Origin of the sequence: Micromonospora humidisoli (assembly GCF_016900955.1) — a bacterium.
GTDB classification, from domain to species: Bacteria; Actinomycetota; Actinomycetes; order Mycobacteriales; family Micromonosporaceae; genus Micromonospora; species Micromonospora wenchangensis.
Map to the genome: position 1 here is coordinate 569,990 of NZ_JAFEUO010000005.1, position 54,763 is coordinate 624,752.

Consider the following 54,763-nt stretch of genomic DNA (forward strand, 5'->3'; position numbering starts at 1 on the left):
ACCAGGACCCGGTCGGCCACCTGGGCGACCACCGCCAGGTCGTGGCTGATCAGCAGCAGCCCGACCCCGGTGGCCCGGCGTTCGGCGAGCAGCCGCAGGATCTGCGCCTGCACGGTGACGTCCAGCGCGGTGGTCGGTTCGTCGGCGACGAGCAGCACGGGTTCCCCGGCGATCGCCGAGGCGATCAGCGCCCGCTGCCGCAGCCCGCCGGAGAGCTGGTGCGGGTACTGTCGGGCCCGCCGGGCGGGTTCGGGCACGTGTACCTGGTCGAGGAGGTGGGTGACCCGGCCGGCGCGTTCCCGTCGGCCTACGATGTCGTGCGAGGCGAGCACCTCGCCGATCTCCGCACCGACGGTGCGCAGCGGGTCGAGGGAGACCAGCGCGTCCTGCACCACCAGCCCGGCGAGCCGTCCGCGCACCCGTCGCCAGTCCCGTGGCCGGTAGCCCCGCACGTCCCGGCCGGCGAGGTCGAGCCGGTCGGCGCGGACCCGGGCGTCGACGCCGGCCAGGCCGACCAGGGCACGGGCGGTGACGCTCTTGCCCGAGCCGGACTCCCCCACGAGGGCGACGCACTCGCCGGCCCCGACGGTGAGGTCGATGCCCCGGACCGCCGCCACCGGGCCGGTCGGCGTGTCGAAGGTGACGTGCAGGTCCTCGACGGCGAGCAGCGGGCCCATCAGGGACGCCGCCCGTCGAAGCGGGTCTGCCAGTGCCGGCCGACGACGGTCAGCGCGACCACCGTCGCGGTGACCGCCGCACCGGGCAGCACCGTCATCCACCAGGCCACCTGGAGGTAGTTGCGCCCCTCGGAGAGCATCGCGCCCCACTCCGGCGACGGTGGTTGCGGGCCGAGGCCGAGGAAGCTGAGCCCGGCGGCGGCCAGCACCGCCTCGCCGAGCCCGATCACGGCGAGCACCGGCACCGGGCCGAGCACGTTGGGCAGCACGTGCCGCCACACCAGCCGGGGACGGGACAGGCCGAAGCTGACCGCCTGTTCGACGTAGTCGGCCCGGCGGACCAGCAGGGTCTGCCCGCGTACCACCCGGGCGTGGTGCGGGAGGGTGGCGATGCCGATGGCGACGACCAGGCTGGCGGTGCCGGGGCCGGTGACCGTGATGAACAGCAACGCAAGCAGCAGCAGCGGGAACGCCGACAACGCGTCGAAGGACCGGCTGAGCGTCTCGTCGGCGAACCGGTGGGCCAGTCCGGCGAGCAGCCCGAGCAGCACCCCGCCGGTGACCGCGATCCCGGTCGCGGCGAGGCCGATGGTCAGCGAGTGCCCCGCGCCGTGCACCACCCTGGTCCACACGTCCCGGCCGAGTTGGTCGGTGCCGAACCAGTGCGCCGGGTCGGGGGCGGCGAGCGTGGCGCGCGGGTCGGCGGCGAGCGGGTCACCGGGGGCCAGCAGCGCCGGGAGGACCGCCGCGACGACCAGCAGGACGAGGTACGCCCCGGCGACGAGCAGGCCGGGTCGAGGCCGGGTGCGGCGTCGGCCGGCGGGGGTGGACGGGTCGGTGGCGAGCGGGACCGCCGCGACGGCGGTGGGCGTGGGCCCCAGGGTGACGGTCATCGTCAGCTCCTTCGCAGGCGCGGGTCGACGAGCAGGCAGGTCAGGTCGGCGGCGGTGTTGACCAGCACGTAGACGGCGGCGGAGAGCGTCACCACGGCCAGCACCACCGGCATGTCCTTGCTGGTCACCGCGCTCAGGGTGACCTGGCCGAGGCCGGGGCGGCCGAACACCTGCTCGACGATGACCGCGCCGCCGAGCAGGACGCCGAACAGCCAACCGGCGAGGGTGACCGCCGGCAGCAGCGCGTGCCGCAGGGCGTGGCGCAGCAGCACCGTCCGTTCCCGTGTCCCCCGGGCGCGGGCGGTCAGCACGAACGGCTCGTCCAGCGCCCGGTCCAGGCCGTCGCGGAGCACCTGGGCGAGCAGGCCGGCGATGGGCAGGGCGAGGGTGAGCGCCGGCAGCGCCAGGGCGGCGGGCCCCCGGTCGCCGGCGACGGGGAACAGCCCGTACCGGAAGGAGAGCACGCTGAGCAGCACGATGCCGATGAGGAACGGCGGGGTCGAGACCAGCAGCAGCTCGGCTGCGGAGCTGACCCGGCGCGGCCACCGCCGGCGACGGCCGGTGGTGCCGACCGCCACCACCACGGCCAGCAGCACCCCGAGGCCGGCGGCGGCGACGGCGAGCGTCGCGGTAGGGGCGAGCTGCTCGCCGATGACCTCGGCGACCGGGCGTTGCAGCAGGTAGGAGCGGCCCAGGTCACCCCCGGCCAACCGCCACAGGTAGTCGAGGTACTGCACGGCCGGCGGCCGGTCCAGACCCCACTCGGTGATGATCTGGGCCCGGATCTGCGGGGTGTCCGCGCCGTCGCCCACGATGCTGTCCACGGTGTTCCCGGGCGCGGCCAGCAGTGCCAGGTAGGCGGTGGTGGCGGCGGCCCACAGCACGACGAGTCCGGCGGCGACCCGACGGGCCACCGCCCGCAGCAGGCTCACCGCGCGATCCACAGGTCGTACGCGCTGGCCGGCACCCCGGCGGTGGGCTCGAACCGCACCCCGCCGACGGCGGTGCTGGCGGCGATCTGGTCGGCCGGGGCGTAGAGCGGCAGGGCGAGCGCCTGCCCGGCGACGACCCGCTGTTGCAGGGCGGCGTAGCTCTCGGCCCGCCGCGCGGGGTCGGTGGCGGCCTGCCCGGCCTCCAGGAGCCGGTCGAGCTGCGGGTCGGCGACCCGGGTGCGGTTGATGCCGCCGGCGGAGTGCAGCAGCAGGTTCAGCGCCGCCCCGGCGTCGGTGTCGGCGCGGGAGTTGTCGAAGACCTCGTACTCGTTGCGGTCGAACGCCTGCTGGGCGGTGCCCTGGTCGACCACGGAGACCTGTAGGTCGATGCCGGCGCTCTGTTTCACTGCCGCCTGCACGGCCTGGGCGAGCACGTCGCGGCGGTCGCGCACGTACGGGGCGGCCTGCACCAGCCGTACGGTGAGCCGCCGGCCGTCGCGGGTGCGGTAGCCGTCGGCGTCGCGGCCGGTCCAGCCGGCCTGGTCGAGCAGGCGGTTGGCCTTGGCGGCGTCCCCGCCGTAGCTGCCCTCCAGCCGCTTGTCGTAGAGCGGGCTGGACGGGCTGACCACGCTCCACGCCCGGGTCGCGGTGTCCCGGTAGACCGAGGCCAGCACGGTGTCGACGTCGAGGGCCTCCCGGAACGCCTGCCGGACCCGCAGGTCGTCGAACGGTGCGTGGGAGACGTTGAGGTAGTACGTGTAGGCGGAGCCGGAGTTCAGCTCGCGGGTCAGCCGCAGCCGCGGGTTGCCGGTGATCAGTGGCTGGTCGGTGGCGGGCACCCCCTCGATGAGCTGCACCTGCTGTGCGGTGAGGGCACCGACCCGGATCACGGACTCTTTGAGGAACCGGTAGGTGATCTCGTCGAGGTGGGCGGGGCCGGTGTGGGTGGCGGTGGGCGGGGCCCAGTCGTAGCCGGGGTTGCGCCGGTAGTGCAGTTCCTGACCAGGGACGTAGCGGTCGAGCACGAACGGTCCGGTGCCGACGACGTCGACGCCGCCGGCCTTGAGGTTCCTGGCCTCCCGCAGCGACCTCGGGGACACCTGGGCGCCCTGCGGGGAGGCGAGGAAGTCGAGGATGAGCACGTCGGGGGCGGTCAGGGTGAGCCGTACGGTGTGCGGGTCGACGACCTCGACGGCCTTGAGGTGGCGCAGTTGCACGGCGGCGACGGCGGGGGCGTACCCGGGTTCGCGGAGTTTGTCGAGGTTGGCCTTGACGGCGGCGGCGTCGAACGGGGTGCCGTCGGTGAAGGTCACTCCGGTGCGCAGCGGGAGGGTGTAGGTCAGGCCGTCGGGGGTGATCTGCCAGCCGGTCGCCAGCCAGGGCACGGGTCGGCCCTGCGCATCGTAGGTGAGCAGTGACTCGAAGCTGTTCCAGACCAGCAGGCGGGCCTTGGCCTGCGCGTACTGGTGCGGGTTGAGGGTGATCGGTTCGGTCTCGACGGCCCAGGTGAGCGCGCCGCCGGGGCGGGGTCGCCCGGCGGCCTCGGCGGCCGGGGTGGTGGCGGTGGCGCAGCCGGCGAGGGCGAGCACGGCGGCGACGGCGAAGGTCCGCAGGGGGCGGACGGGCATGGCGGGTTCTCCTGTCCAGGCAGGCGATCGGGTACGCCGACACCCGGCCGGGCGCGGGGCGCGGGCCGGTGCGGTGTCGGGAAGGGTGCGGCGGTCAGCTCGGCGGTGAGCCCCACCTCGACGGACCGGGGTGGCGCGTCGGGTCCGGGTGTGGGTGCCGGGTCAGGCCAGACAGGAACTCGACCACACCCGACCGAAGTCGATGTGGCCGCGGATCGTCAGCCGCAGCTCGCTGGACATGGGTCGAGTCCACCTCGGGGTGCCGGAGGTGTCAACGGAACACGGGACGGATGTCGGCTAGCGCACCGAGGGGTGTCGATCCGTTGACGCAATACCTACTAAGGCTATAGAATTTACATAGATTGCGTCCGTCAGGCGGCGGGACGGCGGGTGACGCCCTCCGGGCCGCCGGCCAGGCCGGTGTAGCGGCCCCGGTGGTAGAGCAACGGCGACCCCACGTCGGCGTGCCGGATCAGCTCCGGCTCGGCGAGCACGATCGCGTGGTCGCCGACCGGCACCCGCTCGACCACCCGGCAGAGCAGCCAGGCCAGGGTGTCGTCGAGGATCGGCACCCCCTCCGGCCCGGCCTGCCACCGGGTCGGCGCGGCGAACCGGTCGATGCCGCTGGTCGCGAACGTACGCGCCAGGTCCTGCTGGTGGTGGGCGAGCAGGTGCACCGCCACGTGCCGGCTGCGGGCCACCGTGGGCCAGCTCGACGCCCCGAGGTTCAGGCAGAACGAGACGATCGGCGGGGCCAGCGACACCGAGGTGAACGAGGTCGCGGTGAAGCCGACCGCCGGGGCACCGGGGGCGGTGACCACCACGACCGTGCTGGCCTGGTGGCGCAGCAGCGTACGTAGGGTGTCGGCGTCGGCCTCGACCGGCGGTGGACGATGGTCGGAGTCGGTCATCGCAGGGGCCTCCCCACGGGGGTCGAAGGGTCACGGCGGCACGGCGGACGCCGCGCGGGCCTACGGAATCGTCCCTGCCGGCGGCGACGGCGGTCGGCACCGCGATGCGGCGACCGCAGCGGGTCAGGCGGCGGGGGACGGCCCGGGACACCGCTGGGCGGCGACCCGCATCAGGTCGACGACCCGGCGGGAGGTGAACAGCCGGACGAGCAGCACCGGACCAGTTTCCTATCGAATCGATAGGATTTCAAGCCCCCGTCCCACGTAGGCTCCTCCCCCACTGACCCCGGGGTCAGGACCGGCGGAACGCCCGTGCTCCGCCGGCTGTCGCGCATCGGTCGCCGCCACCGCGACCGTCCCCCTACCCGGACCACCCCGGCCGCCCGCCGTCACCCCACCGTCACCCGGCGATGACCTCCCGCAGCCGGACGGCGAAGCCGGCCGGGTCGTCGGTGAAGCCGATGTGCCCGCCGGGGAACATGGTGGGCGGCACGCCCAGCGCGGCGGCCAGCGCACGGGAGCTGCGGTCGCACAGCTCTCCGGCCGACTCCTCACCGAGGCCGACCAGCACCCGGGTCGGGCCGGCGCGCAGGGCGGTGACGTCCGGCTGGTAGCGGGTCGTGCCGCGCAGCGTGTGCAGGTACTGGTAGCGCTCGTCGGCGGCGTCCTGCGGGTCCGGCTCGTGACCGAACATGCCCTGGACCATCTCCTCGGGCATGACGATGTTGGCGGTGGCGAGGAACTTCCGCCAGGCGCCCAGCCGGTCCCCCCGCCGGTAGGTGGCGATCATGTCGTCCTCCCGGGCCAGGAGTTCGTCGCGGTCGTCGAGCAGCAGCACCAGCGGCGGCTCGTGGGCGATCACGGTGTGCGCCACCTGCGGATGCCCCTGGGCGAGCGCCAGCACGGTGACCGCGCCGCCGCTGGACCCGAGCACCGTCGCCGGGCCGGCGTCGAGGTGGGCCAGCAGCCGGGCCAGGTCGTCGGCGCGCAGTTCGGGCGTGGAGTCCTGCTGCGGGTCGTGCAGCCGGCTGCGGCGGATACCGCGCGGGTCGGTGGTGAGCACGGTGTGGTCGATGGCGAGCAGGTCGGCCAGCGGGGCGAACGCACGGGCGTCCATCGGGGCGGCGACCAGCGCTACCAGGGGACCCTGGCCGCGTACCTCGAAGTGCAGGGTCCCGTCGGGGACGGCCAGGGTGGCGGTGGTCACCGGAACGGTCGTGGAACTACTCATGGTCGGGTCCTCCGGGTCGTGACGTGCGGCTCCTACCCGATGCAGACTCCCAGCGTGGGGCAGAATCGTCGGTCGTGAGCAGGATTCTTGCCGAGATCACGGCCGACGACCATGCCGCGACGCTGACCCGGGCCCGGGGCGGGGACGACGCCGCGTTCACCGCGCTGGTCGCGCCGTTGCGGCCGGAACTGCACGCGCACTGCTACCGGATGCTCGGTTCCCCGCACGACGCCGACGACGCGCTGCAGGAGGCCCTGCTGCGGGCCTGGCGCTCGCTGCCCCGGTTCGAGGGGCGCAGCTCCCTGCGGACCTGGCTCTACACCGTCGCCACCCGCACCTGCCTGGACCTGGCCACCGGCCGGGGGCGGCGGGCGTTGCCCGTCGACCTGGGGCCGGCCAGCGAGCACGCCGTGCCGGGCAGCGTCGCCGCCGACCACGTACGGTGGCTCGGTCCCTACCCCGACGCCGCCCTGGCCTCCGGCCCCGCCGCCCCGGAGGCCCGCTACGAGCAGCGCGAGGCCGTCGAGCTGGCGTTCGTCACCGCGCTGCAACACCTGCCCGGCAACCAGCGCGCCGCGCTGCTGCTGTTCGACGTGCTCGGCTTCACCGCCGCCGAGATCGCCGCCATGATGGGCACCTCCACCGGCTCGGTCAACTCGGCGCTGGCGCGGGCCCGCCGGGTCGTCGCCGAGCGGGTGCCGGCCCGCAGCCAGCAGCAGACCCTGCGCACGCTCGGCGACGCCCGGCTGCGCGCGGTCGCCGCCGGCTATGCCGCCGCGCTGGAGAACGGCGACGCCGATGCCCTGGTGGCCCTGCTCACCGAGGACGTCACCTGGTCGATGCCACCCCTGCCGCACTGGTACGCCGGCCGCGCCGCGGTGCTGGACTTCGCGCGGGCGATGCCGTTGGGCAGTTGTGGCAGGTGGCGGCACGTGCCGGTGGCGGCCAACGGCCAGCCGGCGGTGGCCAACTACCTGCGCGCGGGCGACTCCGGCCCGTACCTGCCGTGGTCGATCACGGTGCTGACGGTGCGCGACGGCCGGATCGCCCAGCTCGTGTCGTTCCTGGACGGCACGCTGTTCCGGACGTTCGGCCTGCCGGCCACCCGCTGAGCCCGCGCCACCCGCTGAGCCCGGCCGGCCGAAAAGCCCGCGCCACCCGATGGGCCCGCGCCACCCGATGGGCGTGCGGCACGTCCGCCGGCCGGCGCGTCGGACCGCTCAGGCCAGCGGCGTGGTGAGGGTGAACGAGGCGTCGCCGGCGAAGGTGCTGCCGGCGGCGTACGGGTCGACCCGCAGCACGTAGTCGTAGTGGCGCAGGTAGCGGCCGGGGTGGTTCCACGACTCGAACGAGTAGCTGCCACCCCCGGCCAGCCCGGTACGGCTGCAGAAGGTGGCGTCCCCGGCGAAGACGGCGCTGCCGTCGTTGCCGGCGAGCCGCATCGTGAAGTCCCAGTGCCGCAGGTAGGAGCCATTGACCGCGCGGAACGAGTAGCAGGAGGCGTTGGCGAGCCCGGCGACGATCTGGAAGGTGGCGTCCTGCCGGTCAGCCAGCGCGCTGCCGCTGCTCAGCACGTCGATGCGGGCGACGTTGTCACGGTGACGGACGTAGCGGTCGGGGAAGTTCGCCGAGCGCAGCGAGCGGCTGCCGGTGGGCGGTGCGGAGTTGTCCCCGACGCTCTCCCGCAGCACGGTGAAGTGCCGCACCGTGCCGGACAGCCCGGCCAGTTCGGTCTTGCCGGTGAAGCCGTACAGGTCGCTGCTGTCGGCGGAGTAGTAGCGGCCGGCGCCGTACTGGTCGAAATAGATGCGCCAGCGGTTGTCGGGCAGCCGGACCAGGGCGGGACCCTCCAGGCCGGAGCCCCAGCCGGCCCAGTTGCCGGTGCCGACCCAGCTCCACGGGCCGGTCAGCGCGGGGGCGGTGGCGTGCTCGATGTACTTGGTGGTCTCGTTCTTCATGAAGTTGTGGTAGGTGCTGCCGACCTTGACGATGAAGCTGTCGATGTGGTTGGTGCCGATGCCGGCGAGCGCCGCCGGTGCGCTCCACGCCGACAGTGCGGCGTTCGTCGCGGTGATCCGGTACGGCTGGAACTGCCCGGCGGTGCCGGTCTGCGATACGGAGACGACGATGTGCACGCTGCCGTCGCTGTCGACGAACCACTCGGGGGCCCAGGTGCTGCCGTTGGCCGGCGCGACGCCGATGGTGACGTTGCGCTGGAACGTCCAGGTCAGGTAGTCGCTGCTGCGGGCGATGCCGATGGTGTTGCCGGTCCAGCCGGTGGTGTAGACGAGGTAGTAGTAGCCGTCGGTGTGCTTGATGACGCTCGGGTCGCGGACCAGCCCGGACGGCGGGGTGTAGGCGTTGGCCCGCTGGAGGGTGAACCGGCTGGCGTCGGCCGAGTCGTAGACGTACATGTTGGATTCGCTGCTGTTGGTGAACGCGGTCATCAGATAGTGCGGGACCGGCCCGGCGGCGTTGGCCCGCGCCGGTACGGCGACCAGCAGGCCGCCGAGCACGCAGAGCACCGCCGCCAGGGCGCCGTACCGGAGACGTCCCATCGACACACCTCTCTCATTAAATCGACAGGTGTCATCCTGCACTATTGCCAATGGTTTTCGTAAGTGTTGCGATAAGCGCCATGGCCCGGACCTCCCGCGACATCCGTTCCGCCAACCGGCTCACCGTCGTCCAGCAGGTCGTCGCCGCCGGCACCACCAGCCGGCAACGCCTCGCCGTAGACACCGGGCTCAGCCTCGGCACCGTCGCCACCCTGGTCGCCGAACTCACCGACCTCGGGCTGCTCACCGAGGCCGGCCAGGAGGACTCCGGTGGCGGGCGACCGCGCGGCCTGGTCGCCGCCGACCCGCACGGCGGCCTGCTCGTCGGCGTCGACGTCGCCGAGACGTACGTGCACGTCGACCTCTTCGACACCACGCTGACCCGGCTGGCCGGAGCCGAGGAGGCGCTACGCCCCCTGGAACGCCGCCCCCACCAGGTGGTCCGGCACATCGTCAGCGGCATCGACACCGTCCTGGCCGGCACCGGGGCCCGGGTGCTCGGCGTCGGGGTCAGCGTCCCCGGCCAGGTCGACCGGGAGGGCGGCGTGTCGGTGTTCGCGCCCAACTGGAACTGGCACGACGTACCGCTGCGGGACCTGCTCGCCGACCACCTGCCGCTGCCGCTGCACCTGGACAACCCGCTGCGCGCGGCGGTGCTCGCCGAACTGTGGGCCGGGGCCGCCCGGGGCCGCGACGACGTCGCCGTGATCAACCTGGGCACCGGCGTCGGCGCGGGCCTCGCCTTCGGCGGCACCCTCTACCGGGGCAGCAGCAACAGCGCCGGCGAGTGGGGGCACACCACCCTGGTCCTCGACGGCCGGCTCTGCCGGTGCGGCAGCCGGGGCTGCGTCGAGGCGTACGTCGGCGCGCCCGGCATCATGCAGACCCTGCGCGACCTTGCCCCGACCAGCCCGCTGCTGCACCCCGAGGACCAGACCGCCACCCTCGACGCCCTCGCCGCCGCACTGGCCGCCGACGACCCCACCGCCGCGAAGGTGGTCGCCGAGACCGCCCGCTACCTCGGCGTCGCCGTCGCCGACCTGGTCAACCTGCTCAACCCGGAGGTCATCGTGCTCAGCAGCTGGGTCGCCGACCGGCTCGGTGACCGGCTGCGCGACGAGGTCCGCGCCGTGGTCGCCCAGCACGCGCTGCGCCGCCCGCTCGCCGCCACCGGGATCGTCCGCTCCCCCGTCGCCGGAAACCCGGTCAGCCTCGGCGCAGCCACCCTCGCCCTGGAGGGCTTCCTCACCCAGGGCCGCTGAGCCCGCGCCAGCCCGGCCTGGCCTGACCGGCGCAATATCGGCGATCCAGCGGTATCGGACCGCTCGGATACCGCTGGATCGCCGATACAGGTAGTGCCGGGCCGGGACCTCAGTCCAGGATCGCCGTCGCCTCGACCTCGACGAGGACGTCGGGCTCGAAGAGATAGTCGACGCCGATGAGCGACGACGGGGGCAACGGCTGCGGCAGGCCGAGTTCCCCCGCGACATCCGCCACCCCGGCCATGAAGTCACCGATCCGCTCCGGCGACCAGTTCGTCACGTAGAACGTCAGGCGCACGACGTCGGCGAAGCCCGCGCCGGCACCGGCCAGCCCGTACCCCGTGTTGCGCAGCGCCTGGGCGACCTGACCCCGCAGGTCGCCGACGGCGACCGGCCGGCCGGCCTCGTCGCGGCTGATCTGACCGGCCACGTGGACGTGGCGCGACCCCGACGCGACCGCGACGTGGTGGTAGGGAACGGGCTGCATCATGCCCGACGCGGAGAAAAGCTGAACACCCATCTGAGTTCCTCCCTCGTTGGTATCTCATGGATACCTGGTGCTCCGAGGACACTTCAACGAGACTAGGTGTCATGCCGGAAACCACACCCCTGCCGTCGGAAGCCCTCCAGATCACCCCGCCGCACCGCGAGCTGCTGGACCAGGTGCTCGACAAGTGGTCGTTGGAGGTGCTCAACCAGCTCTGCGAACGGCCCTGCCGGTTCAACGAGCTGCGCCACGCCATCCCCGCCGTGTCCCAGAAGTCACTGAGCGCCACCCTGCGCCGACTCGAACGCAACGGCATCGTCGCCCGCCACGTCCTGTCGTCACGGCCGGTCGCCGTCGAGTACCGCATCACCCCGCTGGGCAAGACGCTCCGGCACCCGGTCGACGTCCTGCTCGACTGGGCCGGGCGGCACCTGCCCGCGATCGAGGCCGCCCGCCGGACGTACGACGAGACCGGGTGAGGTCGCCGGCGCGCCGGAACCGAAGTCAGGAGGCCAGGCGGCGTATCCGTTCGGCGACGATGAAGGCGGCATCCTCAGTACCCTGACGAACCCTGGTGCCGGTGATCGCGTCGGCAAGCGCGACAAGCTGCTCCGGCCGCCGGCTTTTCATCCCGTGCAGCGGCAACCTCACCTCGAACACCGGATGCCCAGTCCTGACCAGCAACGACACGATGTCTCGCCGGCGGTCATCCTCGGCGTCGATGTCCGCCGTGGACAGATCGACCCATCGCGTCCGAAACCACAGGCGCTCACCGAGCATCGTCCCGTCCAGCCACACCGCGTAGGGGATCACCGCGACTATCGCCAGGCTGACAGCTCCCATGAGGTAGACGCCCAGCAGGAATCCGGCAGAGACGAACAGATGAGGCAGCAGTGAGCCCCACAGATCGACCGGACTCTCGGTGACCGACTCGACGATCAGGTACAGCGGCGCCCAGAGCAGAACCCCCGCCGTGACGACGAACGGCAGGCTGAGCACGAACGCGCTGACCTTCCTGGACGCGCCGACACCTACCGCCAGCCGAACCTTGGAACGTCGCCGCCACATGCCCGCCGATCCTATCGGCCCCAGGCTCGACGGCCCTGTCCCACTCAGCTGGAGGGGCCGTCGTCCACCTTGCCGCCAATCACGTCGACGTCACCAGAGCGGATCATCTCTCCCGGAGCCCCACCATCGCCTCGACGCCACTGTGCCCAGATCGAGGTAGGTACAGGACCATGACCTCACTTGGCGTTGAAGTAGTTGGCCTCCGGGTGGTGCACCACGATCGCGTCGGTGGCCTGCTCCGGCACCAGCTGGAACTCCTCCGACAACTGCACGCCGATCCGATCCGCCCCGAGCAGATCCACCATCTTGGCCCGGTCCTCCAGGTCCGGGCAGGCCGGGTAGCCGAACGCGTACCGGCAGCCCCGGTAGTCGTTGCGCAGCAGGCCGGCCAGGTCGGTCGGGTCGCCGGTGGCGACCGTGCCGCCGCCCGGCAGGGTCAGCTCGGAGCGGATCCGCCGGTGCCAGTACTCGGCGAGCGCCTCGGTGAGCTGCACGGACAACCCGTGCACCTCCAGGTAGTCGCGGTACTCGTTGGCGGCGAACATCTTCGCGGTGTACTCGCTGATCGGCTGGCCGACGGTGACCAGTTGCAACGCCACCACGTCCAGCCCGTCGCCCTTGGGCCGGAAGAAGTCGGCCAGGCAGAGCCGCCGTTCCTGCCGCTGCCGGGGGAACGAGAACCGGGCCCGCTCGCTGGTGCCGTTCTCGTCCAGGACCACCAGGTCGTTGCCTTCGGAGTACGCCGGGAAGTAGCCGTACACCACGGCCGCCTCCAGCACCTGGTCGGCGATGAGCCGGTCCAACCAGTACCGCAGCCGGGGCCGCCCCTCGGTCTCCACCAGTTCCTCGTACGACGGGCCCTGGCCGCCCCGTGACCCGCGCAGCCCCCACTGGCCGAGGAAGGTGGCCCGCTCGTCCAGCAGGGACGCGTAGTCGGCCAGCGGCACCCCCTTGACCACCCGGGTGCCGAAGAACGGCGGGGTGGGTACGGCCACGTCGGTCGCCACGTCGGAGCGCACCGAGGCGTCGTCCAGCTCCGGCAGTGCCTCGGTGACCATGGTGCGCTGCTTCTCCCGACGGGCCCGCCGGGCCGCCAGGGCCGCCTCCCGCTCCGGGTCGATCACGGGTGCGCCACCACGCTTGGCGGTCATCACCCGGTCCATCAGGGCCAACCCCTCGAAGGCGTCCCGGGCGTAGTGCACCTGGCCGGGGAACATCGCCCGCAGGTCGTCCTCCACATAGGCCCGGGTCAGCGCCGCCCCGCCCAGCAGCACCGGCCACCGCTCGGCGACCCCGCGCGACGCCATCTCGGCGAGGTTCTCCTTCATGATGACCGTGCTCTTGACCAGCAGCCCGGACATGCCGATCGCGTCGGCCCGGTGCTCCTCGGCGGCGTCGAGGATCGCGGTGATCGGCTGCTTGATGCCGATGTTGACGACCTCGTAGCCGTTGTTGGACAGGATGATGTCGACCAGGTTCTTGCCGATGTCGTGCACGTCGCCGCGCACGGTGGCCAGCACGATCCGGCCCTTGCCGCCGTCCTCGACGGCCTCCATGTGCGGCTCCAGGTAGGCCACCGCCGTCTTCATCACCTCGGCGGACTGGAGCACGAACGGCAACTGCATCTGCCCGGAGCCGAACAGCTCGCCGACGACCTTCATCCCGTCGAGCAGGATGTCGTTGATGATGGACAGCGGGGACCGGCCCTGCGCCATCGCGGCGTCCAGGTCGGCCTCCAGGCCGTTGCGCTCGCCGTCGATGATCCGCCGCTTGAGCCGCTCGTCCAACGGCAGCCCGGCCAGTTCCTCGGCCCGGGTGGCCCGCGCCGACGCGGCGTCGACACCCTCGAACGCCTCGATGAACCGCTGCACCGGGTCGTAGCCTTCGCGCCGCCGGTCGTAGATCAGGTCGAGGGCGACCTCGCGCTGCGCCTCGGGGATCTTGGACATCGGCAGGATCTTGCTGGCGTGCACGATCGCCGAGGTCAGCCCGGCCTGCACGCACTCGTGCAGGAACACCGAGTTGAGCACCTGCCGGGCCGCCGGATTGAGGCCGAACGAGACGTTCGAGATGCCCAGGGTGAAGTTGACCCCTGGATAGCGGGCGGCGATCTCCCGGATCGCCTCGATCGTCTCGATGCCGTCCCGGCGGGTCTCCTCCTGGCCGGTGGCGATCGGGAAGGTCAGCGCGTCGATGAGGATGTCCGACCGGTCCATCCCCCAACGCCCGGTCAGGTCGTCGATCAGCCGGGCCGCCACCCGGACCTTCCACTCCCGGGTACGGGCCTGTCCCTCCTCGTCGATGAGCAGCGCCACCACGGCCGCACCGTGTTCGGCGATCACCGGCATCACCCGCGCGTAGCGGGAGTCGGGGCCGTCGCCGTCCTCGAAGTTGACCGAGTTGACCACGCAACGCCCGCCGAGCATCTCCAACCCGGCTTCGATCACCGCCGGCTCGGTGGAGTCCAGCATGATCGGCAGGGTGGACGCGGTGGCGAACCGGCCGGCCAACTCCCGCATGTCCTGCGTGCCGTCCCGGCCGACGTAGTCGACGCACAGGTCCAGCAGGTGCGAGCCGTCGCGGGCCTGGCTGCGGGCCACCTCCACGCACGCCTGCCAGTCGGCGGCGAGCATCGACTCGCGGAACGCCTTGGAGCCGTTGGCGTTGGTCCGCTCCCCCACCATCAGCACCGAGGCGTCCTGGGCGAACGGCACCGGGTGGTAGATCGACGAGACGCCCGCCTCGTGCCGGGGCTCGCGCGGCACCGGGGTCGCACCGTGCAGCCGCTCGGCCAACGCCCGGATGTGCTCCGGGGTGGTGCCGCAGCAGCCGCCGATCAGCCCCACGCCGTAGTCGGCGACGAACCGTTCGAGGGCGTCGGCCAGCTCCACCGGGCTCAGCGGGAAGTACGCCCCGTCGGCGGTCAGCACCGGCAGGCCGGCGTTCGGCATCACCGACAGCGGGATCCGGGAGTGCTGCGACAGGTAGCGCAGGTGCTCGCCCATCTCGGCCGGGCCGGTGGAGCAGTTGAGCCCGATCAGGTCCACCCCCAGCGGCTCGATGGCCGCCAGCGCGGCCCCGATCTCGCTGCCCACCAGCATGGTGCCGGTGGTCTCCACCGCCACGTGGCAGATGATCGGTACCTGCTGGCCCAGCTCGGCCATCGCCCGCTTCGACCCGACCACGGCCGCCTTGACCTGCAACAGGTCCTGGCAGGTCTCGATGATCAGCGCGTCCGACCCACCGGCGATCAGTCCGGCGGCATTTTCCTGGTACGCGTCGCGCAACGTCGCGTACGGGGCGTGGCCGAGGGTGGGCAGCTTGGTGCCGGGGCCGATCGAGCCGAGCACGAACCGGGGCCGCTCCGCGGTCGCGTACGCGTCGGCGGCCTCCCGGGCGATCCGCGCGCCGGCCTCGGACAGCTCCCGGATGCGCTGCGGGATGTCGTACTCGGCGAGGTTGGCGAGGTTGGCGCCGAACGTGTTCGTCTCGACGCAGTCCGCGCCGGCCGCCAGGTACTCCTCGTGCACGCCGCGCACCACGTCGGGCCGGGTCACGTTGAGGATCTCGTTGCAGCCCTCCAGCCCTTCGAAGTCGTCGAGGCTCAGATCGGCTGCTTGCAGCATTGTCCCCATCGCCCCGTCGGCGATGAGGATCCGGTCGGCCAGCACATCCCGCAACGAAGTCCGCACAGGTTCAGGTTAGTGCGAGGATTCCGACGATTGTCGACGCCCGACCCCGTCCCACTATGTGTCGATCCGCTCACCGGTCGGTTCGTACCGGTTCGGGGCCGGGTGGATCGGCGGACCGGCGCGGCCGACGGGCCACGCGCCGCGCCGGGACGTAGGCTTGCGGACGTGAAGGACATCAGGGACGCCACCGTGCACGGCGGGCGGATGACCGGGCCGACCCCCGGCACCGTCGGCGACGAGCGGGGCGAGGTGACGGCGTGACCGAGTTCGACGGGCTGCCGGTGCTGCGGTCCCCGGTGGCGATCGCCGCCTTCGAGGGCTGGAACGACGCCGCGGACGCCTCCACCGCCGCCGTGGAACACCTGGAACAGGTCTGGCAGGCCCGCCAGATCACCGAGATCGACCCGGAGGAGTTCTACGACTTCCAGGTCAGCCGCCCGACGATCACGATGTCCGACGGCGAGACCCGCCGGGTGGAGTGGCCCACCACCAAGTTCGTGGTGGCCAGCCCCGAGGGCACCGACCGCGACGTGGTGCTGATCCGGGGCATCGAGCCGAGCATGCGCTGGCGCACGTTCTGCGAGCAGGTGCTGGAGATCTGCCACAGCCTGGAGGTCGAACGGGTGGTGCTGCTCGGCGCGTTGCTGGCCGACGTGCCGTACACCAGGCCGTTGCCGATCAGCGGCAGCGCCTCCGACGCCCAGGCCGCGCAGCGTTACCAGCTCACCCCCACCCGCTACGACGGGCCCACCGGGATCGTCGGCGTGCTCCAGGACGCCTGCACCCGGGCCGAGGTCGACGCGGTGTCGTTCTGGGTGCACGTGCCGCACTACGCCAACAACCCGCCCTGCCCCAAGGCGACCCTGGCCCTGCTGCACCGGGTCGAGGACGTGCTCGACCTGCCGGTGCCGATGGCCGACCTCGCCGAGGAGGCCGCCGAGTGGGAGCAGCGGGTGCGTGGCGCCGCCGAGCAGGACGCCGAGCTGGGCGAGTACGTGCGGGAGCTGGAGGAACGCGTCGGCGACGCGGGCATCACCCCGTTGACCGGTGACGAGATCGCCCAGGAGTTCGAGAAGTACCTGCGCCGCCGGGGCGGTTCCGCCGGCCCCACCGCCGGTTCCTGGTAGTCGTCCCCGTAGGGCCCCGGGCGTCGTGGCGTCCGGGGCCCTCGGCGTGTCCGGGGTGGCGTCGTCACCCCGTCTAGGGCATCCTAGGAACCTAGCTGTCAGGAGGAGGCGGGCGTGCAGATCAACCCGGGAGCCGCCGAGTTCCCGCACCGGCAGATCGCCGCGCAGCTCAAGGCCCAGGTGCGGCGGGGCGACTGGGGGCCGGGCGAGCGACTGCCGTCCATCCCGGCCATCGCCGAGATGTTCGGGGTGGCGAAGCAGACCGTGCAACGCGCCGTCGACCAGCTGCGGGTCGAGGGCATCCTGATCACCAAACCCGGCTCCGGTACGTACGTGCGGGGCACCCGGCGGCGGCTCAACCGGCTCTCCCGGGGCCGCTACGGTGGTTTCCGCGGCTACCACGCCGACCTCGCCGCGCGGTACCGCCAGCAGCTCGTCTCGGTCGGTCGGTCGCCCGCCCCACCCGAGGTGGCCGACGCGTTCGGGGTCGCCGACGGCACCGAGCTGCTCTGCCGCCGGCACCTGGTACGCACCGACGAGTCCCCGGTGGAGGTGGGCGCGTCCTGGTTCCTGCCGAAGGACACCGCCGGCACCTCCCTGGAGCGGGCCGAGGCGTTCGGCCGACCGCTCTACCAGGAGGCCGAGGAAGCCACCGGCCGGCGGTACACCACCGCCGCCGACACCATCAGCGCCCGCCAGCCCAGCCGGGAGGAGGCCGAGACGCTCCAGATCCGCCCCGACACGCCGGTGCTGCACCTGCTGCACGTCGCCTACGACGCCCACCGCAAGCCGATCGAGGTCGCCCAGGCCACCTGGCCCGGCCCGATGACCACGCTGACCGAGGAGTACCAGGTTCCCGCCCCCGCGCCGGACCCCGACCCCGACCCCGGACTGGTCCTCGGCTGATCCCGACCGGGCACCGCCCGCCCTCCGGTCCGGCCCCCGTCCGGTCCGGCCCAGCCCCGGTCCGGTCCTGTCCCGGTCCAGCCCCCGCACCGGGGCTGGGCCGCATCGGGGCTGGGCCGCATCGGGGCTGGGCCGCACAAGGGCTGGGCCGCACCGTACAACGGCGGCGGCGGCACGGCACCGGGCGCAAGGGGGTCGGCCGCGCCTCAGGTGAGCGCGGTGACCACGATGACGGTCGCTCCGAGCGCGACGACGATCAGGGAGGCGACCACCCCGAGCAGGTCGGCGACCCGTACGGGGACGGTGGCACCGAGGGCCGCGCCGATCGTGGCGAGCCCGGTCTGCCAGAGCAGGGAGGCCAGCCCGGCGGCGACGACGAACACCCCGGGCCCCGTCCAGCTGCCCGGCACGGCGTTCACCGTCCCGGCCAGGGCGAAAAAGTACACCAGGGTCAACGGGTTGACCGCGGTGAGGAGCACGAAGCGGACGTAGACCGGTCCGGCCGCGGTCCGGGCCGGACGTTGCCCGCCGGTGCCGTCCCGCTCGACTCCGCCGCCGCTACCGTCCCGCCGGGCCCCGCCGGTGCCGTGCCGCTCGGCACCGGCCCCACCGGCGAGCTCCCCCTCGGCACCGGCCCCGCCGATGAGTTCCCCCTCGGCACCGGCCCCGCCGGTGGGTTTCCGCCCGGCACCGGCCCCGCCGGTGGATTTCCCCTCGGCACCAGCCCCGCCGGTGGATTTCCCCTCGGCTCCGGCGGTGTCGGGGACGGCCCCGGGGCGTGCCGGGGGGCGGCGCAGGGTGGCCAGTTGGTGGCAGCCCAGCCCGACGATCACCAGCCCGGACAGGTAGCGGGGGGCGTCCCCCCACGAGGCGATCACCGGCGCGAGCGCCGCCCCGGTCAGCAGCGCGCCGAGGCAGTAGAGGGTGTCGACGGTGGCGACCCCGAACGCGGCGGCCAGGCCACTACGGTGGCCGCGCAGCATCCCCTCCCGGACGATCAACACCCCGATCGCCCCCAGTGGCATGGCCACCCCCAGTCCGGCGGCGAACCCGGCGACCGCCAGGAACACGATTCCATCAGCCATCCGCCGAGTCTGGGGCATCCCGCCGGGTGCGACCGACAGATGAGCGGTGTCGACGTACGATTGTCGGTGTGGACCGTCTGGACGAGCAGATTCTCGGCATCCTCCAGGAAAATGCGAGGTGTTCGTTCAGTGAGATCGGTCGACGGGTGGGCCTGAGCACGAACGCCACCGCTGCCCGGGTCCGCCGGTTGGAAGCCGACGGCGTCATCCTCGGGTACACCGTCGTCACCGGCCACGAGACGCCGGAACTCCGGGGCGGGTTGGAGGTGTTCATCGACGTACGCCTCGACGTCGGGACCGACTACGAGACGTTCGTCGACGCCATCGCCCCGATCGAGCAGATCGTCGACGCGGTGCACATGACCGGGCCGTACGACTACCTGCTGCGGGCCCGGCTGCGGGACACCGCCGCCCTGGACACGTTGCTGCGTCGACTCAAAAAGAGCTGCGGCGTGGTGCAGACCCAAACCCGGGTCGCCCTACGCCCACCCACCCCCCACCCCCACCAACCCCCACCCCCGCGCCCCGACCCAGGCCCACGTCCGCTGCGTCGATCATGAAGTTGCGGGGCTCCGAAAACGTCGCATATCCGGGCTTAACCCCCACCACAACTCCATGATCGACGGGCGGGGCGGGGGCGGGGCGGGGGCGGGGCGGCGCGGGGGGTGGGGGTTAGAGGCGGATGCCGAGGAGGGCGTTTATGGTGTCGGCGAAGAGTGACGGGGCCTGGGGGTCGTCGCCGGTGCCGGACAGCGCCGCCGCGGCCCAGTGGTCGGCCAGGGCGAGTGTGCCAGGGGTGTCCAGGTCGTCGCCGAGGCGCTCGCGTACCCCGGCGAGGAAGGCCGTGCCGGACGGCCCGGACGGCGCGGCGGCGGCCCGTCGCCAGCGGTCCAGGCGCTGCTGAGCGTAGGTCAGCACGTCGTCGGTCCAGGCCCGGTCGTCGCGGTAGTGGCCGGACATCAGGCCGAGCCGGACCGCCATCGGGTCGACCTGGTCGGCGCGCAGCCGGGAGACGAAGACCAGGTTGCCCTTGGACTTCGACATCTTCTCGCCGTCCAGCCCGATCATGCCGGCGTGCACGTAGTGGTCGGCGAAGGGGGCCGTGCCGGTGAGCCGCTCGGCGTGCGCGGCGGAACACTCGTGGTGCGGGAAGATCAGGTCGTTGCCGCCGCCCTGCACGTCGAGCCGGTCGCCGAGCAGGTTCAGCGCGATAACCGTGCACTCGATGTGCCAGCCGGGCCGGCCGGGACCCAGCTCGCCGCCCGGCCAGGACGGCTCGCCGTCGCGGGCGCCGCGCCACAGCAGCGGGTCCAACGGGTCGCGCTTGCCGGCCCGATCCGGGTCGCCACCGCGCTCGGGGAAGATCTCCAGCATCTGCTCCCGGGTCAGGTTCGACTCGTAGCCGAACGCCGGGGCCGCGGCGATGTCGAAGTAGACGTCGCCGGTGCCGTCGTCGAGCCGGTACGCGGCACCGTCCTTGAGCAGCTCCTGCACCCGGTCGGCGATCTGCGGGATCGACTCCACCGCGCCCACGTAGTGCGCCGGCGGGATGATCCGCAGCGCCTCCATGTCCTCGCGGAACAGCGCCGTCTCCCGCATCGCCAGGACCTTCCAGTCCTCGCCGTCGCGCTCGGCGCGTTCCAGCAGCGGGTCGTCGATGTCGGTGACGTTCTGCACGTACCGGACGGTCAGGCCGGCATCGCGCCACATCCGCTGCACCAGGTCAAAAGTGATCATGGTGGCGGCGTGCCCCAGGTGGGTCGCGTCGTACGGGGTGATGCCGCAGACGTACATGGTGGCGGGGCCGGCGGGCCGGCTCGGGTGGAGACCGCGCCGCGCCGAGTCGTACAAGCTCAGGGGCCCGCCGTCACCCGGCAGCCGTGGCACCTCGTGTCCCGCCCAAGACTCCATGACCGCCAGCCTAACGAGCCGCCCGGCCGCCGGAAGGAACCGCCCGGGTGATCAACACGACAACGGCTCAGATCGGCGGCCACGGCATCGCCGGCCACTCCTGCGGCGGCAGCGGGTACCGGCCGGTGTCGCGCAGCCGCCGCACCCGGGCGGCCACCTCGGCCACCTCGCCGATGGTCAGGTGCTCCGCCAGCTCCTCCCCCAGCTCGCCGGTGAGCTGCCGGTCGAGGGTGTCGAGCACCTGCACCGCGTCCGGTGGGAGCTGCCGGCCGGCCCAGCCCCACAGCACGGTCCGCAGCTTCTCCTCGACGTGGAAGCAGACCCCGTGGTCCACCCCGTAGATCCGGTCGTCCGCACCGGCCAGCACGTGCCCGCCCTTGCGGTCGGCGTTGTTGATGACCGCGTCCAGCACGGCCAGCCGGGCCAGCCGGGGGTCGTCGGCGTGGGCCAGCGCGTACGCCGCGCCGTCGTCGTCGCGGGCGGCGGCCACCGGGAACCAGCGCGGCGGCACCGCCTCGGCCGGCACGAAACCGACAAGCGGCTCGGCGTCGTCCGGTTCGTCGATCCAGAGCTGGCACGACCCGGGCCCCAGCGGCCCGTCGCGCAGCACCGTCGGCGGGACCAGATCCCAGCCGGTGGCCCGGGAGACCAGGTAGGCGCAGACCTCCCGGCCGGCGAGGGTGCCGTCGGGGAAGTCCCAGAGCGGGCGCTCGCCGCGCACCGGCTTGTAGACGCACCTGGCGGTACGGCCGTCGAGGGTCAGGATCGCCCGCAGGGTGGTGTTGGAGGCGTCGACCAGTCGACCCTCCAGCTCCAGCGCACCGTCGCACAGCAGCCGGAGCGCGGCGTCGGCGTCCTGACGCCGCACCTCCGACGACGTCACCGGTGGTAGCCGTTGTGCCGGGGGCAGAGGTGCCCGGCCGGGTCGAGCGGCTGGCCGCACAGTGGGCAGGGCGGGCGGCCGGCGTTGACCACCCGGCGGGCCCGTTCGATGAACTCGCGGGTCGCCTCGGGGGTCAGCCGCACCCGCAGCCGGTCGAGGTCCTCGTCCGGTTCCTCGTCGTCGTCCTCGTCGGCCTCGTCGTCGCCCAGCTCGACCTCGGCCTCCGCCTCACCGGCGGCGATCGCCTCGATCACCACGGTGGCGGAGTCCACGTCGAACGCCAGCCCGAGGGTGCCGACCCGGAACTCCTCGTCGACCGGATTGTCCAGCGGGTCGTTGTCGCCGACGGACACCGGGGACTCCGGCAGCTCGACGCCGAAGCGGCGCTGCGCCTCGGAGAGCAGCTCCTCCAGCTTCTCGGCGAGCAGGGAGACCTGCACCTTCTCCAGCGCGACGCTGACCAGCCGGCCGCCACCGCGGGCCTGGAGGAAGAACGTGCGCTCCCCGGGCGGCCCGACGGTCCCGGCGACGAACCGCTCGGGCGGCTCGAAGGCGTGCACCTGGTGGGTCATACCCACGACCCTATCCGGAGCGTGGAACGGTCGCGCAAGGCACCGACGCCGAATCAGCCGAGGGCGAAACGGCGCGACCCGTGCCCGGCGGCGACCGCCCCCGGTGGGCCGGCTCAGCCGGTGGCCCCCGCACCCCCGCCGACGGCCGCGTCGGAGTCGGCCGGCCGGGTCGCCCGACGCCGCCGCTTGGCCGGCGGCGGCACCAGGGAGGCCAGGTCACCGCCGGTGTCGTTGAGCCGGACCAGGAACGGCCGCAGCGGGGTGTAGCGGATCGCGGTGACCGAGGCCGGGTCGGCGACGATGCGTTGGAACAGGTCGAGGTGCACCCCGAGGGCATCGGCGACGATGGCCTTGATCACATCGCCGTGGCTGCACGCCAGCCAGACCGCCTCCGGCCCGTGTTCGGCGGTGACCCGGGCGTCCCAGGCGCGTACCGCGGCGACCGCGCGGGCCGACATCTGCGCCATCGACTCACCGTCGGGGAAGACCGCGGCGCTGGGGTGCTGCTGCACCACCGGCCAGAGCTTCTCCTTGGCCAGCTTCTTCAGCGGCTGTCCCTCCCAGGCACCGTAGCCACACTCGATGAGCCCGTCCTCGACCACCGGGGTGGCCTGCGGAAGGGCCAGCTCCAGGGTCTGCCGGCAGCGGATCAGCGGGCTGGTCACCACCGCCGAAAGCGGCAGGCCGCGCAGCCGCTGGCCGACCGCGCCGGCCTGGGCCCGCCCGGTGTCGTCCAGCTCGACCGGCTGGCGGCCGGCCAGCCCGCCGTCGGCGTTCGCGGTCGTCCGGCCGTGTCGCAGAAGCAGAAGGGTCGCCACGCCCCCACCCTAGGGGCAGCCGGACCGCAACCGGCCCCCGACACCGGCGGTGGTGTCGGGGGCCGTGGGCCGACACTGTCAGGTGGCGCTGATCGTGCCGGTGAGCAGCAGCGCCAGCACCAGGGTGCCGAGCGCCACCCGGTAGAGCACGAAGACGTACAGGGTGTGGTGCGCCACGTAGCGCAGCAGCCAGGCGATGGCCGCGTAGCCGATGCCGAACGCGATGATCGTGGCGACCACCATCTGCGCCACCGAGGGCACCGAGGTGCCCGGGGCGGCCGGCTCGAAGACGTCCCCGACGCTGAAGATGCCGGACATCACCACCGCCGGGATGGCCAGCAGGAACGAGTACCGGGCGGCGGCCTCCCGGGTCAGGTTGAGCAGCAGGCCGGCGGTGAGCGTGCCGCCGGAGCGGGACACCCCGGGGACCAGCGCCATCGCCTGGGCGAAGCCCATCACGATGCCGTCGCGCATCCGGAAGTTCACCAGGGTGCGGCTCTGCCGCCCCCAGTACTCGGCGAAGGCCAGCACGAAGGCGAACACGATGAGCGTGGTGGAGACCACCCACAGGTTGCGCCCGGCGGTACGGATCTGGTCCTTGAACAGGAACCCGAACAGCCCGATCGGGATCGAGCCGACGATCACGTACCAGCCCATCCGGTAGTCGAGGCTGGAACGCACCGAGCGGTCCCACAGCCCCATCAGCCAGGTCCTGGTGATCCGCCAGATGTCCTTGGCGAAGTAGATGAGCACGGCCGCCTCGGTGCCCAGCTGGGTGACCGCGGTGAAGGACGCGCCGGCGTCCCGGTCGAAGAAGATCGCCGAGGTGATCCGCAGATGCCCCGACGAGCTCACCGGAAGGAACTCGGTGAGCCCCTGGACGATGCCCAGGACGATGGCCTCGACCCAGGTCACTCGCCGACTCCCGAGAGGTCGAGGGCCTCGGCGACGGTGCGCAGGGTCTGCACGCCGCTGTCCCGGTCGGCCACGAACAGGGTGACCGACAGGGTGGTCACCCCGGCGGCCGCGTACTCCCGCATCCGCTCGGCGATGCGTTCCTTGGGGCCGAGCAGCGAGGTGCGGTCGATGAACTCCATCGGCACCGCCGCCGCCGCGTCGCGCTGCTGCCGGGCCAGGTAGAGATCCTGCACCTGGCGGGCGGCGTCGGCGTAGCCCATCCGGGTGGCGAGCTGGTTGTAGAAGTTCTGCTGCCGGCTGCCCATCCCGCCGACGTAGAGGGCGGCGTACCAGCGGACCAGCTCGGCGCAGGCGGCCACGTCGTCGCCGACCACCACGGGCACCGAGGGCACCACGTCGAAGCCGGCCAGCTCCTTGCCGGCCCTGGCCCGGCCGGCGCTGACCGAGGCGAGCTGCTCGTCGGCGAACTCGGGGGCGTAGAAGACGGCCAGCCAGCCGTCGGCGATCTCGCCGGCCAGCTCCAGGTTCTTGGGGCCGACGGCGGCCAGGTAGATCGGGATGTGCTCGCGCGGCGGGTGGAAGCCCAGCCGCAGCGCTTTGCCGGGGCCGTCGGGCAGCGGCAGGGTGTAGTGCTCGCCGGCGTAGGCGACCTCCTTGCGGGCCACCGCCAGCTTGACGATGTCGACGTACTCGCGGGTGCGGGCGAGCGGCTTGCCGAACCGGACGCCGTGCCAGCCCTCGGAGACCTGCGGGCCGGAGACGCCCAGGCCGAGCCGGAACCGGCCGCCGGAGAGGGTGTCGATGGTGGCGGCGGTCATCGCGGTCATCGCCGGGGTACGGGCGGGGATCTGCATCACCGCGCTGCCCACGTCGATCCGTTCGGTCTGCCCGGCCATCCAGGCGAGCATGCTCGGGGAGTCCGAGCCGTACGCCTCCGCCGCCCACACCACCGAGTAGCCCAGGCGGTCCGCCTCCTGGGCAAGCGCCAGGTGGTCCGCCGGCGTACTCCACGCCGTCTGATATCCGAGGCTGAGCCCGAGTCGCACTGATCCTCCCCATCCCGCACCACAGGTCGCATCAGGTTACGCAATGCCCCGGGGCCCGCCGCCCACCGGCTCGCCACCGCAGCACGGACGCCCGGACGCCGGGGCGGGATGGACAGCCAGCGACCGGACCGGCGCGTCCGGTGCACACCGTGGCGTCGCGGACGGCGGTGACGGTCGGATCGGCGACGCGACAGGCAGAGATGCCGGCAGCAAGGATATCGGTTGCGCCGCGTTCGAAATAAGGTTCACCCATGCAACAGCGACCGCTCGGCCGAAGCGGGCTGGCGGTTTCCCGGCTCGCGCTCGGCACCATGACCTGGGGCCGGGACACCGACGCCGACGACGCGGCGGCCCAGCTGAAGAGTTTCCTGGACGCGGGCGGCAACCTGGTCGACACCGCCGACGTGTTCGCCGACGGCGACGCCGAGTCGGTGCTCGGGTCGCTGCTGGGCACCCTGGTCCCCCGCGAGGACGTGCTGATCGCCACGAAGGCGGGGCTGCGGCCGGGCAGCGGCCGGCGGCGGGACGGCTCACGCGGGCACCTGCTGCGCACGCTGGACGCCTCGCTGCGCCGGCTCGGCACCGACCACGTCGACCTGTGGCAGGTGCACGGCTACGACCCGGACACCCCGCTGGAGGAGACGCTGGCCGCGCTGGACCACGCGGTCGCCTCGGGCCGGGTCCGCTACGTCGGGGTGTCGAACTTCTCCGGCTGGCAGACCGCCCGTGCCGCCGCCTGGCAGGCGGCCTGGCCGGGGCGGGCGCCGGTGGTCGCCACCCAGGTGGAGTACTCGCTGCTGGAGCGGGGGGTGGAGCGGGAGGTGCTGCCGGCCTGCGCCGCGATGGGTCTGGGCGTGCTGCCCTGGTCGCCGCTGGGGCGGGGGGTGCTGACCGGCAAGTACCGCAACGGCCGCCCGGCGGACTCGCGGGCGGCCTCGGCCCACTTCGAGGCGTTCGTCGCCACCTACCTGGAGCCGCGCTGCTCCAGCATCGTCGAGGCGGTGAGCATCGCCGCCGGCGGGTTGGGCGTGTCGCCGCTGGAGGTGGCGCTGGCCTGGATCAGGGACCGGCCGGGGGTGACCGCGCCGGTCCTGGGCGCCCGTACGGTGGGGCAACTGCTCGGCGCGTTGCAGGTGGAACGGATGACCCTGCCGGAGGAGATCACCACAGCGCTGGACGACGTGTCCGCCGTGCCGGTCGGCTACCCGGAGCGCGAAGGCTGATCCCGCCGCCGGCGCACAAGGTGGCGGACCGGACCAAAAGCACACCGGTACGTGTCAATTCCACCGATCACCCTTTACCAACTGGCACTGCCCCATATTTGGTTCAGGCCGCTTGCGATGTTCCGTCCGAATAGGCGGCTTCGAACCTCCTGGCGCTGTTGGGCCGGGTTTCGGCGTCCGATTTTCGGTGGGCCTGTCCGGAAAGAGATTCAGGCCGACGGAAACTGTCCGATCAGGCCGTCGGAAACATTGTGGCGAACCAATGACGGTGCTCTAATGATTGCGGCGTGAGCGACCCCCGCCGCGCCGTTTCTCCCATTTCGTTGGAGGACCCGTGGACCGTAAGACCGACGTCAAGCGCAAGCCCGCCAAGGTCGTCGTGCGCAAGCTCGAGCGGCTTGAGACCACCGTCGCCATCATCAGCGAGCCGGGCTGCCGCAACGACGTCTGCGGCTGACCCACCCCGTTTCGGCCGGGGCGCGGCAGGCCGCGCCCCGGCCGTCCATCGTCCAGGAGGTCTTCGCCCGATGCAGCGGCCCCGGATCAAGGGCATCCACAAGCCGGTACGGCTCCACCCGACCCTGATCAACATCGGTGGTCGGCAGCTGGGGATCGGCGCGGAGATCGACGACGAGGACGGCAGCCTCTGGGAGCTGCTCCGCCTGATGGACGGCACCCGGACCCGGGCCGAGGTCGTCGCCGCGTTGCTCGCCGCACGCCCCGAGATGGCCGCCGAGGACGCGACCGACGCGATGCAGACGATCATCGACGCCGGGTACGTCGAGGACGCCGCCGCTCCGCCTCCGCCCGAGCTGAGCCCCGCCGAGGTCGACAGGTACGACCGGGCGTTCACCTACCACGCCTGGGTGGATCTCACCCCGCGCAGCTCCCGCTACGAGGTGCAGGCCCGGCTCAAGGCCGCCCGGGTGGTGGTGCTGGGGCTCGGCGGCTCCGGATCGGCGGTGGCCGCCTCGCTGGTGGCCGCCGGGGTCGGCACGGTGCACTGCGTCGACTTCGACGTGGTCGAGGCGGGCAACCTGACCCGGCAACTGCTCTACACCGAGGACGACATCGGCGCCCCCAAGGTGGCCACCGCGGTGGCCCGGCTGCGCCGGATGAACTCCCACGTCACGGTCACCGGCCAGGAGGCCCGGGTCGACTCGACGGCGGACGTGGCGGCGTTGATGCGCGACCGCGACCTGCTGGTGCTCTGCGCCGACCAGCCCCGGCACGCCATCCGGGAGTGGACCAACCGGGCCGCCCTGGCCACCGGCACGGCCTGGATGCTCGCCCAGTACGCCGGCCCGATGGCGGTGATCGGCCTCTTCGTGCCCGGTCAGACCTGCTGCGAGGCGTGCCTGCCGAGCGTCACCGACCGGCTGCGCGAGGAGTACGGCAGCGAGCCGGAGGAACTGTTCGGGTTCACCGGGCACGCGGTGATCGCCCCCACCGCCAACCTCACCGGGCACCTGGCCGCCCTCGACGCCGTCTACCACCTCGCCGGCATCCCGACGACCACCCGGGGCCGGATGTTCCACCTGAGCCTGACCGACCTGACCTACCACTACGTGGTCGATCCCCGGCCCGGCGCGAAGTGCGACACCTGCGGCTGGGTCCAGGAGGAGCGGTGAGCGTGCTCGGGTTGGACAGCCGCCCACCCGTGGCGCACCTGGTGGTCCGCCAGGAGGAGGAGGACGAGTACGTCGTCGGCGACCTGGCCAGCGGAAACTTCGTGGTGGTGCCGGAGGTGGGGGCGCGGCTGGTGGCGCTGTTCGCGGCCGGCCGGACCGTCGCCGAGGCCGCCGACGAGGTGGAACGCGAGACCGGTGAACCGGTCGACGCGCTGGACTTCGTCGAGGTGCTCGTCGAGGCGGGCATCATCCGCCCGCAGTCCGACGAGGGGCCGCCACCGGCGCAGGCCCGACCCTGGTCGGTGTCGCGCATCCCGGCCCGGCTGGTCCGGCCGCTGTTCGGCCGGGTGGCCTGGACGGTGTACGTCGGCGCGCTGGTCGCCACGCTGGCGATGTTCGTCGCCGAACCGTCGCTGCTGCCGACCTACGAGGACACCTTCATCTTCCCGGACGTGGTGCTCAGCCTGCTGATCACCAACGTCACGGTGGCCCTGCTCACGGTGGTGCACGAGGCGTGGCACGCGTTCGCCGGGGCGGCCGTCGGCGTCCGGTCGCAACTGCGGTTGGAACGCCGGGGGATCTTCCCGGTGCTGGAGACCGACCTGACCGGGCTCTGGGCGCTGCCGCCGGAACGCCGCTACGGCCCCTTCCTCGCCGGCATGGCCATCGACGGGATCCTGCTGTTCGCCGCCGTCGCGCCACGGTTCGCCTGGTCGCGGGGTTGGCTGGAGTTGCCGCCGGGAATGGTGCGGTTCCTCGCCATGGTGGTGTTCAGCCAGGCCGTCAAGCTGGCCTTCCAGACGCTCGCGTACCTGCGTACCGACATGTACCTGGTGATGGCGACGGCGACCGGCTGCCGCAATCTGCACGAGGTGACCCGGCTCAGCCTCAAGAAATGGATTCGTCGGCTGACCCCGGCCGAACGCACCGTGCTGCGCGACGCGCACGCCCGGGATCTGCGGGTGTCCCGCTGGTACCGATTGTTGTATGTCGCCGGAGTCATCTGGATGGTCTGGTTCGCCGTCCATTTTCTGCTACCGGGGGCGAAAGTGACACTCGGGTGGGCCGCCGGGGTGTTGACCGGAGCGCCGTTCGGCAGCGTCTACTGGTGGGAGGGAATTGCATTGGCCGCATTCGCCTCGCTGAACGTGCTGCTTCCGCTCGGGGTGGTCGTCCGTAATCGTTACCGCGCCGGGAAGTTGGCCACGTGAAACGCAGATGGCTCGGGCCGGTGGTCAGTGTGGTGGTCACCGTGCTCAGTGTGGCGACCATGTCCAGCCTCGGGGTGGGGGTGCTGGTCAACCTGGTCGGCGGGGACACCGCGCTGCCCTGCGACCGGCTGCCCGGCACGGCGCAACCGTTCGAGGGCGACCGGCACATCGCGTACGAGGGGGCGCCGCACGAACCGTACCGGACGCTGCCGCCCACGTCGGGGCCGCACTCGCCCCGGGTCGTCGTACCCGGCGTCTACCGGGACCCGGTGCCGGAGGAGCTCCAGGTGCACGCCCTGGAACACGGGCACGTGCTGGTGCAGTACGCCCCGGACGTCCCGGCCGGAGACGTCGAGAAGCTGGAGCGGCTCGGCCGCCGCCATCCCCGGGACGTGGTGGTGGCCCCCTATCCGGCGCTGGGCCACGGCATCGGGTTGACCGCTTGGCAGCGGCTGGACCGGCTGGACTCCTTCGACGAACGGGCGGTCGAGGAGTTCGTCGAACGGCTCGCCGGCCGCTACGACCACTCCTGGCGGCACGGGGCGACGGACTGCGCGGCGGTGTGACCGATGGCGGCGGGTGGCGCGGCGCACCGGTCAAAGGGTGGCGCGGGGCCGCCGGGCTGGGCAGCATAGGGACCATGGACTACGAATACGCGCCGCTGCGGTTGCCGCCGAATGTCGACCGGTTGACCGCCGCGGCGCAGCTGGCGATCCAGGCGGAGTTCTCCGGGTGGGAGTTGGCCCGGGTGCAGCTGTTCCGGGACGGCACCCGCAAGGTGGTGCTGCGCCGCCGCCGGGTCAACCAACCCCAACCGGGCCTGTCCTACTGACCCTGCGGGCGGCGACTCCGCTGCCCCTGCGGGCGGCGACGACCGGCACCCGGCCGGCCCGGGGCCGCCGGCCGGCGCGCCGGGCGACCCCGGTGCCGCCGCCGGGCGACCCCGGCCGGCGCCTAGTGCTGGTGCCCGGCGTGGTCGTGGTCGTCCTCGTCGAGGAACGGGTGCTCGTCGAGCCGGCCCACCAGCCGGTCGTCGGCGGCCGGGGTGAACGGGCCCACCGGGTCGTCGTCGTCGAACGACTCCAGGTCGACCGGGGTGCCGACCTCGCTGACCATCACCACCCCGTCCAGCGGCTCCAGCTCCGGCACGTCCAGGGCGGACAGCGATCCGTCGCCGCTCTGCAACAGCTCCAACACCGCCTCGCCGACCCCCTCGACCGGCGCCGGCTCGGCGTCCTCGGGGGTGCCCTCGCGGCGGGCCACCTCGGCGACCCGCAGCAGCGCCGACACGCTGGGCACCCGGTAGTCGCGGCGCTGGCGTACCGAGATGACCTGCGGGTGCGGGTCGGTGGCCGCGGCGTCCCCGGCCGCCCCGCCGAACCGCTCGTCGGCCTCGTCCGGGTCGATCGACTCGACGTCCCAGGGCGTGACCTCGCCGAACGCGTCGAGCAGCTGCTCGTCGTAGGCGAAGGAGGCGTTGTTCAACGCCACGTACGCCTGCCACACGTCGTCGTCGTCGTCGATCCGCCCCTGCGCGGCCCGCACGGCCGTCAGGTGGGCGCGGGCCGCGTCGATCACGCGCTCCAGGGCGGCGTCCAGCTCACCGTGCTGGTCGGTCATGAGGCTGTCCCTTCGAGACATGGGGGAAGGTGCGGCACCGGTGCGGTCAGCAGTTGCGGAGGAACCGGTCGAGCACCCGCACGCCGAACTGTAGTCCGTCCACCGGTACCCGCTCGTCGATGCCGTGGAACAACGCCGAGAAGTTGAGGTCCGCCGGCAGCCGCAGCGGGGCGAACCCGAAGCAGCGCATGCCGAGCTGCGCGAACGCCTTGGCGTCGGTGCCGCCGGAGAGCATGTACGGCACCGGCCGGGCCCCCGGGTCCTCGGCCCGCAACGCCGCCGACATCGCGTCGACCAGGTCGCCGTCGAAGGTCGTCTCCAGGGCGGGCTGGCGCTGGATGTACTCGATCTCGATGTCCGGGCCGACCAGCTCGCGCAGTTGCCGTTCCAGCAGCTCGGACTGGCCGGGCAGGCTGCGGCAGTCGATGGTGGCGGTGGCCCGGCCGGGGATGACGTTGTCCTTGTAGCCGGCGGCCAGCCGGGTCGGGTTGGCGGTGCTGCGGACGGTCGCGCCGATGATGTTGGCGATCGGGCCGAGCTTGGCGATGGCGGTCTCCGGGTCGTCCGGGTCCAGCGCGACGCCGAGCACGTCGGACAACTCGGTCAGGAACGCCCGGACGGTCGGGGTGACGGTCAGCGGGAACCGGTGCCGCCCGACCCGGGCCACCGCCTCGGCCAGCGCGGTGACCGCGTTGTCGTCGTGGACGAACGAGCCGTGCCCGGGGCGGCCCTTGGCGTGCAGCCGCACCCAGTCCAGCCCCTTCTCGGCCGTCTCGATCAGGTAGAGCCGCTGGGCGTCGCTGATCGAGTAGGAGAAGCCGCCGACCTCGCCGACCGCCTCGGTGCAGCCGTCGAAGAGGTCCCGGTGCTGCTGGACGAGGAAGTGCGCACCGTAGTCGCTGCCCGCCTCCTCGTCGGCGGTGTAGGCCAGCACGATGTCGCGGGGCGGGCGGACGCCGGTGCGCTGCCAGTGCCGTACCACCGCCAGCACCATCGCGTCGAAGTCCTTCATGTCGATCGCGCCCCGGCCCCACAGGTAGCCGTCGCGGACCTCCCCGGAGAACGGGTGCACCGACCACTCGTCGGGGTCGGCGGGCACCACGTCCAGGTGGCCGTGCACGAGCAGGGCGTCGCGGCCGGGGTCGACGCCGGGGATCCGGGCGATCAGGTTGGCCCGGCCCGGCGCGGACTCGTGGATCTCGGCGGTCACGCCGACCTCGGCGAGCTTCTCCGCGACGTACTCGGCGGCCCGGCGCTCGCCCGCGCTGGTGTCGTTGTCGCCGGTGTTGGTGGTGTCGATGCGCAGCAGGTCACGGCAGAGGTCGACGACCTCGACGGTGGGGTCGGGTGCGGCGGAGGCGGCATCGCTCGTCATCGCCTCTTTCTACCAGTCGCCGCCCCGGCCGCGAACGGCCCGGCCGCCCCGGCGGCGGCCACCTGGGACCACCCGCCGGACGGCGGGGCCGCACGCGGCGCGGACGTCGCCCCGGTTTGCCGATCACCGGGTACGGGTACCGGCGCTGGCGTCCCCGTTCCGCCCGTCGCACCGGCCGGCGACCCCCGCCGACCCCCGCCGAGGAGGACGTCATGTCCGCCGTTCCCCTGCCTCCGCTGCCGCCGTCCGCCGACGACGCCTACCGTCCCGGTGGGCGCAGCATGGCCGACCTCGCCGACACCGAACACCGGCAGCTGCTCGCCCTGGTCGACGAGGTCACCGACGTCGCGGTGGCCCCCGGCCGGCGGCGCGAGGTGCTCCAGGTGCTCACCGCCATGGTGTCGCGGCACCTGTCGGCCGAGGAGCAGTACCTGCTACCCACGGTGCGTGCGGCGCTGCCCGACGCCACCGCCCGGGTGGAGCGGGAGATCGCGGCGGACGCGGCGCTGCTGACCGCGCTGAAGGCCCTCGCCGGGCCGGACGACCCGACGCTGGCCGACGTCGCCGCCCGGATCCGGCGGCACGTCGCCGCAGTGGCCGAGCTGGTCACCCCGCTGCGCGAGGTGGCCTCCGACGCGGAGCTGATCCGGCTGGGCAACCGGTGGGAGATCGCCGAGGAGGCGGCGCCGACCCGGCCGCATCCGGGCACCCCGGCCACGCCGCCGTGGAACCGGATCGTCGAACCGGCCGTCGGAGTGGTGGACAAGCTGCGCGACGTGGTGACCGGCCGGCGTACCCAGCTGGCCGACCTGAACCGTCGTCCGCGAGAGTGATCGACCGGCCCCGATCCGTCAGGTTCACCGGCCCGGTTCGGTCCGGGGCCTTCCGTCTATCGACATGTGGCCATACCGTCACCATATGAATCTGGAGCTGCGTCACCTCCGGGTGGTCTGCGCTATCGCCGAGACGGGCAGCGTGACGAAGGCCGCGTCCACCCTCGGCCTGGCCCAGCCGGCCCTGACCGCCCAGCTTCAACGCATCGAGCGGGCGCTGGGCGGTCCGCTGTTCGAACGCGACAGGCGGGGTGCCCGGCCGACCGCCCTGGGCGAGCTGGTGCTGTCCCGGGCCCGGGTGCTGCTGCCGGCGATGAAGGGCCTCCAGGACGAGGCGGCCCGGCTGGCGGGGGCCGACGACGCCCTCGGCCGGTACCGGTTCGGCGGGGTGAACAGCCCGATCCTGGGCCGGCTGGTGCACCGGCTCGCCGCCGAGCAGCCGCATGCGCAGATCACCACGTACGCGTCGTGGTCGGCCGACGAGCTGGCCGCCCTGGTCGCCGGTGGCCGGCTCGACTTCGCGCTGACCGGCGTCTGCGGCGACGCCGCCCCACCTGCGGAGTTCGGGCTGGCCTGGCGGGAGGTGGCGGTCGATCCGGTGCTGGTGCTGTTGCCGTCCGCCCACCCGTTGGCCGACCGCGACGAGGTCGGCCTGGCCGAGCTGCGCCACGAGCAGTGGGTGGCCGCGCCGGGCGACGGCTGCTTCGGCGACTGCTTCGCCGCCGCCTGCGCCCGCGCCGGTTTCACCCCCCGCAAGGTGTACGAGACCGACGTGCGCGGCTGCATGGACCTGGTCGACGCCGGGGAGGCGGTGGCGTTGTGCCAGGCCACCTTCCGTCCGGTCGCCGGGTTGGTGACCCGGCGGCTGGCCGGCACCCCGTTGCGCTGGCGGCTGCTGCTCGGCTGGCACCCGGAATCCCCGGCGGCCCGGGTCGCCGAGGCGGTGCTGGACGACGCGGTCGCCGCGTACACCGACTCGCTGGCCGCGCACCCGGACTACCTGGCCTGGCTGCTGCGGCATCCCGAGTTCGGGGCCCGGGACGCCGGCACGGCCCGCCCGGTCCCACGGGTGCGAACGGCGTGACGGCGGGTATCAGCCCTGCATGACCGATCTCTATCCGGCCGCCGACCAGCGGGAGCTGCTGCGTCGGGCGGCCAGCGCGCACACCGCCGCCGCCCGCGACGTCGAGGCGTTCCTGCGCCGGCTGCCCGAGGTGCCCGACCCGGCCGACATCACCGAGTACGCGACGCTGCTCACCCGGGAGGAGCAGACCCGCGCCGAGCGGCAGGACGCCGCCGACGCCGCCGGCCTGCAACTGCCCAGCCTGGAGGCCGAGTAACCCCACCGACGCGCCGGGCACCCGGGACGGCGTCCCGGGTGCCCGGGACAGCGTCCCAGGTCCGGTCGGCGGGTCAGCGTTCGACGAGGACGTCGTGGCCCAGGTCGAGCAGGGCGTGCCGCCACTCGTCGTCGGCGTTGCCGTCGCCGGGCCTCTCGTCCACCAGCACCCGGATGCGGTCGATCGCCGCCCGCATCACCTCGACGTCGGCCGGGGTGAGGTCGACCTTGCGCTTGCGCAGCACGGCCAGGATCTGCCGGCCGGGCTCGGGCAGGTCGAGGTCCGGGTCGGGGCCGAACGCCTGCTCGCCCGACCCCCGGGTCAGCAGCCACTGCCGCAGCTGCTCGGAGGGGACGTTCACCGCGGCGTGGAAGTCCTCCCAGATCAGCTCGACCTCCGGGTCGAGTCGCTGCTCACGTGCCATCACGCCTCCTCCTGCGGTGGTCCGGGTGGTGCCGGGTCCCCGTCGTCGGTCCACTGCCCCGGGCCCTCCGGCGGCACCTGGACCCGGGCCGGGTTCGCCGTCGGGGGCGCGAGGATGGGTGGGGTCTGCTCGGCGTACTCCTCGGCCTGCTCGGGTTCGGTCATCGCGGCCCTCCGGTCATCACGGCACTGAGGCTCATCGCGGCCCTCCGGTCATCGCGGATGCGTGGTGCTGGCGGGGGTGTGGTCGCGGTCGCCGGCCGACACGTCGAAGGCGAGCGCGCCGTCACGCGCGTCGACGGTGACCCGCTGGCCCGGGGAGAGCTGGTTCTCCAGCAGCATCCGGGACAGCCGGTTGTCCACCTCCCGTTGGATCACCCGGCGCAGCGGGCGGGCCCCGAACTCCGGCTGGTAGCCGTGCTCGGCCAGCCAGTCGGTGCCGGCCGGGGTGACCTCGACCTGGATGTCCTGGGCGTGCAGCCGGCGGCGGGTCTCCTCCAGCAGCAGCCCGGTGATCTGGCGCAGCTGCTCGGCCTCCAGCCGCTGGAAGATGATCGTCTCGTCGATCCGGTTGAGGAACTCCGGGCGGAAGTTCTCCTGGAGCCGGCGCATCAGCCGCTCCCGCAGCTCGTCGGCCTCCTGCTGGTCGCCCTGCGCGCCGACCCCGAACCCGACCGTACGCTGGGCGCCGGTGATCAGCTCCGAGCCCAGGTTGCTCGTCATGATCAGCACGGTGTTCTTGAAGTTGACCGTGCGGCCCTGGCTGTCGGTGAGCCGGCCGTCGTCGAGCACCTGGAGCAGGATGTTGAACACGTCCGGGTGGGCCTTCTCGATCTCGTCGAGCAGCACCACCGCGTACGGGCGGCGGCGGACCGCCTCGGTGAGCTGGCCGGCCTCCTCGTAGCCGACGTAGCCGGGGGGCGCGCCGACCAGCCGGGCCACCGTGTGCCGTTCCTGGAATTCGCTCATGTCCACCCGGACCATCCGGTCGGCCTCGCCGAACAGCGCCTCGGCCAGGGCGCGGGCCAGTTCGGTCTTGCCGACGCCGGTCGGTCCGAGGAACAGGAAGCTGCCCATCGGCCGGTTCGGGTCGGCCAGCCCGGTACGGGAGCGGCGGACCGCCTCGGCGATGGCGCTGACCGCGTCGTCCTGGCCGACCACCTTCTGGTGCAGCTGCCCCTCCAGGCGCAGCAGCCGGTCCCGTTCCTCCTCGGTGAGCTGGCTGATCGGGATGCCGGTGGACCGGGAGACCACCTCGGCGATCTCGGTGGTGCCGACCGAGGGGACCTGGGTGTCCCCGCCGTCGCCCCGGGCCCGGCCGATCTGCGCCTCCAGCTCGGCGATCCGGTCGCGCAGCGCGGACGCCTTCTCGTACTGCTCGTCGGCGACCGCCTGTTCCTTGTCCCGGCGGACGTCCTCCAGTTGCTGTTCCAGTTCCCGCACGTCGGAGGCGGGGGTGCGGGTGCGCAGCCGGACCCGCGCGCCGGCCTGGTCGATCAGGTCGATCGCCTTGTCCGGCAGGAACCGGTCGGTGACGTACCGGTCGGACAGTTCGGCGGCGGCGACCAGCGCCTCGTCGGTGAACCGGACCTGGTGGTGGGCCTCGTAGCGGTCCCGCAGGCCGCGCAGGATGGCCACGGTGTCCTCGACGCCGGGCTCGGGCACCAGCACCGGCTGGAACCGGCGGGCCAGGGCGGCGTCCTTCTCGATGCTGCGCCGGTACTCGTCCAGCGTGGTCGCCCCGATCACCCGCAGCTCACCCCGGGCCAGGGCCGGCTTGAGCATGTTGGACGCGTCCATGCCGCCCTCGCTGCCGGCACCGCCCGCGCCGACCAGGGTGTGGATCTCGTCCAGGAAGATGATCAGCTCGTCCCGGTGGGCCCGGATCTCGTCGATCACCTTCTTGAGCCGCTCCTCGAAGTCGCCCCGGTAGCGGGTGCCGGCGACCAGGCCGGCCAGGTCGAGTTGGACGACCCGCTTGCCGAGCAGCGTCTGCGGCACGTCGCCGTCGCAGATCCGCTCGGCCAGGCCCTCCACGATGGCGGTCTTGCCGACGCCGGCCTCGCCGATGAGCACCGGGTTGTTCTTGGTGCGCCGGGACAGGATCTCGACCGCCTGTTCGATCTCGTCGGCGCGGCCGATCACCGGGTCGATCTGGTCGTTGCGGGCCAGGTCGGTGAGGTCCTGGCCGTACTGGTCGAGGGTGGGCGTGCCCCGGTCCGGTTTCGGGCCGGCCATCGGTCCGCGTTCGGCCCCGGCCGCCTGCAACGACTCGGGCTGGATCCGGCCGGCGGCGAGCATCCGGCCGGCGGGCGACTCGGGGTTGAGCGGCAACGCCATCAGGATGTGCTCGGGTCCGATGTAGTTCGCCCCCATCGCCCGGGAGAGCTGGTGGGCGTCGAGCAACGCCCGTTTCGCCGCCGGGGTGAGCGAGAGGTTCGGTGGCACCTCGCCGCGGGGGGCGCCGTCGGCCCGGCCGCCGAGCGCGTTGACCAGGGTGTCCGGGTCGGCGCCGGCCCGGCGTACCAGGTCGCGCAGCGGCTCGCGTTGCAACGCCGCCCAGAGCAGGTGGTCGGTGTCCAGGTCGGTGCTGTGCTTCTGGGCGGCCCGCCGGGCGGCGTCGGCCAGCATCTCCCGGGCGTCGGCGGTCATCAGCCGGGTGATGTCGACCCGATGGGCCGGCCGGCGTCCGCCCTCACCCCGGCCGAAGTACCGGGCCAGGAACTCGTCCCACGGGTCGGAGCCGAAGTCACCGGGTCCCATCATGTCTGTCCTCCGCTCCTCGGGCGCGGCCGGGCCGCCGAGGGCGGCACGCAGGCGCGACACGATCGCCGGTGGCTACCCGACGGTCGCCCCGACAAACGCCGACAGGTGGCAGGGTGGGGGCATGGACACCCATCCGCTGCTGATCGTCGACGGTGCGAACGTGGTCGGTTCCCGGCCGGACGGCTGGTGGCACGACCGGGCCGGTGCGGCGGCCCGGCTGCGCGACCGGCTGGTCCCGGTGGCCGACACCGGCGTACTTCCGGAGCTGCCGGCGCCCGTCGAGGTGGTGCTGGTGGTGGAGGGCGCGGCCCGCGACGTGCCGGGCGTGGCCGGGGTACGCACCGTCGCGGCCCCCGGTTCCGGCGACGACACCATCGTCGACCTGGTCCGCGAGTCGGCGGACCGGCGACGGCTGGTGGTCACCGCCGACCGGGAGCTGCGCGGCCGGGTGGGCGAGTTGGGTGCCGAGGTGTACGGCCCGCGCTGGCTGCCCTCCTGACCCCCGTCTGCCGCGTGGGTGGGCGGCGCGGCACCCCGCCGGGGCGGTCCCGTCGACGGGATTCGGTGTCCCGCTACCGGGACCGGGTCGACGGCTTGGCGCACGTCAGGGCGGTAACCGGACAACAGGGCGGCAACACCGCCAGGGCGGATGTTCTCTCCCCGTCGGGGATACGTTGTAATGGAGATCTCCCCGCCCCCTGGAGGTCACCTGTGGCGAGCGTCGCCGAGCTGAAGGCCGCGATCGACATCGCCCTCCAACAGATCGGTGACGGGCAGAGCGCCGTCCAGGCCGCCGGGGAGAAACTCGCCGAGGCGCAGCAGACCCTCGCCGGGGCGCTGGAGGGCAGCGGGCACGAGACCGTCGAGGCCGCCCAGGCCTCCCTCACCCAGGCCGGCCAGGAGCTGGAGGAATGTCTCGCCGCGACGCTCGTCGCGGTGGAACAGGCGCAGCTCTACGTGTCGTCGCTGTAGCGGGGCGTCGTGTCGATCGTCGAGGACGTCGGAGCCCAGGTACGGGCCGCCGCCGAGGAGTTCCCCCTGGCCCAGCTCGCCCTGGCCCTGGAGAAGTTCGGTCAGGCCACCGAGCGGCTGCGCTGGGTACGCCAGGAGTCGGCCAACCCGATGGGGGTGCCGGAACTCGCCGCCGCCACCGAACACGCCGAGTCGGCCGGACACGCCCTGCGGGTCGCCCAGGAACAGCTCTCCGGCTACCTGGCCGCCATCGGGCTGGCCCCCGACGGCCCGCCCCCGGCCCGTGCCGACGGTCCCGCGCCACGCCACGACGGGCCCCGGGGCGACACCACCGCACCGCCGGCCGCCCCGGCACCGGACGCCGACGAGGACCCCACCGTCAAGCGCTGGTGGGCGGTCCGGGTGGCCGAGCTGACCGGCGGCCGGGAGGGTCCGCCCGAGCAGCAGCCGGACGAGCGGGTCGCCGACTCCCGGGAACTGCTGCACCGGGTCGTCGCCGGCATCCGCTCCGGCGACCGGGACCGGCTGCACCGGGAGCTGCGTGCCGCGCACGCCGACGTCGGCCTCGGGCTGGCCGCGATCGCCCCGCCGCTGCTGCGCGACCTCGCCGGGGAGCTGCTCGGGCATCCGCCCCGCGCCGACGACCTGCCCCGGCTGCGCCGGGAACTGGACGGCCGGGTCCGCGACCTGCTGCCCGGCCTGCCGCCACCGGTGCTGCACACCCTGCTCACCCGGGTCTGCCGGATGCCCCCACCCCGCCGGGGCGAGGACGGGCAGGAGCAGCCGCACGCCGCCGACCCGGCGGTCACCGCCGGGGTGCTGACCGGTGTGCTGCTGGCCCGGCTCGGCCGTGACCTGCCCCGCGAGGACCGTGACCCGCAGCGGGAGCAGGTGCCGCAGCGGGCACCGGAACCCGACCGGTCGCCGCGCCGCCCACCCGCCGACCGGCGCACCGAGCCGCGCCGTCCCGAGCCGCCCCCGCCGCGTCGGCCCGAGCCGACTCCCCCGCCCGCCGGGCCGGCCACCCACCGCCCGAGGAGCCCGTGGGCGGACGGCGGCCCCCGTGGCTGATCTGCGGGCCCAACTGGCGACGCGGGTACGCGGAATGCTCTCCGAGGCGCTCGGCGTCACCCGTACCCGGGTCGCCACCGCCGAGTCGGAGCTGGCCGCCGCCCGGGACCGGCTCGCCCGGGTCCGGCGGGCCGCCGCCGGAGTCCCGGAAAAGGTGGGCGTCGAACGCGACAGGCGGCTGGCCGAGATCGACAGGCGGCACGCCGCGCGGCTCGCCGAACTCGCCCACCGGGCCGCCGAGGCGGCCCGCCGGGAGGCCCCCGGCGCGGCCAGCGCCCCCTGGTCCCACTGGCAGGTCACCCCGGCCGGTCGCGGCGAGAGCCCCGGCCCGCTGCGGGTCGGCACCCTGCGGGTCGCCGACGCCGAACCGGTCCCGGCGCTGGTGCCGCTGCTCGACGCCGGACACGTGCAGCTGCACGGCGACGACCGGGAGGGCGCCGAGGCGGTGGTGTCGGCGCTGCTGCTGCGCGGGGTCGGCCGGACCGACCCGGGCACGGTCCGGCTCTACGGCTACGACCCCGAACACCTGGGCGGCGGGCTCGCCGGCTTCGCCCCGCTCGGCACCGCCGGACTGCTGACCTTCGTCGGGCCGGGCGGGCTGGCCCGGCTCCTCGACGACCTGGTCGAACAGATCCGCCGGATCAACGAGACGGTGCTGGCCGGTGAGTACGGCTCACTGCGGGCCCTGGCCGCGGCCACCGGACGGCGGCCCGAGCCGTGGCGGGTGGCGGTGCTGCTCGGCGGGGACGAGCTGTCCCGGCACGAACGCGGCCAACTCGACCGGGTGGTCCGCACCGGCGCGGCCTGCGGGGTGCACCTGGTGGCACACGGCATCGACCTGCCCGACGACCCCGGCCTGACCCGGATCCGCACCGACCCGGACGGCACCCGGATCGGCACCCCGCCCGGCCCCCCGGTACGCCTCGACCCGCCCCCGCCGGCCACCCTGGTCACCGAGACCTGCCGCGAGATCGCCGCCCGGGTCAACGCCGGCCCGCCGCCGACGCCCTTCACCGACCTGCTCCCCCCGCCGGAGCAGATGTGGAAGGAGGACTCGGCCCACGGGCTGACCGCGCCGATCGGCGAGGGCCCACATGGCCGGCCGGTGCTGCTGACCCTCGGCGACTATCCCCCGCACGCGCTGATCGGCGGGCCGTCGGGCACCGGCAAGACCAACCTCATCTTCGCCTGGATCGGCGCGCTGGCCGCCCGCTACTCCCCCGCCGAGCTGGAGTTCTATCTGCTCGACTTCAAGGAGGGGGTGTCCTTCGCCCGGTTCGCCCAGGGCCGGCGCGACCCGAGCTGGCTGCCGCACATGCGGCTGGTCGGCATCAACGTCAACACCGACCGGGAGTTCGGCCTGGCGCTGCTGCGGTTCCTCGCCGAGGAGCTGCGCCGGCGGGCCGACGCGGCCAAGAAGCACGAGGTCACCAAGCTGTCCGAGCTGCGGGCGGTGGACCCGGCCGGGCACTGGCCCCGGATCGTCGCGGTGGTCGACGAGTTCCAGGCGCTGCTCGCCGGCCGGGACGTGGTGGCCCGGGAGGCCGCCGACCTGCTGGAGGATCTCGCCCGGCGGGGCCGCTCGCAGGGCATCCACCTGGTGCTCGCCTCGCAGGACGTCCGGGGCATCGAGGCGCTGTGGGGCCGGCCCGCGCTGGTCGCCCAGTTCACCCTGCGCATCGCGCTGCCCAAGGCGCTGCGCATCCTGGCCGAACGCAACGACGCCGCGCAGGCGCTGCCCCGCTACCACGCGGTGGTCAACGCCGAGTCGGGCCTGACCGAGGGCAACGAGGTGGCCCGCATCCCGTCGGCCAGCGACTGGGAGACGTGGAGCGAGTTGCAGCACCGGCTGTGGCGGATGCGGCCCGCCGACGCCGCCCCGGCACGGCTGTTCGACGGTGACGCCATCCCCCGCCTCACCGAGGCCCCCGACTTCCGGGCCCTCACCCCGCCGCCGGGCGACGCCGCGCCGCGCGGCCCGGTCGCCGTGCTCGGGGAGATCATCGACGTGCAGTCCCGGTCGGCGGCGCTGCGGCTGCCCCGGGCGCCCGGCCGTAACCTCGCGGTCCTCGGCACCCGGGTCGACGAGGCGTGCGCGGTGCTCGACGCCGCCGCCCGGTCGCTGGCCCGGCAACACCGCCCCGGCACCGCCCGGTTCTCCATCGCCTGCCTCGACCCGGACGCCGACCCGGCCGCCCGCGCCCTCTACGAGGACCTCGCCGACGACGCCGCCTGGTACGACGAGGAGACCGTCGCCGAGCTGATGGCCGAGACGGCCACCGCGCTGACCCGCCCCGGCACCCCGGGCACCCCGCACTACCTGCTGCTGTTCGCCGTCGACGCGGCGGCCGGGGCGCTGGCCACCGGCTCGCCCGGGTCGACCGGCCTGGACCGGCTGCGCCGCATCCTGCACGACGGGCCGGAACGGCGTACCCACGTGTTGGCCTGGTGGCGGGGGGTGGCCCGGATGCGGGCCGACCTGGGCGGGCCGGCCGCCCGCACCGACCAGATCGGCGCGTGGGTGGCCCTGGACGTGCAGGGCGGCGAGCTGGGCTCGGCGCTCTATCCCGGTTCCGGCGGGCCGGACTGGTACCCGCGTCCGTGGCGGGGGCTGTTCTTCGACCGGGCGGTGCACCGCACCGGACAGGTGATCATCCCTTATGGACCGTCCCGATGAACCAACCGGTCCCCAGTGACACCTACGCCACGCACGTGCGCCGGCTCGCCGAGCTGACCGGCCGGGTGGCCGCCCAGCGGGCCGAGGCGCAGGCCTGGCACGACCAGCAGCGGGCCGCCGCCGAGCGTGCCGTCGCGCAGGCCACCGCCCAGCTCCACGACGCCGAGCAGGAGGTCGTCGACGCCCGCTCGATGCTGGAGCGGGTCGACGCCGAGGTCGGGCACCTCTGGGCCGAGCTGCGGTCCCGGCTGGGCACCAGGCGGACCGGCGACCCGCCGGGGCCCGCCCGGGACGTCACCGGCGACCCGGTGCCGCTGTTGCGCGGGGTCCGCGAGTTGCTGGACCGGACCGGCCAACGCGGTGAGCTGCCGGGGTCGGTGAACCCGCTGCTCGCGCTCTGCGGGGTGGCCGGCGCGGTCGTCGCGTACGCCCTGGGGGCCGCCGCCCGCGCGGTGGGCCAACGCTACGGCGGTGACCTGGCGGTGGGCATGCCGGTGCTGGCGCTGGTGGTGACGTTGCTCGGTCCGGTGGCCGGGCTGGCCCCGGCGAAGCGGTTGGCGGACCGCCGGCACGCGCTGCTCGGCCCCCGCCCGCTGGCGATCGTGTTGGCCGCCGGGGTGCTGACCACGGTGCTGCTGCTGGTGTCGGCCCGCTGACCGCCGCCGGGCGTCGCCCGGCGGCGGTCAGCGGGGCCCAGGACCGTGACTCACGCCGGGGCGGAGACCAGCGGCTTCACACCGGAACGGCGACCGCCTCGCGCAGCAGCCGGCGGGCCAGCACCAGCCGGTCCGCGTCGTCGTCCAGGCCGGGCAGGTCGCCCACCCGCAGCCCGGTGGAGCCGAGCAGGGCGTGCAGCGCCGGCCCGCACTGGTCGGGCAGGGTGACGGTGCGGTCCACCAACCGCAGCGCCACCCGGGCGTCGGCGGTCGGGGTGAGCTGCCAGCGCAACCCCGGCCGGGGGGCGATCCGGCTGTCGGCGGTGAGCGCGGTGAGCGCGGCGGCCTGTGCCAACGGCCGGATCGGGGCCGGGCGGGCGGCCGGCCAGGACCGACCCCGCAGCCGGGCGGCCACCGCAGCCGGGTCGGCCCGCAGCAGCCAGTCGCGCAACGCCTCCACCGTCTCGGTCAGCTCCGGTTCGATGACGTCCGGGTCGGCCACGTCGGTGCCGAACGGCAGCCCGGCCCGCAGCCGGGGGTCCTCGGCGGCCAGCGCCAGCAGCTCCTCGACCAGGGCGTACCGGGTCAACGCGCGGATGCCGACGGTCAGGTGCAGCGAGCTGGTCTCCTGTGCCTGGGCGCTGTGCAGCCAGCCGCGCGGCAGATAGAGGGCGTCGCCCGGTTCGAGGACCACGTCCAGCGCCGCCGGCCCGTCGGCGGTGGCGGACACCTCGTCGGCCCGGCCGCCCCAGGGCTGCTTCTCCAGCGGGTCGATCAGCACCGGCGGGTGGATCCGCCAGTGCTTGCGGCCGTCGACCTGGAGCACGAACACGTCGTGGGTGTCGTAGTGGGTGGCGAACCCCTGGTTGCCCGGTGGGGTGAGGTAGGCGTTGACCTGCAACGGCTGGGTCAGCGCGGTGCCCAGGTCACGGGCGAAGTCGATCAGGGCGGGCCAGAGCCGGTGCAGCCCCTGCAACACCAGCGTCGCGCCGCCGGCGTACAGCTCCAGGACACGTTCGTCGAGGACCTGGTCGCCGATCTCCGCGCCCGCGCCGCCGCCGCCGGTGAACCGGGCCGCCGGCACCAGCTGGCCGTCGCGGGCCACCCGCAGGAACGGGGTACGCAGACCCCGCCGGCTGAGCAGCTCGTCGGCGTCGGCCGGGCTGAGCAGATCGGTGAACCCGTCGGGGTTGGGCAGCTCGGCAGCCCGCGACAACAGCGGCGCGCGGCCCCAGTGGGCGGCGGCGAACTTGGCCGGTTCGACGCTGACGCAGCGTTCCAGCGCCCGCGTCGCGGCCGACGGGACCGCCGGGCGGCCGTGGCCGCCCGGCGGGTCGATGGTCGTCATGGATGTCGGTCAGCGGGCGCTGCCGTCGGCGCCACCGTCGTGCTGACCGGGCGTCGCCCCGCCGTCGGCCGGACCCTCCGCGCTGCCGTCCGCACCACCGTCGTGCTGACCCGGGGTCGCCCCGCCGTCGGCCGGACCCTCGGCGCTGCCGTCGGCGCCACCGTCGTGCTGACCGGGCGTCGCCCCGCCGTCGGCCGGACCCTCCGCGCTGCCGTCCGCACCACCGTCGTGCTGACCCGGGGTCGCGCCACCATCGGCCGGACCCTCCAGGCCGCCGCCGCTGGTGGTCTGCATGTCGTCATCGTTCAGTGCCATGGGTGCTCCCTCGGGTGTGCCGCCCCGCCGCAGGGCGGGGTCTGTCGTACGCGGGTGGTACCCCCCACACGATCTTCTCTAACCACACCGTAGACGGCCCGTCCGACGCGCGGGACCGATCGCCGGCCCTGGACCGCACGGGCTCGGCGGTCCAGGGCCGGTCGGGTCAGGGAATCAGCCGTTGCAGGTCACGGGGCATGCCGGCCTTCACGTCCTGCCACTCCCCCTGGGTGACGTGCCGGCGCAGGGCGTCCAGCACCACCCGGGCCACCCGCTCGGGGCCGCCCTGGACGTCGTAGGGGAAGCCCTGCCGGACCTCGTAGAGGAAGTCGTCCCGGTTGAGTTTCACCGGTACGTCCTCCGGCCGCCACCCGTCGAAGTAGATGCCCCGGACCAGCACCGGGAGCTGGGCGGAGAACTCCGCGCACTCCTGCACCGTCATCCGGTCGCGCAGCAGGTGCAGCACGGTGCGCAGCGCGGCGTACGACTGGTTGCGCTGCGCCCGGGGCCACCCGTACGCGTCCTCGATGTCCTTGAGGATCAGGTTGGTCTTGTCCACCGAGGACTCGATCGCCGACATCAGCTGCTCGGCCATCGGGTCACCCCCCGTCCTTCGGCTCGCCGCCCCGACGCCTGTCGTCGGCGCGTCGGGGTGGGCCCGCCGGGCCCCGCCCCTGCCGGGCCGGGCTGCCGAACCGTGCGGGCCGCTCCGGTCGGCGGGTGCCGCCACCCGTGCCGACGACGTGCAGCACCGCGCCACGTCGGGGATCCGCCACCACCCGTGCCGTCATCTCGGTCACCTCCGTACCCGTGCGCGGCCTGTCCGACCGCTGCCCCGTCGGGCCGTCGACCTGACCGGGGCGTGCTCCGGCCGCGGGCGCGGCCGGCACCGTCGAGGCTGCCCGTCAGTCGGGTGAGCCGCCCTCACCCGGCCGGGGTGAGGTACGGCCGCCTGGTCACCGGGCCGATGTGACGGCATCGCCACGCGGGGATGCCGCTACACCGACTCCCCGGAGTCGATCAGCGGTGCGGGTTGGGCGTGGTGGCCGGTCGGCTGCCGGGTCAGGCGGCCCGCCGCTCCCGGGTCTGCTTGCAGCCGACGCAGGAGGTGGCGGACGGGAAGATCTCCAGCCGCTCCACCGGGATGGGCGCGGTGCAGCCCTCACAGAAGCCGTAGGTGCCCTCGTCCAGCCGGGTCAGCGCGTGCTCGAACTGGGCCCGTCGGTCGAGGATGGTGCGCAGCAGGGACTGGGCGGTGTCCCGCTCGGCGGTCTTGGTGCCGCTGTCGGCCTGGTCGTCGCCGGCGGTGTCACCGACCTCCACCAGCCGCAGCACCTGGCTCTGCGCGACCGCCTGCTCGTACTCCGCGGACAGCTCGTCGTAGCGGGCCCGCAGGGACGCCCGGATCTGGTCGGCCTCCGCCGTGGTGCGGGCGGTACCGACGGTGTCGTGGACGAGCATCGCTGCCTGCCTTTCCTGGGACCGGCGCGACCTGAGGGCACGCTCCGGGCTCGGCGGGCACGGTGAGATCATCCGTGCCGTGTGAGTCCGGCGATTACCCACCGGCACGTCCCGTCAAACCACCGGTTCCGTCACCGTCGTGGCGGGCGTACCGGGCCCTCCCACCGGCCCGTCCCGCCGGCACGGCGGCTTCAGCCGGCCCCGTCGGTCCGTTGCACCAGGGCCGGGTGCCGGGGGTCGTCGACGCGCACGACCACGTCGGCGAAGGACTGCGGGGCGACCTCGTCGGCGTACCTGGCGAAGGCGGGCAGGGTCCACCGCTGCGCCGGATCGGTACGCCGGGCCAGCGCGGCCGGCGAGAGCACCAGGTGCACGGCGACGTCGAACGGCAGTCCCCCGCCGAGCAGGAGCGCCCCGCTGACCAGCAGCACCGTGCCGGGTGACAGCTCCCGGTAGGCCGCCCGGCTGGCCCGGTCGGTCCGGGCGTCCCACAGTGAGGGCAGCACCCGTCCGGTACCGCCGGGACCTGCCGGGTCGAGCACCTCCCGGCGCAGGCCGGCCTCGTCGATCCAGCCCTCGTAGTAGGCGTCGGGGTTGGTCCGGCCGAACTCGAAGCGGACGGAGGCGGGCCGCAGGAAGTCCCCGGCGCGCAGGTGCAACGCCGGGCGGCCCCCGGCGCGCAGCGGGTCGACCAGCGCGGCGGCGAGCCCGTCCGGGGCGGCGGCGGGGGGACCGTCCACCGCGACCCGCAGGTGGGCCGGCGGCGTGGCCCCGTCGACGGTCGGCCCGGACGCGACCGTGAGGAGCCGTTCGGTCAGCTCGGCGACGAGCCGGTCGGGTGAGATCGGACGGACACGCATCCGACCATCGTGCCCCGTCGGCCGACGACCGACCCCGGCGCACCCGCGGCGGTGTCCGCCCGGACACCTGTCGGGTCGTCGTGCCGGGCCCACCGTCGACCCGGACGCCGGTCCGGTCGACGGGACTCGGGGCGAGAAAATTCTTGCCCGACGGTGGCTCCGGGAGTGGATGAACCCGCTCGTGGCCGGCGCACGGCACGACGCACGCGGTCCGGTGGGGCTGCCCGACGGCGGGCGGTGGCGGCGGCGGGCCCGACGGGTCAGCCGGTGCGGTCGACGGTGACCCGGGCGTCGTCGGCGAGCCGGTAGCCCACCCCGTAGACCGTGGTGACCAACGGGACGTCGACGCCGACCTTGCCGCGCAGCCGACGCACGTGCACGTCCACCGTGCGCACCCCGGCGTGCTCGTAGCCCCAGACGGCGTTGAGAAGTTGCAGCCGGGTGAACACCCGACGGGGGTGGGCCACCAGGTGCAGCAGCAGGTCGAACTCCAGCCGGGTCAGCGGCAGCGGCTCGCCGTCGCGCAACACCGACCGGGAGGAGGCCAGGATGTGCAGCATCGGGATGGTGGCGGCGAGGGAACGCCCCGCCGTCCGGCCGGCCGGGACCTGGTCGGGTCGCCGTTCGGCGGGAACCCCGGTGGTGGCGATGGTGCCCTCGCCGCGTTCCAGCATCTCCCGGGCCGCCTCCAGCAACCGGCGGGCCGGCGCGGTGAGTGACTCCTCGCTGGCCAGCGGGATGGAGAGGGTCACGGTGAGCACAGGGGTGGCCGTGGTGGCCGGGCGTCGCTGACCGCCGGGAGGTCGACCGGGGACCGAGGGCTGGGACGTATGCCATCCGGCGCGCGACGATGCGGGGCTGACCGACATGGTCCTCCTTGGGCTGGGTCCGGGTATCTCCCCACGGCCCGGGACGCCGCTGCATCGATGCTTCCCGGCCCCTGGACGAGGGTCAAGGGGCGACCGCGTTGCATGAATGTGACAATTGACGAACAGTTCGCAGCCGATCCCTCGCTCTGCGTACGAGCCAGATGATTACAGCAGAAGCGTCGAAGTGCCCGGATACGGGGGTGCCCGCCAGTTGGATCACGGCCGGCACGCCGCGACGCACCCGGCTCGGGGCGGGCCGGGTGCGTCAGGGAATGGTCGCAAGGTCAGCGGAACCGGTCGATCCGCACCCTCGCCTCGTCGGCGAGCCGGTAGCCCACCCCGTACACGGTGGTCACCAGCGGGTTGTCCGCGCCGAGCTTGGCGCGCAACCGCCTGATGTGCACGTCCACGGTGCGGGCGACGGCGTGTTCGTAGCCCCAGACGTTGGCGAGCAGTTGCAGCCGGGTGAAGACCCGGTGCGGGTGCTCGGCCAGGAACAGCAGCAGGTCGAACTCGATGCGGGTGAGCGGGATCTCCCGGTCGCCCTGACGCACCACCCGGGTGCCGGCGGAGATCCGCAGGGTCTGCGGGTGTTCGTCGGTCGGCACGGGCTCCCCGGCCACCGGCGCCGGGCGCGGGGCCGGTAGCGACGACAGCAGGCGCGGTGCGGTCGGCTCGCTCAGCCGGACCACCCCCTCCCCCGCCTCGGCCAGTTCGCCGAGCAGGTCGACCAGACGGGCCAGCCGGGGCGTCAGCGGCCCGGCGGTCAGGTCGAGGGTGATGGTCAGCGAGGGCGTGGAGCGGGGCCGACCCGGCACCACCCGGTCGGGACGGCCCGGCGGGTGCGGACGCGCGGTGAGGGCGACGAGGGACATGGGAGCCTCCTGTGTGGCGGTGCGTCCGCCACGCCCGGTGGGGCGCGACGGTCAGTGTGGCGTCCGGCCGGCGGTCACCGGCGGCGCGAAGGACGGGGTGCGGTGCGACGGCGTCGGGCCCAGGGCCGGCAGCCCGGCGATCCGCCAGGCGACGAAGCCACCCACCACGTCGGTGGCCCGGTGCAGGCCGATGTCCTGCAACGCGGCGGCGGCCAGCGACGAGGTGTAACCCTCCTGGCAGATCACCAGCACCGGCAGGTCGTAGTCGACCGCCTCGGGCAGCCGGGCCGGGCACCGTGGGTCGAGCCGCCACTCCAGGACGTTGCGCTCGATCACCAGCGCGCCCGGCACGGTGCCGTGGGCGGCCCGCTGGGCCGCCGGCCGGATGTCGACCATGAGCGCCCCGCTCCGGTGGGCCAGGTGCGCCTGCTCGGGGTCGAGCCGACGCAGTCGGGTACGGGCCTCGGCGAGGATCTCGTCGATGCCGCGGGAACCCGGGGGTGGGGCCGGACAGCTCTCGGTGAGGGTGCAGTGCTGCGGCATCGTCGCGGTCCTTCCATGGGCGAGCCGGCGGGTGGGGGAATCGGGGGCGGGCGGCGTCACCAGGCGACGCCGGCCCGGGCGACCTCGGCGACCCGGAGTCGCCCGTCGACGAGGTGGTAGCGGGTCATGTGACGCAGCGCGGGCAGGTAGACGTGCACGCTGACCGCCGGCTGGTCGCCGCGGTTGGTCACCGTGTGCACGTGCCGGGGGCCGAACCGGCGACCGGACCCGGCGGCGAGGCGGTGCGGACGCAGCCGCCCACCGGAGACCGTCTGCTCGGTCAGCTCACCGGCGACGACCAGGAAGGCGCCCGAGGAACCGCCGTGGTCGTGCAGGTCGGTGCCCTGGCCGGGCAGCCAGCTCAACGCCCAGACCTCGTGGTCTTCGGCCGAGGCGAGCCGGGTGTACCACCGCTGCGTCGGGTCGAACCGCAGTGGCACCGCCCAGGTGGCCGGGTCGGCGTACCGGCCGGCGACGGTGAGCAGGTCGGTGGCGTGGATGCTGGTCATGTCTTCTCCCGTGTGGTGCGTCCCCCGACACTCTAGACTGTAAAGCCTATAGGTTTAGTAGGTAATACCGCATGCTGGGACACGCCTGGCGGCCGCTTCCCGTCACCCGGCGGCGACCGGGGCACGGGCCTCTAGGCTGGGCGGATGACCGAGGAGTTCGACGCCGAGACGCTGGCCTTCGCCCACCGGATGTTCGACCTGGCCCGCGCGGGCGAGGCCACGGAACTCGGCGGCCACGTCGACGCCGGGCTGCCGGTGAACCTGACCAACGACAAGGGCGACACGCTGCTCATCCTGGCCGCCTACCACGCCCGTCCGGAGACCGTCGCCGCCCTGCTGGCCCGGGGCGCCGACCACACCCGGGTCAACGACCGAGGGCAGACCGCGCTCGCCGCGGCGGTGTTCCGGCGAAACACCGACGCGGTACGCGCCCTGCTCGACGCCGGAGCCGACCCCGACCACGGGACCCCGTCGGCGGTGGAGACGGCCCGGTTCTTCGACCTGCCCGAGATGGTCACCCTGCTCACCACCCGCCACGTGTGATCGACCCGCCGGAACCGATGGCGCGCCGTCCCCACGCCGGATGCCCTGGCGTCACCCGCCACCACGGGTCCTTCAGGCGGGCCCGTCGGTCGGCTTGACGGCCTCGATCAGGAAGCGTCGGGAGTGGGCCACGAAAGCGCCCTCGGCACGGATGTGCGCGTGCAGCCGTTCGAGCTGTGGGCGGTACCGGTCGACGTCGAAGTCCGGCACGGTCCAGACCACCTTGCGCAGGAACCAGACCACCGCGCCGACGTCGTGGAACACCGCCCGCAGGGTGGCCTGCTCCAGCCGCGCCACGTGCAGGCCGGCGGTCCGGGCGGCGGCCACCGCCTGCGCGGTGTGCCGGGTGGCCGGCGGCGGCAACGGGCCCAGCACCGCCTCGCTCAGCTCCCGCATGGTGCCGGCGCCGATCTGCTGGGACAGGTAGCGCCCGCCGGGGCGCAGCACCCGAGCGATCTCCGCCCACCCGGTGTCCACCGGATGCCTGCTGGTCACCAGGTCGAAGGCGGCCGCCCGGAACGGCAGCCGGGACCCGGGAGCGATCTGCACCACCCGGGCGCCGACCCGTCGCAGCGTACGCCGGGCGACCGCGACGTTGGGCGGCCACGCTTCGGTGGCGACCAGCAGCGGCGGCGGCTGGGGCAGCTCGGCGAGCACCTCGCCGCCGCCGGTGTCGATGTCCAGCGCGGCCGTGACCGTCGCCATCCGCGCGGCCACCTGACGGGCGTAGCCCCACGGTGGACGCTCCTCGGTGGCCCGACCGTCCAGCCAGCCGAAGCCCCAACCGTCGACGGGGGCGGCGGCGGCCTCGGCGATCAGCTCCGCACAGCTCGGCTCGACCATCCGTCCACCCTGCGGCAGGGCCGTTCGGCACGGCAACCCGTTTACCGCAGGGCGGCGCGGACCCCCGCGACCACCGCCGGACAGCGCGACGGTGGTAGGGGCGGGGCGCGATCAGGGGGCGGGGCGGAGGATCTCCACGGTGGAGCCGGCGGGCACACCGTCGAGGCTGTCGAAGCCGGTGGGCTCGCCTCGGCCGGACTCGAACTGGCGCATCAGCCGGGCACCCAACCCGACGCCCACCGCACCGACGAGCAGCGCGACCAGCTCGGTCACCAGCAGCACCCCGGTCGCACCGCGCTGCGGGGAATCCGCCCGGACCAGGCAGGACAGCAGGAAGAGCGCGGCCATGCCCGCGTTGACCATGTTGAAGGTGACCATGGTGCGACGGTGCGGCCCCGGCCGTACGTCCCACAGATCGATCATGCCGGCCACCCCGGCGAGCCCGGCGGCCACCAGCGCGGCGACCGCCGTCCAGTAGCCGACCTCGCCGAGGAACGCCGGACCGCCCGCCACGTCGGCGAGGTCGAAGACGGTGGCGCTGACGAAGAGCCCGAACGGGAACGTCACCAGCATCGGTTGGATGGGATGCCCCTGCACCCTCAGGCGGCTCTCCATCGTTTCCTCCCCGGAATCGGCTCAGCTCACCGGTCCAGGGTGCTACCCGGGGGTCGCTCCGACGAAACGGTCGGGCCGGGATTCGCGGGTCCGGGGAGAAACGACACCGTCGGCCGCGGGCGTCCGGGAACCAGGGGCGGCGACCTGGCGGCATCCTCACGGGTCGATGCCGCCAGGTCAGCCCGGGTGAGTGGCTCAACCGGACCGGAGACGGTCAGGACTCGCGGGGACGGGAGACCGTGGTGACCAGCCGTTCGGCCACCTCCCGCAGCGGGATGTCCAGCGAGGTCGCGGCGCTGCGCAGCACGTCGAGGGCCTCCGGGGCCGGGCAGCCCCGCTGGGTCATGATCACCCCGACGGCCTGGCCGACGACGTTCTCCCCGAGCAGCGCGCCGTCGCGTTCGCCGGCCCGCTCGGCCCGCCGGGCCCGGTCCCGCACGGCGGCCAGCAGCAACCCCGCGTGCTCGGCGAGCAGCATCGCGGTGAGCTGGTGCCGGGTGCCCAGCGTGCCGGGCCGGCCGGCGTACAGGTTGATCGAGCCGATCGCCCGCTCGTCGACGTCCACCGGGGCGGAGATCACCCCGCGCACGCCGAGCCGGCGGGCGCGGTCGGTCCAGGCCGGCCACCGGTCCTCGACGGTCAGGTCCGCCGCGATGATCATCTCGCGGCGGCGGATGGCGTCCATCGCGGGTGACTCCGCGCCGTGCCCCAGGTCATCCAGCTCGGCCAGCCGGGGGTCCGAAGCGGCCACCCCGGCGGGCTCACCGGCGCGCAGCGCGGTGAAACCGCACCAGAGCGCCCCCGGGACGGCATCCGCGGCGATCCGGACCAGCTCGGTCAGCGCCTCGTCGAAGTCGTCGACCGCGATCAGGCCCGCGGTCAGCTCCCGCAGCAGGGCGGCCGTCTCCAGTACCCCGAGCGTGTCGATGGTCAGCTCCCGCATGTCCAGGTTCACCGGCCTGCGGGCTCCGTCGTACCCCTGCCGACCGGCACCGGCGTCGTTGCCTGTGTCATCGTGATGATCTCTCTCCCGAGTCGTGGGCCCCGGGCTACTACCCTCGCAAAACCGGGTCGAAACCGCGTAAAGGGAACCCCTCCGGCACATCCCGCGCCGGAGGGGTTCCCGGGCCGCTCAGCGGGCGGCGGCGAGCCGACGGCCGACGGAGGCGATCAGCCGGTCCAGTTCCGAGCCGAACGGGTTGTCGTGCACCAGGTACGTCCAGGTGGCGCTGGGCCGCACCAGCTTGGCGGCGTCCGGCTCCCAGTCCTCGGCGAACTCGGTCTCCTCGAAGGTCGCCAGGGTGCGCGTCTCGATCTCGGGGATGAGGTTGGTGAACGCCGGCACCGCCGCCCGGTGGAACTCGTCGAGCGGGTCGAGCCGGCCCAGCGCCCGCAGGTGCACGCCCTCGCGGACCTCGGACAACTCGGCCAGGTGTTCCGCCCAGAGCCGGTCGGTGTGGTAGAGCGCGATGGAGCGGGCCACCCGGGCCAGCAGGTCCTCGTCCATCTCGCCGGCCTTGTCGGGCATCCGGTCGAGCAGCATCAGCGCCGCCACGTCCGAGGTGAGCAGCCGCTCCCGGCGCTCGGCCAGGGCGATCCGCTGCTGCTCGATGACCACGCTGTAGCGCCAGGTGTTGCGGTGGATCTCGTGGTTGACGCCCTCGGCGACCCGCTGGGCGTGCTCCACCGCGTAGTCGACCTGCTCGTCGGTGACCAGACCGTCGGCGTTCATCCGGGGCGAGGCCGGGACGGTGTCGCCGGCGTGCCGCACGACCAGGTCGTCCTCCAGGCTGACGAAGAAGACCGAACCGCCCGGGTCGCCCTGCCGGCCGGCCCGGCCACGCAGCTGGTCGTCGACCCGGCGGCTGTCGTGCCGGCCGCTGCCGATCACGTAGAGGCCGCCGAGTTCGGCGACCCGCTCCTGGTCGACCTGCTCGCTGCCGCCGAGCCGGATATCCACGCCCCGGCCGGCCATCTGGGTGGAGACGGTCACCGCGCCGTACGCGCCGGCCTCGGCGATGATCGCCGCCTCCTCGTCGTCGTTCTTGGCGTTGAGCACCACGCACGGCACCCCGGCAGCCTGGAGGCCGGCGGCGAGCCCCTCGGACTCCTTCACGTCGAGGGTGCCGACCAGCACCGGACGGCCCGCCTCGTGGCAGCGCCGGATCTCGTCGATCAGCGCCTCCTCCTTCTCGGCCCGGGTCGCGTAGATCCGGTCCGGCTCGTCCTCGCGGACGCAGGGGGTGTTCGGCGGGATGACCGCCACCTCCAGGCCGAAGAACTCCCGGAGCTGGTCGCCGACCAGCACCGCGGTCGCCGTCATGCCGCACAGCTTGGGGTAGAGCGCGATGTACGCCTGCACGGCGATGGTGCCCAGCACCTCGCCCTCGGCGGTGGCGTCCAGCCCCTCCTTCGCCTCCACGGCGGCCTGCAGGCCGTCGGGCCAGCGGCGACGCTGGGCGACCCGGCCGCGCATCTCGTCGATCAGCTCCACCGAGCCGTCCCGCACGATGTAGTCGACGTCGCGGTGCAGCAGGGCGTGCGCGTGCAGCGCCACGTTCACCGCGGAGAGCTGGCCGACGTGCTCGGTGTCGTACAGGTCGATGTCGCCGAGCTTGGCTTCGACGGCGGCCAGGCCCTCGGTGGTGAAGGCGACGCTGCGACCGTCCTCGGCGACCGTGTAGTGCCGGCCCTTGCGCAGGCCGCGCACCAGCGCGGCGGAGGCGTGCACCGGGTCCTGTTCGCCGGCGGTCGAGCCGGCCAGCACCATCGGCACCCGGGCCTCGTCGATCAGGATCGAGTCGGCCTCGTCGACGATGGCGGTGGCCAGCGGCGGCTGGACCCGGTCGGCGATGTCGGTGACGAGTTGGTCGCGGAGGAAGTCGAAACCGGCCTCGCTGACCGAGACGTAGGTGACGTCGCAGCCGTACGCCTCCCGCCGCTCGGCCGGGGTGGACGCCTCGTTGACCCAGCCCACGCTCAGCCCGAGCAGCCGGTAGACAGGCGTCATCCACTCGGCGTCCCGGCGGGCCAGGTAGTCGTTGACGGTGAGCACGTGCACCGGGCCGTTGCCCAGCCGGACGTGCCCGTAGGCGGCGACGGTGGCGGTCAGCGTCTTGCCCTCACCGGTGGCCATCTCGGCGACCTTGCCCGACAGCAGCGCCATCGCGCCCAGCAGCTGCACGTCGTACGGCCGCTGGTCGAGGCCCCGGCGGGCGGCCTCGCGGCCGACGGCGCAGATGTCCACGTACTCCGTCGCGGCACCGGCGGCCTCGGTCAGCGCCTCGTCGTCCAGCGCCGACAGCTCGTCCTCGCGCGCGGCGATCCGCGGCAGCAGCTTCTCCAGGGGAGCCAGGTCGACCGTCGTCCCCGGGCGTTGGAGGAACCGGCGGAACCTGCTCTTCAACCGTTGCGACACACCCATGAGCGGCAACGGTACGCGAACCCGGGCGGAAAAGGCTGCCCGGTCCGCACGTTGCGATCCCGCTGTCCGGTTCCCGGCCCATCCGGGCAGGTCAGCGAGGTGCGCCGGCGGCCCACCGGAAGGTGGCGGGCAGCTGGTCGACCGGGACGCAGGCT

General features: G+C 73.7%; 57 protein-coding genes (1 of these 57 only partly in view). 21 read left to right on the forward strand and 36 right to left on the reverse strand.

Features of this window, described 5'->3' with window-relative positions; all coding sequences use genetic code 11:
• The 6 genes from JQN84_RS21190 to JQN84_RS21215 form a co-directional block, all read right to left on the reverse strand.
• On the reverse strand, positions 1-677 hold the start of the coding sequence (locus tag JQN84_RS21190) for a dipeptide ABC transporter ATP-binding protein (protein ID WP_204960237.1). Its footprint begins 958 nt before the window's first position; the window shows 677 of its 1,635 coding nt (coding positions 1-677); it begins with the start codon at positions 675-677; its stop codon lies beyond the left edge, outside the window.
• The gene (locus JQN84_RS21195; RefSeq protein WP_204960238.1) at positions 677-1,570 is read right to left on the reverse strand and encodes an ABC transporter permease; all 894 of its coding nucleotides are present in this window, start codon (positions 1,568-1,570) and stop codon (positions 677-679) included. The genes JQN84_RS21190 and JQN84_RS21195 overlap by 1 nt, the downstream gene beginning before the upstream one ends.
• A gap of 2 nt (positions 1,571-1,572) precedes the next feature.
• Positions 1,573-2,502: an ABC transporter permease gene (locus JQN84_RS21200; RefSeq protein ID WP_281898052.1), complete on the reverse strand. Its 930-nt coding sequence runs from the start codon at positions 2,500-2,502 to the stop codon at positions 1,573-1,575.
• Positions 2,499-4,130 carry an ABC transporter substrate-binding protein gene (locus tag JQN84_RS21205; RefSeq protein ID WP_204960239.1) on the reverse strand — a complete coding sequence of 544 codons (1,632 nt, stop codon included), beginning with the start codon at positions 4,128-4,130 and terminating at the stop codon, positions 2,499-2,501. The genes JQN84_RS21200 and JQN84_RS21205 overlap by 4 nt, the downstream gene beginning before the upstream one ends.
• Positions 4,131-4,501: 371 nt before the next feature.
• Complete coding sequence (locus tag JQN84_RS21210; RefSeq protein ID WP_204960240.1) at positions 4,502-5,041, reverse strand: flavin reductase family protein; 540 nt, start codon at positions 5,039-5,041, stop codon at positions 4,502-4,504.
• Positions 5,042-5,441: 400 nt separating this feature from the next.
• On the reverse strand, positions 5,442-6,272 hold the full coding sequence (locus JQN84_RS21215) for an alpha/beta fold hydrolase (RefSeq protein ID WP_204960241.1): 831 nt from the start codon (positions 6,270-6,272) through the stop codon (positions 5,442-5,444).
• A gap of 74 nt (positions 6,273-6,346) precedes the next feature.
• Here JQN84_RS21215 and JQN84_RS21220 point away from each other — a divergent pair, with 74 nt between their 5' ends.
• Positions 6,347-7,384 (forward strand): sigma-70 family RNA polymerase sigma factor, encoded by a 1,038-nt coding sequence (locus JQN84_RS21220; RefSeq protein WP_307821379.1) that lies wholly within the window; start codon positions 6,347-6,349, stop codon positions 7,382-7,384.
• A gap of 108 nt (positions 7,385-7,492) precedes the next feature.
• Here JQN84_RS21220 and JQN84_RS21225 read toward each other — a convergent pair whose 3' ends face one another.
• On the reverse strand, positions 7,493-8,830 hold the full coding sequence (locus JQN84_RS21225) for a glycoside hydrolase family 43 protein (protein ID WP_204960242.1): 1,338 nt from the start codon (positions 8,828-8,830) through the stop codon (positions 7,493-7,495).
• A gap of 80 nt (positions 8,831-8,910) precedes the next feature.
• On the opposite strand from JQN84_RS21225, the gene JQN84_RS21230 reads away from it, so the two are divergent.
• Positions 8,911-10,092, forward strand: a complete 1,182-nt coding sequence (locus JQN84_RS21230; protein WP_204960243.1) for an ROK family protein — start codon at positions 8,911-8,913, stop codon at positions 10,090-10,092.
• 109 nt (positions 10,093-10,201) lie between these two features.
• Here JQN84_RS21230 and JQN84_RS21235 read toward each other — a convergent pair whose 3' ends face one another.
• Positions 10,202-10,612, reverse strand: coding sequence for a RidA family protein (locus tag JQN84_RS21235; RefSeq protein ID WP_204960244.1), 411 nt, complete (start codon positions 10,610-10,612; stop codon positions 10,202-10,204).
• Between the two features lie 71 nt (positions 10,613-10,683).
• Here JQN84_RS21235 and JQN84_RS21240 point away from each other — a divergent pair, with 71 nt between their 5' ends.
• Positions 10,684-11,058 carry a winged helix-turn-helix transcriptional regulator gene (locus JQN84_RS21240; RefSeq protein WP_204960245.1) on the forward strand — a complete coding sequence of 125 codons (375 nt, stop codon included), beginning with the start codon at positions 10,684-10,686 and terminating at the stop codon, positions 11,056-11,058.
• A gap of 25 nt (positions 11,059-11,083) precedes the next feature.
• Here the strand turns inward: JQN84_RS21240 and JQN84_RS21245 are convergent, their stop codons facing one another.
• Together JQN84_RS21245 and metH are read right to left on the reverse strand one after the other, a co-directional pair.
• Positions 11,084-11,647 carry a hypothetical protein gene (locus tag JQN84_RS21245; protein WP_204960246.1) on the reverse strand — a complete coding sequence of 188 codons (564 nt, stop codon included), beginning with the start codon at positions 11,645-11,647 and terminating at the stop codon, positions 11,084-11,086.
• A 176-nt stretch (positions 11,648-11,823) separates the two neighbouring features.
• On the reverse strand, positions 11,824-15,327 hold the full coding sequence (gene metH, locus JQN84_RS21250) for a methionine synthase (protein WP_255554018.1): 3,504 nt from the start codon (positions 15,325-15,327) through the stop codon (positions 11,824-11,826).
• Between the two features lie 269 nt (positions 15,328-15,596).
• On the opposite strand from metH, the gene JQN84_RS21255 reads away from it, so the two are divergent.
• Both JQN84_RS21255 and JQN84_RS21260 read left to right on the forward strand, forming a co-directional pair.
• Positions 15,597-16,466: a PAC2 family protein gene (locus JQN84_RS21255; protein ID WP_204960248.1), complete on the forward strand. Its 870-nt coding sequence runs from the start codon at positions 15,597-15,599 to the stop codon at positions 16,464-16,466.
• A gap of 114 nt (positions 16,467-16,580) precedes the next feature.
• Entirely contained in the window at positions 16,581-17,372 is a 792-nt protein-coding gene (locus JQN84_RS21260; protein WP_204960249.1) for a GntR family transcriptional regulator, read from the forward strand.
• A gap of 206 nt (positions 17,373-17,578) precedes the next feature.
• Here the strand turns inward: JQN84_RS21260 and JQN84_RS21265 are convergent, their stop codons facing one another.
• Entirely contained in the window at positions 17,579-18,457 is an 879-nt protein-coding gene (locus JQN84_RS21265) for a LysE family transporter (protein ID WP_204960250.1), read from the reverse strand.
• A 68-nt stretch (positions 18,458-18,525) separates the two neighbouring features.
• On the opposite strand from JQN84_RS21265, the gene JQN84_RS21270 reads away from it, so the two are divergent.
• Positions 18,526-19,017, forward strand: a complete 492-nt coding sequence (locus tag JQN84_RS21270) for an Lrp/AsnC family transcriptional regulator (RefSeq protein WP_204960251.1) — start codon at positions 18,526-18,528, stop codon at positions 19,015-19,017.
• A gap of 112 nt (positions 19,018-19,129) precedes the next feature.
• On the opposite strand, the gene mshC is transcribed toward JQN84_RS21270, so the two are convergent.
• The 6 genes from mshC to JQN84_RS21300 all read right to left on the reverse strand — a co-directional run bounded on the left by mshC (position 19,130) and on the right by JQN84_RS21300 (position 24,605).
• Positions 19,130-20,368 carry a cysteine--1-D-myo-inosityl 2-amino-2-deoxy-alpha-D-glucopyranoside ligase gene (gene mshC / locus JQN84_RS21275; RefSeq protein WP_204960252.1) on the reverse strand — a complete coding sequence of 413 codons (1,239 nt, stop codon included), beginning with the start codon at positions 20,366-20,368 and terminating at the stop codon, positions 19,130-19,132.
• Between the two features lie 67 nt (positions 20,369-20,435).
• On the reverse strand, positions 20,436-21,251 hold the full coding sequence (locus JQN84_RS21280) for an SCO1664 family protein (RefSeq protein ID WP_204960253.1): 816 nt from the start codon (positions 21,249-21,251) through the stop codon (positions 20,436-20,438).
• On the reverse strand, positions 21,248-21,823 hold the full coding sequence (locus tag JQN84_RS21285) for a DUF3090 domain-containing protein (protein WP_204960254.1): 576 nt from the start codon (positions 21,821-21,823) through the stop codon (positions 21,248-21,250). The genes JQN84_RS21280 and JQN84_RS21285 overlap by 4 nt, the downstream gene beginning before the upstream one ends.
• Before the next feature lie 113 nt (positions 21,824-21,936).
• The gene (locus tag JQN84_RS21290; protein WP_204960255.1) at positions 21,937-22,641 is read right to left on the reverse strand and encodes a histidine phosphatase family protein; all 705 of its coding nucleotides are present in this window, start codon (positions 22,639-22,641) and stop codon (positions 21,937-21,939) included.
• Positions 22,642-22,719: 78 nt separating this feature from the next.
• Entirely contained in the window at positions 22,720-23,556 is an 837-nt protein-coding gene (locus tag JQN84_RS21295; RefSeq protein ID WP_204960256.1) for an undecaprenyl-diphosphate phosphatase, read from the reverse strand.
• Positions 23,553-24,605: an LLM class F420-dependent oxidoreductase gene (locus tag JQN84_RS21300; RefSeq protein WP_204960257.1), complete on the reverse strand. Its 1,053-nt coding sequence runs from the start codon at positions 24,603-24,605 to the stop codon at positions 23,553-23,555. Before JQN84_RS21300 ends, JQN84_RS21295 begins: the two co-directional genes overlap by 4 nt.
• Positions 24,606-24,856: 251 nt before the next feature.
• Here JQN84_RS21300 and JQN84_RS21305 point away from each other — a divergent pair, with 251 nt between their 5' ends.
• The 6 genes from JQN84_RS21305 to JQN84_RS21325 all read left to right on the forward strand — a co-directional run bounded on the left by JQN84_RS21305 (position 24,857) and on the right by JQN84_RS21325 (position 29,502).
• Positions 24,857-25,828: an aldo/keto reductase gene (locus tag JQN84_RS21305; RefSeq protein ID WP_204960258.1), complete on the forward strand. Its 972-nt coding sequence runs from the start codon at positions 24,857-24,859 to the stop codon at positions 25,826-25,828.
• 334 nt (positions 25,829-26,162) lie between these two features.
• On the forward strand, positions 26,163-26,285 hold the full coding sequence (locus JQN84_RS31950) for a hypothetical protein (protein ID WP_255470009.1): 123 nt from the start codon (positions 26,163-26,165) through the stop codon (positions 26,283-26,285).
• Positions 26,286-26,355: 70 nt separating this feature from the next.
• Complete coding sequence (locus JQN84_RS21310; protein WP_204960259.1) at positions 26,356-27,459, forward strand: HesA/MoeB/ThiF family protein; 1,104 nt, start codon at positions 26,356-26,358, stop codon at positions 27,457-27,459.
• Positions 27,456-28,670, forward strand: coding sequence for a PqqD family protein (locus JQN84_RS21315; RefSeq protein WP_204960260.1), 1,215 nt, complete (start codon positions 27,456-27,458; stop codon positions 28,668-28,670). Before JQN84_RS21310 ends, JQN84_RS21315 begins: the two co-directional genes overlap by 4 nt.
• A complete protein-coding gene (locus JQN84_RS21320; RefSeq protein ID WP_204960261.1) occupies positions 28,667-29,236 on the forward strand; it encodes a thioredoxin-like domain-containing protein in 570 nt (189 codons plus the stop codon). The genes JQN84_RS21315 and JQN84_RS21320 overlap by 4 nt, the downstream gene beginning before the upstream one ends.
• 74 nt (positions 29,237-29,310) lie before the next feature.
• Positions 29,311-29,502, forward strand: coding sequence for a DUF5703 family protein (locus tag JQN84_RS21325; RefSeq protein ID WP_088646215.1), 192 nt, complete (start codon positions 29,311-29,313; stop codon positions 29,500-29,502).
• A 122-nt stretch (positions 29,503-29,624) separates the two neighbouring features.
• Here JQN84_RS21325 and JQN84_RS21330 read toward each other — a convergent pair whose 3' ends face one another.
• A complete protein-coding gene (locus JQN84_RS21330) occupies positions 29,625-30,290 on the reverse strand; it encodes a hypothetical protein (protein ID WP_204960262.1) in 666 nt (221 codons plus the stop codon).
• A gap of 46 nt (positions 30,291-30,336) precedes the next feature.
• Entirely contained in the window at positions 30,337-31,665 is a 1,329-nt protein-coding gene (locus JQN84_RS21335; RefSeq protein WP_204960263.1) for a M20/M25/M40 family metallo-hydrolase, read from the reverse strand.
• Positions 31,666-31,877: 212 nt separating this feature from the next.
• Here JQN84_RS21335 and JQN84_RS21340 point away from each other — a divergent pair, with 212 nt between their 5' ends.
• From JQN84_RS21340 to JQN84_RS21350, 3 genes are all read left to right on the forward strand, one after another.
• The gene (locus tag JQN84_RS21340; RefSeq protein WP_204960264.1) at positions 31,878-32,498 is read left to right on the forward strand and encodes a hemerythrin domain-containing protein; all 621 of its coding nucleotides are present in this window, start codon (positions 31,878-31,880) and stop codon (positions 32,496-32,498) included.
• An 85-nt stretch (positions 32,499-32,583) separates the two neighbouring features.
• Entirely contained in the window at positions 32,584-33,582 is a 999-nt protein-coding gene (locus JQN84_RS21345; protein ID WP_204960265.1) for a LysR family transcriptional regulator, read from the forward strand.
• 19 nt (positions 33,583-33,601) lie between these two features.
• The gene (locus JQN84_RS21350) at positions 33,602-33,838 is read left to right on the forward strand and encodes a hypothetical protein (RefSeq protein ID WP_204960266.1); all 237 of its coding nucleotides are present in this window, start codon (positions 33,602-33,604) and stop codon (positions 33,836-33,838) included.
• A gap of 73 nt (positions 33,839-33,911) precedes the next feature.
• Here the strand turns inward: JQN84_RS21350 and JQN84_RS21355 are convergent, their stop codons facing one another.
• From JQN84_RS21355 to JQN84_RS21365, 3 genes are read right to left on the reverse strand one after another with little or no spacing between them, the layout of a single operon-like run.
• Positions 33,912-34,262: a DUF3140 domain-containing protein gene (locus tag JQN84_RS21355; RefSeq protein ID WP_204960267.1), complete on the reverse strand. Its 351-nt coding sequence runs from the start codon at positions 34,260-34,262 to the stop codon at positions 33,912-33,914.
• Positions 34,262-34,426 carry a hypothetical protein gene (locus tag JQN84_RS21360; RefSeq protein WP_204960268.1) on the reverse strand — a complete coding sequence of 55 codons (165 nt, stop codon included), beginning with the start codon at positions 34,424-34,426 and terminating at the stop codon, positions 34,262-34,264. Before JQN84_RS21360 ends, JQN84_RS21355 begins: the two co-directional genes overlap by 1 nt.
• A 48-nt stretch (positions 34,427-34,474) precedes the next feature.
• A complete protein-coding gene (locus JQN84_RS21365; protein WP_204960269.1) occupies positions 34,475-37,027 on the reverse strand; it encodes an ATP-dependent Clp protease ATP-binding subunit in 2,553 nt (850 codons plus the stop codon).
• A 121-nt stretch (positions 37,028-37,148) separates the two neighbouring features.
• Between JQN84_RS21365 and JQN84_RS21370 the strand changes: the two genes are divergently transcribed.
• The 5 genes from JQN84_RS21370 to JQN84_RS21390 all read left to right on the forward strand — a co-directional run bounded on the left by JQN84_RS21370 (position 37,149) and on the right by JQN84_RS21390 (position 42,403).
• A complete protein-coding gene (locus tag JQN84_RS21370) occupies positions 37,149-37,526 on the forward strand; it encodes a hypothetical protein (protein WP_204960270.1) in 378 nt (125 codons plus the stop codon).
• A 212-nt stretch (positions 37,527-37,738) separates the two neighbouring features.
• Positions 37,739-37,999 (forward strand): hypothetical protein, encoded by a 261-nt coding sequence (locus tag JQN84_RS21375; protein ID WP_088646224.1) that lies wholly within the window; start codon positions 37,739-37,741, stop codon positions 37,997-37,999.
• Positions 38,000-38,008: 9 nt separating this feature from the next.
• A complete protein-coding gene (locus JQN84_RS21380; protein ID WP_281898097.1) occupies positions 38,009-39,070 on the forward strand; it encodes a hypothetical protein in 1,062 nt (353 codons plus the stop codon).
• Positions 39,063-41,747 (forward strand): FtsK/SpoIIIE domain-containing protein, encoded by a 2,685-nt coding sequence (locus tag JQN84_RS21385; protein WP_204960271.1) that lies wholly within the window; start codon positions 39,063-39,065, stop codon positions 41,745-41,747. The genes JQN84_RS21380 and JQN84_RS21385 overlap by 8 nt, the downstream gene beginning before the upstream one ends.
• On the forward strand, positions 41,744-42,403 hold the full coding sequence (locus JQN84_RS21390; protein ID WP_204960272.1) for a hypothetical protein: 660 nt from the start codon (positions 41,744-41,746) through the stop codon (positions 42,401-42,403). The genes JQN84_RS21385 and JQN84_RS21390 overlap by 4 nt, the downstream gene beginning before the upstream one ends.
• A 76-nt stretch (positions 42,404-42,479) precedes the next feature.
• On the opposite strand, the gene JQN84_RS21395 is transcribed toward JQN84_RS21390, so the two are convergent.
• From JQN84_RS21395 to JQN84_RS21440, 10 genes are all read right to left on the reverse strand, one after another.
• Entirely contained in the window at positions 42,480-43,751 is a 1,272-nt protein-coding gene (locus JQN84_RS21395) for a cupin domain-containing protein (RefSeq protein WP_204960273.1), read from the reverse strand.
• Positions 43,752-43,760: 9 nt separating this feature from the next.
• Positions 43,761-44,066, reverse strand: coding sequence for a hypothetical protein (locus JQN84_RS21400; RefSeq protein WP_145920322.1), 306 nt, complete (start codon positions 44,064-44,066; stop codon positions 43,761-43,763).
• A 166-nt stretch (positions 44,067-44,232) separates the two neighbouring features.
• Positions 44,233-44,661, reverse strand: a complete 429-nt coding sequence (locus JQN84_RS21405) for a DUF2267 domain-containing protein (RefSeq protein ID WP_204960274.1) — start codon at positions 44,659-44,661, stop codon at positions 44,233-44,235.
• 4 nt (positions 44,662-44,665) lie between these two features.
• Entirely contained in the window at positions 44,666-44,857 is a 192-nt protein-coding gene (locus JQN84_RS21410) for a hypothetical protein (protein WP_204960275.1), read from the reverse strand.
• A gap of 271 nt (positions 44,858-45,128) precedes the next feature.
• Complete coding sequence (locus tag JQN84_RS21415; protein WP_088647439.1) at positions 45,129-45,527, reverse strand: TraR/DksA family transcriptional regulator; 399 nt, start codon at positions 45,525-45,527, stop codon at positions 45,129-45,131.
• A 191-nt stretch (positions 45,528-45,718) separates the two neighbouring features.
• Positions 45,719-46,387: a nucleoside/nucleotide kinase family protein gene (locus JQN84_RS21420; RefSeq protein WP_204960276.1), complete on the reverse strand. Its 669-nt coding sequence runs from the start codon at positions 46,385-46,387 to the stop codon at positions 45,719-45,721.
• Positions 46,388-46,647: 260 nt separating this feature from the next.
• On the reverse strand, positions 46,648-47,256 hold the full coding sequence (locus JQN84_RS21425) for a winged helix-turn-helix domain-containing protein (RefSeq protein ID WP_204960277.1): 609 nt from the start codon (positions 47,254-47,256) through the stop codon (positions 46,648-46,650).
• 284 nt (positions 47,257-47,540) lie between these two features.
• Entirely contained in the window at positions 47,541-48,131 is a 591-nt protein-coding gene (locus JQN84_RS21430; RefSeq protein ID WP_204960278.1) for a winged helix-turn-helix domain-containing protein, read from the reverse strand.
• Between the two features lie 51 nt (positions 48,132-48,182).
• Complete coding sequence (locus JQN84_RS21435; protein ID WP_204960279.1) at positions 48,183-48,674, reverse strand: rhodanese-like domain-containing protein; 492 nt, start codon at positions 48,672-48,674, stop codon at positions 48,183-48,185.
• A 56-nt stretch (positions 48,675-48,730) separates the two neighbouring features.
• Positions 48,731-49,183 carry a cysteine dioxygenase gene (locus tag JQN84_RS21440; protein WP_204960280.1) on the reverse strand — a complete coding sequence of 151 codons (453 nt, stop codon included), beginning with the start codon at positions 49,181-49,183 and terminating at the stop codon, positions 48,731-48,733.
• Between the two features lie 144 nt (positions 49,184-49,327).
• On the opposite strand from JQN84_RS21440, the gene JQN84_RS21445 reads away from it, so the two are divergent.
• Positions 49,328-49,726: an ankyrin repeat domain-containing protein gene (locus JQN84_RS21445; protein WP_204960281.1), complete on the forward strand. Its 399-nt coding sequence runs from the start codon at positions 49,328-49,330 to the stop codon at positions 49,724-49,726.
• 72 nt (positions 49,727-49,798) lie between these two features.
• Here JQN84_RS21445 and JQN84_RS21450 read toward each other — a convergent pair whose 3' ends face one another.
• The 4 genes from JQN84_RS21450 to secA2 all read right to left on the reverse strand — a co-directional run bounded on the left by JQN84_RS21450 (position 49,799) and on the right by secA2 (position 54,608).
• Positions 49,799-50,569: a class I SAM-dependent methyltransferase gene (locus JQN84_RS21450; protein WP_204960282.1), complete on the reverse strand. Its 771-nt coding sequence runs from the start codon at positions 50,567-50,569 to the stop codon at positions 49,799-49,801.
• A gap of 111 nt (positions 50,570-50,680) precedes the next feature.
• Positions 50,681-51,184 carry a DUF2231 domain-containing protein gene (locus JQN84_RS21455; RefSeq protein WP_204960283.1) on the reverse strand — a complete coding sequence of 168 codons (504 nt, stop codon included), beginning with the start codon at positions 51,182-51,184 and terminating at the stop codon, positions 50,681-50,683.
• A 214-nt stretch (positions 51,185-51,398) separates the two neighbouring features.
• Positions 51,399-52,139 (reverse strand): GAF and ANTAR domain-containing protein, encoded by a 741-nt coding sequence (locus tag JQN84_RS21460; protein WP_204960284.1) that lies wholly within the window; start codon positions 52,137-52,139, stop codon positions 51,399-51,401.
• 177 nt (positions 52,140-52,316) lie between these two features.
• Entirely contained in the window at positions 52,317-54,608 is a 2,292-nt protein-coding gene (secA2, locus tag JQN84_RS21465; RefSeq protein ID WP_204960285.1) for an accessory Sec system translocase SecA2, read from the reverse strand.
• Positions 54,609-54,763 lie beyond the last annotated feature (155 nt).

Bases quoted from the DNA above. Each gene is read 5' to 3' on its own strand.
- JQN84_RS21195 (WP_204960238.1), bottom strand. From the start codon at position 1,570: ATGACCGTCACCCTGGGGCCCACGCCCACCGCCGTCGCGGCGGTCCCG.
- JQN84_RS21340 (WP_204960264.1), top strand. From the start codon at position 31,878: ATGTCCGCCGTTCCCCTGCCTCCGCTGCCGCCGTCCGCCGACGACGCC.
- JQN84_RS21435 (WP_204960279.1), bottom strand. From the start codon at position 48,674: ATGCCGCAGCACTGCACCCTCACCGAGAGCTGTCCGGCCCCACCCCCG.
- JQN84_RS21425 (WP_204960277.1), bottom strand. From the start codon at position 47,256: ATGTCGGTCAGCCCCGCATCGTCGCGCGCCGGATGGCATACGTCCCAG.
- JQN84_RS21395 (WP_204960273.1), bottom strand. From the start codon at position 43,751: ATGACGACCATCGACCCGCCGGGCGGCCACGGCCGCCCGGCGGTCCCG.
- JQN84_RS21310 (WP_204960259.1), top strand. From the start codon at position 26,356: ATGCAGCGGCCCCGGATCAAGGGCATCCACAAGCCGGTACGGCTCCAC.
- JQN84_RS21350 (WP_204960266.1), top strand. From the start codon at position 33,602: ATGACCGATCTCTATCCGGCCGCCGACCAGCGGGAGCTGCTGCGTCGG.
- JQN84_RS21360 (WP_204960268.1), bottom strand. From the start codon at position 34,426: ATGACCGAACCCGAGCAGGCCGAGGAGTACGCCGAGCAGACCCCACCC.
- JQN84_RS21325 (WP_088646215.1), top strand. From the start codon at position 29,311: ATGGACTACGAATACGCGCCGCTGCGGTTGCCGCCGAATGTCGACCGG.
- JQN84_RS21455 (WP_204960283.1), bottom strand. From the start codon at position 51,184: ATGGAGAGCCGCCTGAGGGTGCAGGGGCATCCCATCCAACCGATGCTG.
- JQN84_RS21420 (WP_204960276.1), bottom strand. From the start codon at position 46,387: ATGCGTGTCCGTCCGATCTCACCCGACCGGCTCGTCGCCGAGCTGACC.
- JQN84_RS21390 (WP_204960272.1), top strand. From the start codon at position 41,744: ATGAACCAACCGGTCCCCAGTGACACCTACGCCACGCACGTGCGCCGG.
- JQN84_RS21410 (WP_204960275.1), bottom strand. From the start codon at position 44,857: ATGACGGCACGGGTGGTGGCGGATCCCCGACGTGGCGCGGTGCTGCAC.
- JQN84_RS21345 (WP_204960265.1), top strand. From the start codon at position 32,584: ATGAATCTGGAGCTGCGTCACCTCCGGGTGGTCTGCGCTATCGCCGAG.
- JQN84_RS21405 (WP_204960274.1), bottom strand. From the start codon at position 44,661: ATGGCCGAGCAGCTGATGTCGGCGATCGAGTCCTCGGTGGACAAGACC.
- JQN84_RS21245 (WP_204960246.1), bottom strand. From the start codon at position 11,647: ATGTGGCGGCGACGTTCCAAGGTTCGGCTGGCGGTAGGTGTCGGCGCG.
- JQN84_RS21225 (WP_204960242.1), bottom strand. From the start codon at position 8,830: ATGGGACGTCTCCGGTACGGCGCCCTGGCGGCGGTGCTCTGCGTGCTC.
- JQN84_RS21305 (WP_204960258.1), top strand. From the start codon at position 24,857: ATGCAACAGCGACCGCTCGGCCGAAGCGGGCTGGCGGTTTCCCGGCTC.
- JQN84_RS21365 (WP_204960269.1), bottom strand. From the start codon at position 37,027: ATGATGGGACCCGGTGACTTCGGCTCCGACCCGTGGGACGAGTTCCTG.
- JQN84_RS21335 (WP_204960263.1), bottom strand. From the start codon at position 31,665: ATGACGAGCGATGCCGCCTCCGCCGCACCCGACCCCACCGTCGAGGTC.
- JQN84_RS21400 (WP_145920322.1), bottom strand. From the start codon at position 44,066: ATGGCACTGAACGATGACGACATGCAGACCACCAGCGGCGGCGGCCTG.
- JQN84_RS21370 (WP_204960270.1), top strand. From the start codon at position 37,149: ATGGACACCCATCCGCTGCTGATCGTCGACGGTGCGAACGTGGTCGGT.
- JQN84_RS21415 (WP_088647439.1), bottom strand. From the start codon at position 45,527: ATGCTCGTCCACGACACCGTCGGTACCGCCCGCACCACGGCGGAGGCC.
- JQN84_RS21205 (WP_204960239.1), bottom strand. From the start codon at position 4,130: ATGCCCGTCCGCCCCCTGCGGACCTTCGCCGTCGCCGCCGTGCTCGCC.
- secA2 (WP_204960285.1), bottom strand. From the start codon at position 54,608: ATGGGTGTGTCGCAACGGTTGAAGAGCAGGTTCCGCCGGTTCCTCCAA.
- JQN84_RS21355 (WP_204960267.1), bottom strand. From the start codon at position 34,262: ATGGCACGTGAGCAGCGACTCGACCCGGAGGTCGAGCTGATCTGGGAG.
- JQN84_RS21450 (WP_204960282.1), bottom strand. From the start codon at position 50,569: ATGGTCGAGCCGAGCTGTGCGGAGCTGATCGCCGAGGCCGCCGCCGCC.
- JQN84_RS21230 (WP_204960243.1), top strand. From the start codon at position 8,911: ATGGCCCGGACCTCCCGCGACATCCGTTCCGCCAACCGGCTCACCGTC.
- JQN84_RS21265 (WP_204960250.1), bottom strand. From the start codon at position 18,457: ATGGCTGATGGAATCGTGTTCCTGGCGGTCGCCGGGTTCGCCGCCGGA.
- mshC (WP_204960252.1), bottom strand. From the start codon at position 20,368: ATGGAGTCTTGGGCGGGACACGAGGTGCCACGGCTGCCGGGTGACGGC.
- JQN84_RS21215 (WP_204960241.1), bottom strand. From the start codon at position 6,272: ATGAGTAGTTCCACGACCGTTCCGGTGACCACCGCCACCCTGGCCGTC.
- JQN84_RS21440 (WP_204960280.1), bottom strand. From the start codon at position 49,183: ATGACCAGCATCCACGCCACCGACCTGCTCACCGTCGCCGGCCGGTAC.
- JQN84_RS21445 (WP_204960281.1), top strand. From the start codon at position 49,328: ATGACCGAGGAGTTCGACGCCGAGACGCTGGCCTTCGCCCACCGGATG.
- JQN84_RS21235 (WP_204960244.1), bottom strand. From the start codon at position 10,612: ATGGGTGTTCAGCTTTTCTCCGCGTCGGGCATGATGCAGCCCGTTCCC.
- JQN84_RS21330 (WP_204960262.1), bottom strand. From the start codon at position 30,290: ATGACCGACCAGCACGGTGAGCTGGACGCCGCCCTGGAGCGCGTGATC.
- JQN84_RS21210 (WP_204960240.1), bottom strand. From the start codon at position 5,041: ATGACCGACTCCGACCATCGTCCACCGCCGGTCGAGGCCGACGCCGAC.
- JQN84_RS21430 (WP_204960278.1), bottom strand. From the start codon at position 48,131: ATGTCCCTCGTCGCCCTCACCGCGCGTCCGCACCCGCCGGGCCGTCCC.
- JQN84_RS21240 (WP_204960245.1), top strand. From the start codon at position 10,684: ATGCCGGAAACCACACCCCTGCCGTCGGAAGCCCTCCAGATCACCCCG.
- JQN84_RS21285 (WP_204960254.1), bottom strand. From the start codon at position 21,823: ATGACCCACCAGGTGCACGCCTTCGAGCCGCCCGAGCGGTTCGTCGCC.